This is a genomic window from Streptomyces olivochromogenes (genome assembly GCF_001514115.1).
In the GTDB taxonomy this organism is placed as follows: Bacteria; Actinomycetota; Actinomycetes; order Streptomycetales; family Streptomycetaceae; genus Streptomyces; species Streptomyces olivochromogenes.
The window spans coordinates 1,191,898-1,248,580 of the sequence record NZ_KQ948451.1 but is presented as its reverse complement, the minus strand read 5'-3'; the positions used below and the strand labels follow the sequence as shown (position 1 = coordinate 1,248,580).

The following is a 56,683-nucleotide window of genomic DNA, read 5'->3' as shown; positions in this document are numbered from 1 at the left end:
AGGGTGAAGGGTGGATAATGGCCAAGACTGTGAACCGTCCGTTTGTCGGCGCTGATCGCCGTAGTCCGCCCCCGACGGGACGCGTCTTCAGACGGCCGCACGGCCAGCAGTGGCTGGCCCTGGTCGCGGGCGCCTTCACCCTGGCCCAACTGATCCTCGTACGGCCGGGCATGGGGCTCGGCTGGGACGAGACCGTCTACGTCAGCCAGGTCGGCTCACACTCCCCCGCCGCCTTCTTCAGCGCCCCGCGCGCCCGCGGAGTGTCGCTGCTGGTGGCACCGATCGCGTCCTGGTCCTCGTCCACCGCCCTGCTGCGCGTCTATCTCGCGGTGCTCTCCGGACTCGGCCTGTTCGTGGCGCTGCGCGCCTGGCGCGGACTGTTCCCGACGCGGGTACTGGCGGCGGCGGGCGCCCTGTTCGCCACGCTCTGGGTGACCCTCTTCTACGGCCCGCAGGCCATGCCCAACTACTGGGTCGCGATCGGCGCCCTGGCCTGCGTCGGCTGCTTCCAGCGCGCCCAGGCCGACCGCTTGGACCGGGCGGCGCTGTGGGGTGTGGGCCTGAGCGCCGCGCTGATGGCGTGGATGCGGCCCACTGACGCGGTCTACGTGACCCTGCCCCTGTTCTTCCTCGTCGTGTGCGTACGCCGCTGGCGGCGCCCGAGGCTGCTGGTGGTGCTCGTCGCGGGCCTGGTCGCGGGCGCGGGCGAGTGGGTCGTCGAGGCGTATGTCAGCTACGGCGGCCTGGCCCAGCGGCTCTCCGACGGGTCCAAGATCCAGGGCGGCCTGGGCTGGAACATAGCCTTCGGCGACCAGATGCGCAGCCTCGGCGGGCGCGTCCTGTGCCGTCCCTGCACCGGGGCGATGCCCGCCCCGCCGGTGATGCTGTGGTGGTTCGCGCTGCCCGTCGTGGCCGTCCTCGGAGCGGTGATCGCCGTCAAGGCCCGGCGCGGGGTGAACAGCCTGCTGCCCCTGGCCTGCGCCGCGCTGGTGGGCTTCCCGTACCTCTTCATGATCGGATACGCGGCGCCGCGCTTCCTGCTGCCCGTGTACATCCTGCTGGCCATCCCGGCCGCCGACGCCCTGATCCACCTGGTGACCGCGCCCGGCGGCGGAAGGCGACCGGTGGCCGCCACCCTGGTGGCGCTCGGCCTGGCCGGGCATCTCGCGGTGCAGTTCGCGGTGCTGCAGCACACCGTTCATGGCACTACCGTCTCCCACGAGGACTGGGCCGACACCGCGACGCAGCTGCACCGGCTGGGGGTGAAGCCGCCCTGCATGCTGACCGGCTACGAGGACGTCCCGATCGCCTTCTACACCGGGTGCTCCTCCGTCGACACCGTCGGCCACAACGCCAACACCACCGTCGACGCCATCGTGCGGGCCGGACAGCGGCTCCCGGTCGGCGTACTGACCACACCGGGCCAAAAGCCACCCACGTACGCCCGCACGTGGGAAGCGCACCGCGTCGGCCGGCTGATGCTGTACGTCGCCCCCGCCGCCCAGGCAGGCTGAGCGACATGCCCTTCCTTCCGCCCGGCGCCGACGACAGCCGTGACAACCGTCAGTAGGCGGGTCTCCCTGCACGCCGTGGTGACCCTCGCCGTGGTGGTGGGCGCGGTCTGTCTCGGCCGGCGCCACTGGCCCGTGATCGAGACCGGCGCCGGCCGGCTGGCCGTCGCCGACCGCGGCTGGCTCCTCGTGGCTGCCGTCGCCACCGCGGCGACCTGGGTGTGTTCGGCTCTCGCCCAACAAGGGGCGGTGACCCGGCCGTTGCCCGCCCGGCAGCTGGTGGCCGTCCAGTTCGCGGCCTCCGCCGCCAACCACGTGCTGCCCGCGGGCCTCGGCGCGGGCGCGGTCAACCTCCGCTTCCTGACCCGGTGCGGTCTGCCGGTCGTCCGGTCGGCGACCGCGCTCGGTGTGAAGGCCACCGCCGGGGCCGTCTCACGCGGTCTCCTGATCGCCGTACTCGCGCTGGCCTGCCCCGGCCTGCTCCGCGTGCCGCACATGTCGGCGACGGCGGTCGCGATCGTGCTCACGGTGGCGGTCACCGTCGCCGTACTGCTGCGCGGACCGTTGCGACGCGCGCTGCGGGCCGTGCTGGCGGACGTCCGCGCCGTGCACGAGGTCCCGGCGCGTGCGGCCGCGCTGTGGGGCGGCTCGCTGGCCTTCGCCGCGCTGCACGCCACCGTGGTCGTCGCGGTGGCCCAGGCCCTCGAACTGCCGCGGCCCCCGGCCCAGGTGGCGCTGGCCTATCTCGCCGCGAGCAGCGCCGCCGTACTCCTGCCCACGCCCGGTGGGATCGGTTCCCTGGACGCGGCGCTCGCCGTGGCCCTCACGCTGGCCGGAGCGCCGGGCAGCGCGGCGGCGTCGGTGGTCCTCGGCTACCGGCTGCTGACGGTGTGGCTGCCCCTGATCCCCGGGCTGCTGGCATTGGCCGTACTGGCCCGCCGCAAGGTCCTCTGAACGACGTTCACGCTGCTCGTCCCCCCGTCGCCCCCGCCACCCGGTGGTCAGGATGTGTTCAGAGTCCCGCTGGCAGGGTCGGCCTCATGACTGAGACTTCTGAGACGCCCGGGGCTTATGTCCGCAGTGGGGCGGCCCCCGGCCACCGCCTCCGCTGGAACAAGGTTCCCGAGGTCACCGCGTACTTCTGGATCATCAAGGTGCTGTGCACCACGGTCGGCGAGACCGCGGCGGACTTCCTGAACTCGAACCTGGGCATGGGCCTGACCGGCGTGTCGCTGCTGATGAGCGCGCTGCTGGCCGGGGTCCTCGTCGTCCAGTTCCGCACGAAGGCCTACCGGCCCGGCGTGTACTGGTTCGCCGTGGCCCTGATCAGCGTCGTCGGCACGCTGATCAGCGACAACCTCACCGACAATCTGGGCGTGTCGCTGACGACCTGCACGACCGTGTTCGCCGTCGCCCTCGCCGTCGTCTTCGCCATCTGGTACCGCCGCGAGGGAACGCTGTCCATCCACAGCATCGACACGGTGTCCCGCGAGGCCTACTACTGGCTGGCCGTGCTGTTCACCTTCGCGCTGGGCACCGCGGCCGGTGACCTCGTCGCGGAGAAGATGGCCCTTGGATACTGGGTGTCCGCGATCCTGTTCGGCCTTGCCATCGCCGCGGTGGCGGTCGCGCACTTCGCGCTCGGCCTGAACGCCGTGCTGAGCTTCTGGATCGCGTACATCCTGACCCGCCCGCTGGGCGCCTCCATGGGCGACTACCTCTCGCAGCCGACCGGCGACGGCGGCCTGGGCCTGGGCACCACGATCACCAGCGTGCTGTTCCTCGCGGTCATCCTCGCTCTGGTGGTGTACCTGTCGATGACTCGCAAGGACGTCACCGAGTCCGAGCGGGAACTCAGCCTCCAGTAAGCGGGAGTTCAGCCTCCAGCAGGGGCCGCGAGCAGGTCTTCAGGCGGGATGACGTGCTCAACCCGCGGGAAGCGTGACCACGAACGTCGCGCCGGAGGTGCGCCGTTCGTGGTCCACCTCGCCGCCGGCGGAGCGGGCCAGGCGTCGCGCCAGCGGCAGCCCGAGGCCCGCTCCGCCGTGTCCGTCCTCGGGATCGGCGCGCCGGCCGGGCTGGAAGAGCTGCGCCGCGAACGACGCCGGTACGCCGGGACCGTCGTCCCCCACCTCGACGCGTACGCCGCCGGGCCGGGCGCGGGCCAGGATCTCGACCCGGGTGCGCGCGTGCCGTAGGGCGTTGTCGAGCAGCGGGCTGACGATGCGCTCCAGAAGGGCGTCCGGCACCCCGGCCGACAACCGCGCGTCGCAGGCGGTGACGACGACCTCGACGCCCACCTTCGTGGGCCCGAGGCGGTCCACCAGGCGGTGCAGCACAGGCAGCACGTCGGCCGTGCCGGGCGCGGTGGCCGCGCTGTCGCGGGCCTCGTCGAGCAGGGTGTCGCAGATCGTGCGCATGGACTGGGCCGCGTCGGCGATCGCCGCGTGCGTGGTCCTGGTGTCGGCGTCGGAGCGGGGGCGGGCTCCCCACCAGTCGAGCTCGGCGATGATCCGGGCGAGCGGGTTGCGCAGCTCGTGCGACAGCTCCCGGGTGAGCTGCTGCTCGTGCCGCAGCAGCGCGCGGATGCGGTCGAGGAGGGCGTCCAGCGAACCGCCGAGCTGGGCGAGTTCGGTGGGACGGGTCACGGCGCCGAAGCGCTCCTGGGAGGCTATCGCGCTCCACTGGGTGGCGTGCTCGGTCATCGAACGCACGGGACGCAGGGCGCGGCCCACCGCCAGCCGCGTCAGTGCGTAGGTGCAGGCGAGCATCGCGGCGTCGAGGGCGAGGGACGCGAAGAGCATCGTGTCGGCCGAGCCGCGGTACGGGGAGAGGTCGAGTGCGGTGACGACGACGGCGGAGCCCTTGCCACCGGGCACCGGGCGCGAGCACAGCCGTACCTCGTCGTGACTGTGCACGGTGACGCAGTGACTGGCGCCGCGCGCCACGATCCGGCCGGCGGCGCGGGTCAACGGGCTGGTGGCGGTGGCGGACGGGGGCTTCTCGAGCAGCCGGCCGCCCGAGTAGATCCACACGTTCGTGTCGAGGAGCTCCTCGCCCGGAGTCTCCAGGACCCGCACCCGGGAGCCGTCGGTGACGACGGTCGCGGCGACGGCGGCGGCCCGGGTGCGCAGCTCGTCGTCCGCCTGGTGCTGAAGGTGACGGCGTACGACCGTGTTGAAGGCGACCGTGAGGATCACCATCAGGATCGTCGCCGTGGTGAGCGCGACCAGGGAGAGCCTGCCTCGCAGGGTGCGCGGCCACCATCGTGAGGCGAACGCCCTCATGACAGCCGGTGGCCGATGCCGCGCGCCGTGGTGATGGTCAGCGCGCTGCCGCCGTCCCGGAGCTTGCGGCGCAGCCGGGTCAGATACTGGTCCAGCGTGTTGTCGCTGACCTGGGCGCCTTCCGGCCAGCCGGCCCTGACCAGCTCCCGCCTGCGGACGATGTCCCCGGCCCCCGCCATCAGCACCGCCAGCAGCCGGAACTCCGTCGGGGTGAGGTCGACCCGGGTGCTCCGGACGGTGAGGCTGTGCCCGACCGGGTCCAGGACCAGGTCCCCGGCGGTGGTGGCCGGGAGCGGTCCGCTGCGCTTGAGCGCCGCCCGCAGCCGGGCGGCCAGCTCCGTCAGGTGGAACGGCTTGGGCAGATAGTCGTCGCCGCCGGCCGAGAAGCCCGCCAGCCGGTCCGTGAGGTGGTGATGGGCGGTCAGGAAGATGACGGGCGAGAGGAAGCCATTGGCTCTGATCGCCTGGCACACGTCCCGCCCGTCCGCGTCGGGCAGCCCGACGTCCAGCACGGCCGCGTCGATGTCGTCCCCGGCCAGCCGCAGCGCGGTCGCCCCGTCCGGGGCGGGCACGGTGTCGAAGCCCTCGTCGCGCAGCCCGCGCAGCAGGACGTCACGCAGGGCGTGGTCGTCCTCGACGACCAGGATCGTGTGCCGCATGGCCCTCCTTCAGCCTTCAGCCGCTCCGGCAGCCATCGGCCGCTCCGGAAGGGTGCTTGCCTGTTCCCCGTAGCCGTAGCCGTAGCCGTAGCTTCGTGGCTCGACTCCTAGCCGTGGGCGTGGGTCTACGCCGAGACCAGCAACGGCCGCAGCAGCCGCGAGTCCGTCAGCCGGGCCGCCAGCGGGTCGGAGAGTCTGCGCAGGAGAGTCGTCAGCAGCATCGCGATCAGCGTGCCGACCAGGACACCGGCGACCACGTCGTGCGGATAGTGCGCGCCGACCCAGACCCGGGAGGCGGCCATCAGGCAGGCGCCCAGCAGGGCTATGGTGCCGAGGCGACGGGAGACGTGGAGCAGGGCCACGGCGGCCGCGGCGGCGATGACCGTGTGATTGCTGGGGAAGGACCAGTCGCCCGGCGCAGGACACGCCTCCAGCGTCTTCACGTGCAGGCTCTGGCAGGGACGGTCTTCGCGCACGACCATCTTGAACAGGGAGTTCACCCCGAACGCCACGACGACGATCACCGGCACCGCGAGCGCCACCATCGCCTCCCGGGCGCTGCTGCGACGGGCCTGCCACCAGCCCACGAGCATGAGAACGGCGAACAGCGCCAGCCCGTACGTCGACCAGGCGGACACCAGGTTGTCCAGCCAGGACGGGGACTCATGGGCGAGATTCACCACGTAGGTGTAGGTGGAGCCGTCGATCGACGACCCGTTGAACGCGAGGATCATCCCTGGGTGCCCTTCTCCGCGGTCGCGGTCGCGGCTGCGGCCTTGCGGGAGCGGCGGAACTCGGCGGCCAGCGGGATCAGCGACACGATGACGATCACGGCGATGATCGGGAGCAGATAGCGGTCGACGTTCGGAATCGACGAGCCCAGTCCGTAGCCCGCGAGGGTGAGGCCGATGCTCCAGACGAGACCGCCGACGACCTGCCACACGGTGAACGTGCGGGCGGGGACCTGGAGGGCGCCCGCCATCGGGTTCAGCACCGTGCGTACGACCGGGACGAAGCGGGCCAGCACGATCGCCTTCGCGTGGCCGTACCGCTCCAGCAGCTCCTCGGCGCGCTTGGCCCCCTCGTGCAGCCGGGGCGAGCCGCTGCGGGCGAGCAGCGCGCCGCCCGCCTTGCGTCCGATGAGATATCCGCACTGGGAGCCGGCCAGCGCGCCCACGGCGGCGCAGACGAGGAGCGGCCCCAGCGAGAGCTTCAGGCCGCCGTGGCCCGACCCCGTGCACAGCAGACCCGCCGTGAACAGCAGCGAGTCACCGGGCAGGAAGAAGCCGATCAGCAGCCCTGTCTCCGCGAACATCACCACGCCGACACCCAGCACACCGAAGGCGGCGAGCAGGGACTGGGCGCTGAGGATGTTCACCGCCAGCTCGGACCCGAGCTGTGATCCGAGCTGTGACGCTGCGAACAAAGGTGCGGCCATCGCCGGGAGCCCTCTCATACTGGACGGGCGGGCGCAGTCGTGACGGCACCCGAGTGACTACAATCCTGTAGACGGTCTACTGAACTGTAGACGATACCGGGGTGAGGATCGTTCCCATGACCAGCGCGAAGGACGAACGCCGACCGGCGGGTGAGCTCGAGGCCTCCGTCATGGCCGCCCTCTGGGCCGCCGGCGCACCCCTGACTCCGGGCCGCGTCCAGACGGAACTCGGCTCGGGGCTGGCCCGCACGACGGTGACGACGATCCTGTCGAGGCTGCACGAGAAGGGGATCGTCGGCCGGGAGCGGCAGGGCCGCGGCTTCGCCTACTTCCCCGTCCAGGACCCGCACGGCCTCACCGCCCGCCGCATGCACACCGAGCTCGACCGGGACGAGGACCGGGAGACGGCGCTCGCCCGGTTCGTCGCCCAGCTCAGCCCCGACGACGAGCGGCTCCTGCGCGATCTTCTGGAATCGGGTGAGCCACTGGAATCGGGTGAGCAATGACCACTCTGCTGATCATTCCGCTGCTCGTCCCGCTTCTGCTGCCCTTCGCGCTGCCGGGGCTTGCCCGCCGCTGCCTCGAACGCCTCGCGCCGGTCGCCGCCCTGTGGGCACTGACCCTCACGGTCCTCGTGCTGGCCGGCGCCTCCGTGGCCGCGCTCGGCGCGCTGCTCCTCACCGGCCTGCTCAAACTGCCGGTCCTGGCGGGCCTGGGTGACCTCGTCCACCCCCTGCGCACCCCGTCGAACCTGATCGTCCTGCCCCTGGCGGCGGCGGCCACCGGCCTCCTGACCGTGGGCGCCGCGACCCTCGTACGCTCCGCCCTGCGCCAGTTGCGCGCCTTCCGCACCGCCCGCAGCCAGGCCGACCGCGGACCCGCCGCGGGCGACCTGTGCGTGATCGAATCGCCCCACCCGGACGCGTACGCGCTGCCGGGCCGCCCGCACCGCATCGTCGTGACCACCGCGATGCTCCGCAGCCTTCGTCCCGAAGAGCGCGAGGTGCTCTTCGCCCACGAGCGGGCCCACAACGCGGGCAACCACCACCGCTTCCTCGTCGCGGCCGAGATCGCCGCGCACTGCCATCCCGGGCTGCGCCCGGTCCGCGACAGCATCGCGCTCGCCGCCGAACGCGCCGCGGACGAGGCCGCCGCCACGGCGGTGGGGGACCGGCGCCTGACCGCGCGCGCCATCGCCCGCGCCGCCCTCGCCACCACGGCCGCCCGCTCCACCCGCCCCGACTTCGCCGCCGCCGCGACCACCGGACCCGTACCCCAGCGGGTCGCGGCCCTTCTCACGGCTCCCGGGCGCCGCCCCCGCGCCGCCACCTGGATCGCCCTCCTCCTCGTCGCCTGCGCGACCGTCTCGGCCTCCGCGGCGGCGACCGGCGTCCTCGCCTTCCACCACGAGGTGGAGATCGCCCAGGGCGAGGAGACCGGCTGACCCTTCCGGGTCGGATGGCCGGGGCCCTGAAGCTGGCGAACAACTTCCTCGCGGCCACCACGCTCGCCGCGACCAGCGAGGCGATCGCCTTCGGCAGATCGGTGGGTCTCGACCTGGGCCACCGGCGCCCTGTGGGAGAGCTTCGCCGCGGCGGAACCCGGCGCCGACTTCACCCGCGTCTTCCCCTACGTCGAAGGCGCCTGATCCCGGTCCTCTACGTCGTAGGCGCCTGATCCCGGTCCTCGTGAACCCGGCGGCGTACAGCGGCCGCATCTGTCGCATGGCCGTCGGCCGGGGCGTCCGCGCTACTCGGACGCGTCGCTGAGGCCGAGCCGCAGATGCTCCACGTGGTAGACCGCCTGGTCGAGGAGTTCGGCGACATGGTGGTCGTGCAGTGCGTAGACCACCGACCGGCCGCGGCGCTCGCCGACGACCAGGCCCAGATTGCGCAGCAGCCGCAGCTGGTGCGAGCAGGCGGACTGCTCCATGCCCACCTCGGCGGCCAGCTCCGTCGCCGGAAGCGGCCCTTCGCGCAGCCGCGCGAGGATCAGCAGCCGTGAGGGGGTGGACAGGGCCTGGAGCGTGGTGGCCACCTTCGCGACATTGGCCGCGTCCAGACGCACGCGCGTGGCGACGTTCTGAGCGGCGGCGTCCTGCGCGGTGGTGACGGCTCCATGACCCATGGGCGTATCTTACCCATCGCACATGAAGGTATGAATGAGTCTTCATGTGTTCCTGTATGGTGCCAGGGTGTCCTCCACTCTTGACTCGCCGCCCGTCCCCGACCTCGACGCAACCGCCCGCACGGCCCCGCGCCGCCGCACCCGCGTCCTCGCGCTGCCGGAGGCTCGCTGGGCGCTCCTCGCGACCGCCGCCTTCCTGCCGGCGCTCCCGTTGTACTTCGCCGACGCGCCCGGCTGGACGTACGGGCCGCTCTACGCGATCGCCTACCTCGCCGGTGGCTGGGAACCGGCGCTGCAGGGGCTGCGGGCGCTGCGCGGGAAGACCCTCGACGTCGATCTGCTGATGATCGTCGCGGCCCTCGGAGCGGCCGCGATCGGACAGGTCCTGGACGGCGCTCTGCTGATCGTCATCTTCGCCACCTCCGGCGCCCTGGAGGCCCTGGCCACCGCCCGCACCGCCGACTCCGTACGCGGTCTGCTCGACCTCGCGCCCGCGACGGCGACCCGGGTGACCGCCGACGGTGAGGAGTCCGTCCCGGTGAGCCGACTCGCCGTCGGTGACGAGCTGTTGATCCGGCCGGGGGAGCGGATCGGAGCCGACGGACGGGTCCTCGACGGTACGAGCGAGGCCGACCAGGCGACCATCACCGGCGAGCCGCTGCCGGTCCTGAAGACCCCGGGCGACGAGGTCTTCGCGGGCACCCTCAACGGCACCGGAGCCCTACGCGTCCGTGTCGAGCGCGACCCCGCCGACTCCGTGATCGCCCGGATCGTCACCCTCGTGGAGGAGGCCTCGCGCACCAAGGCGCCGACACAGTTGTTCATCGAGAAGATCGAACAGCGCTACGCGATGGGCGTGGTGGCCGCCACGCTCACCGTCTTCGCCGTTCCGCTCGCCTTCGGCGCGGACCTCACCGGCGCGCTGCTGCGGGCGATGACCTTCATGATCGTCGCCTCGCCGTGCGCGGTCGTCCTCGCGACCATGCCCCCGCTGCTCTCCGCCATCGCCACCGCCGGCCGGCACGGCGTTCTGGTCAAGTCCGCGCTCGCCATGGAACGCCTCGGCGAGATCGACACGGCCGCCCTCGACAAGACCGGGACGCTGACGGAGGGCGCGCCCGAGGTGGCGGCCGTACGCCCGGCGACCGGATCGGGGCTGGACGAGGACGCCCTGCTGGCGCTGGCGGCCGCCGCCGAGCACCCCAGCGAACACCCGCTCGCCCGCGCGATCGTCGCCGCCGCCCGCGCCCGGGACCTGTGCCTCGCCCCAGCCCGCGACTTCGCGGCGAAGCCGGGACACGGCGTCACCGCCACGGTCGACGGCCGGGTCGTCACGGTCGGCCGCCCCGATTCGGGCCTGGACATGGACACGGACATGGACACGGATGCGGATGCGGATACGCACACGGACACGGGCAAGGACACGGGCACGGGCAAGGACACGGGCACGGGCACGGGCGCCGACGTCGAAGGCGGCACGGTCGTCCGAGTGGAACGCGACGGCGCCCTCGTCGGCACGCTCGTCCTGGCCGACCGCCCGCGCGCCGACGCCGCCGAGACGGCTGCGGGGCTCACCGCCCTCACGGGCACCTCACCCGTCCTCCTCACCGGCGACAACCCGCGCGCCGCCGCCCAGGTGGCCACCGCCACCGGCATCACGGACGTACGCGCCTCCCTGCTGCCCGAGGACAAGGTCACGGCCGTACGAGAGCTCCAACGCGCCGGCCGCAAGGTCCTGTTCGTCGGCGACGGCGTCAACGACGCGCCCGCCCTGGCCGCCGCCCATTCGGGGGTCGCCATGGGCCGGGCGGGTTCCGACCTCGCGTTGGAGACGGCGGACGCCGTCGTCGTCCGCGACGAGCTGGCGGCGATCCCCGCGGTCGTACGGCTGTCCCGCGCGGCCCGCCGCCTGGTGGTCCAGAATCTCCTTGTCGCGGGTACGTTCATCACGGTCCTCGTCCTGTGGGACCTGCTCGGACACCTCCCGCTGCCGCTCGGCGTCGCGGGCCACGAGGGCTCCACCGTGCTCGTCGGGCTGAACGGGCTGCGGCTGCTGAGGGAGTCCGCATGGCGTCGGACGGACGGAGGCCGACCTCGGGCGCTGTGAGGTTGATGTCGGATTCTCGCCAGCCCAGGCCTCGCGGGTGCCCGATGCTTGAGGCATGCGGAATGGGATGCACACCGACATGGAGCGCTGTGTGCGCGCTGTCCAGTCGAAGGACGCGCGCTTCGACGGATGGTTCTTCACAGCGGTCCTGACCACGCGAATCTACTGCCGGCCGAGCTGCCCGGTGGTGCCCCCGAAACCCGAGAACATGACGTTCTACCCGAGCGCGGCGGCGTGCCAGCAGGCCGGGTTCCGGGCCTGCAAGCGCTGCCGTCCGGACACCAGCCCCGGCTCGCCCGAGTGGAACCAGCGCGCCGACCTCGTCGCCCGCGCGATGCGTCTGATCGGCGACGGGGTCGTGGACCGCGAGGGCGTTCCGGGCCTGGCCGGCCGGCTCGGCTACAGCATCCGCCAGGTCGAGCGGCAGCTGCTGGCCGAGCTGGGCGCGGGACCGCTCGCGCTCGCCAGGGCCCAGCGCGCCCAGACCGCCCGGCTGCTCATCGAGACCACCGCGCTCCCGATGGCGGAGATCGCCTTCGCGGCCGGGTTCTCCTCCATCCGCACCTTCAACGACACCGTGCGCGAGGTCTTCGCCCTCGCCCCGAGCGAGCTGCGCGACCGGGTGCCGAAGAAGCGCGCCCCGGCCACCCCGGGGGTCCTGAGCCTGCGGCTCCCCTTCCGCGCTCCGCTCAACCCCGACAACCTCTTCGGCCACCTCGCGGCGACCGCCGTACCCGGTGTCGAGGAGTGGCGCGACGGTGCCTACCGGCGCACCCTGCGCCTGCCCTACGGCCACGGGATCGTCGGGCTCACCCCGCACGTCGACCACATCGCCTGCCGGCTCACCCTCAGTGACCTGCGCGACCTGCCCGTCGCGATCAGCCGCTGCCGCCGCATGCTCGACCTGGACGCCGACCCGGTCGCCGTCGACGACCAGCTGCGGACGGATCCGGTGCTGGCGCCCCTGGTGGCGAAGGCTCCCGGTCGCCGGGTGCCGCGCACGGTCGACGAGGCCGAGTTCGCCGTACGGGCCGTCCTGGGCCAGCAGGTCTCCACCGCCGCCGCCCGTACCCACGCGGCCCGTCTGGTCACCGCGCACGGCGAACCCGTCGAGGACCCCGAGGGCGGCCTCACCCACCTCTTCCCCTCCCCTCAGGCGCTCGCTGCCCTTGACCCGACGTCGCTCGCGATGCCGAGCACCCGCCGCACCACCTTCACCACCCTCGTACGCCAACTCGCCGACGGCACCCTCCACTTGGGAGTGGAGAGCGACTGGGCCGAGGCCCGCACGCGCCTCCTCGCCCTCCCCGGCTTCGGCCCCTGGACGGTCGACGTCATCGGCATGCGCGCCCTCGGCGACCCCGACGCCTTCCTCCCCACCGACCTCGGAATCCGGCGCGCGGCCCAGGAGCTGGGCCTGCCGTCGACCCCCGCCGCCCTGACGGCGCGCGCGGCGGCGTGGCGCCCATGGCGGGCGTACGCGGTCCAGTACCTGTGGGCGACGGACAGCCACCCGATCAACTTCCTCCCCGTATAAGCGACTTCAAGCACATGCGCATGGCTTCACATGCGCATGGCTTCAAACGACTCGAAGGTACGAACTGTGAAACAGCACACGGTCATCGACAGCCCGTACGGCCCCCTCACCCTCGTCGCTGACGACGGCGTCCTGTGCGGCCTCTACATGGTCGGCCAGCGCCACCGCCCGCCGGAGGAGACCTTCGGTGAACGCGACGACACGCCCTTCGGCGAGGTCACCGACCAGCTGAAGGCCTATTTCGAGGGCGAGTTGAAGGAGTTCACCCTCGAACTGCGCATGTCCGGCACCCCCTTCCAGCGCAGCGTCTGGGAGCAGCTGTGCCGGATCCCCTACGGCGAGACCCGCTCGTACGGCGAACTGGCCGATGCCTTGGGCAACGCGGGCGCCTCCCGCGCGGTCGGCCTCGCCAACGGCAAGAACCCCATTGGCATCATCGTGCCCTGCCACCGCGTGGTCGGCGCGAACGGAAGCCTCACCGGATACGGCGGCGGCCTGGACCGCAAGCAGCGCCTGCTGGACTTCGAGAGCGGCACGGCACTCTTCTAGCTCACTGCGCCAGCTCTCTTCGCCGCTGGCTCCCTGTGCCTTCGTTCTTGCGCCGCATCTGCCACGACCTCCGCCGGATCTCCGGATCACCCATGGAGAAGTCGTACGTCACGAGCTTCTCGACTTCCAACTTCCTTACGGGCAGGTGGCAAGGCGATCAGGGCAGAGCTTGATCCACTTCTCAAACGCACCCTGGACGGCTCAACCACCCGTCACCCATCGGATCACTGCGATCACACCCAACAGCACGGCGGGGCCCGCCCACCACCACCCCATGATCCGTCGCACCGACGGCAGCAGCCACAGCACTGCCACCGCACCGGCAGCCCCGATGGCAAGGACGCACGAGAGCACGATGCCTGCGTACGCGTCGTCGTCCCAGGGCCCGGACGGACGGATGGCCAATGCCGTCCAGCAGAAGTACGCGGCGACAAGGGTGAGCAGGATCAGTGGGACGGCGAGGACCAGGCGCAGGCAGCCGCGGTCGTTGTCCACGTGGGAAGGGCTGGTCATCAGCGCCGTGCGTTCCTTGCCTCGTCCAGATTGTTCGTAAAACTACGCCCGTAGGCCTGGTCGTCGTCCATGCCTCGCGTCTGCCCGTCGGCCCCGGTGCCCGGGGTGGGGTGGTCGCGTGCGCTCCGAAACCCGACAGCAGGAGCCGCGATCCAATGTCGGCCCGAACAGGCGGCAATCCGCCGACACCACGTGCCACTCGTATTCCCGGCCAAAGGTGTACTGGCAGGTGCACACCGCAAGCAGGCTGACAGAACAGCTGTGATGGCATCCCGTTGGTGGAGCTAGATCTGACGGGTCGATCAGTAGTTGCTCTCGGAGCTCAGTCGGCGTAGGAGTTCGGGCAGGGCGGTGCCGATCGGTTCCCGTACGACCTCGTCGGCCAGCTCGTCGTACGGCGTCGGCTCGGCGTTGACGATGATCAGCCGGGCTCCGTGATCGGCGGCGACACCGGCGAGCCCGGCGGCGGGCTGCACCTGCAGACTGCTTCCTACGGCGATGAACACCTGGCACGCCTTGGTGATGGCGACCGCCTCGCTGAGGACCACAGGGTCGAGCCGCTCGCCGAACATCACGGTCGCCGACTTGAGGATGCCGCCGCACTCCAGGCACAGCGGATCATCCTCGCCGGCCTCGACGCGGGCGATCGCGTCCTCCATCGGGCCCCGCTTGTGGCACTTGGTGCACACGAAACTCCGCGCAGTCCCGTGCAGCTCGATGACCTTGCGTGCGGGCATGCCGGCGAGCTGGTGCAGTCCGTCCACGTTCTGGGTGATCACCCGTACGGGCACGCCGGTCCGCTCCAGGTCGGCCACGGCCCGGTGCGCGGCGTTCGGCTCGGCTTGGAGGGCGCGGTTCTCGCGTCGCATCTGCCAGGACCGCCGCCGGATCTCGGGATCGCCCATGTAGTACTCGTACGTGACGAGCTTCTCGGCCTCGGGATTGCGCCGCCACAGCCCGTTCGGCCCGCGATAGTCGGGGATTCCGGAATCGGTGGAAATACCTGCGCCACTGAGGATGGCGACTAGAGGGCTGCCCATGGGCCGAGAGTAGGACGCCTGCATGGTCAGAGCGAGTGGATATCGGAGCGTGCCCCTCGCGCGTCGGCTGTGCTGGTCGGCCGAGGGACATGTCCCGCGCACACAGCCCTTGCCTCCTGGCTGCGGGCCGGCGGCACTTACCGTCATGCCACGACGGCGGTCAGTACCAGAGCAATACGCAGCAGTTCGGCGTCGAGCCCGCTACACATGCGAGGGCCCGTCGTCAGTCACGTCCGACAACGGGCTGACGGACACGGCGAGATACCGGAACTCTCCCCCTGCTCCGTCCAATGCGGAGTACGGCTCCCAATCGAGGGGATAGGCACCCCGCAACGTGCACGTGTTCCGCTCGTAGGCGCCCTCGGCCCACCGCAGCGTGCCGACAAGTTCACGCCCCTGGTGGATTCTGAACTCTCGATCCCGAGTCTGCCCGCGGCCGGCGCCGGGCGGAGTCCACAGGGACGCGTCGTTGGTCAGCATGATGGCAAGACCGTTCTGGTCGGACCGGCGGCAGAAGCGCTCCAGCCTGACTATGTCCCGCACGAAGTGCAGGCGGGCGAGGTCCGCGGCGGCATGCCCCTTCAAGGCGTAGTCCTCGGCGGGAGTACCCACCGTGCCCGTCCATCTCCGGGTGAAGTACTTGAACTCGATCGCGGTGCGGGCCGACGGGCCGATGCACAGGAGGTCCAGATATTCGGCCTTGCTCCCCGCCCGCTGCGGTACCTCAAGCCTGGAGTGCACATCCGGCGACAGTTCCCACAGGGCCCGCGCGAAGCTGTGCTGAAGATCGGCTTCGGAGTGGAAGACCGGCCTGTGCCTGCCCAGTTGTGCGATGACGTCGCCGAGTGAGATGCGTCCGGCGACATTTCCGTTGCTGTCCATCGCTGCCATGGTCACGGCGCCATTGAAGTGGCTCCTCGACTGAATTCTCAAGCCGCAGCGCCACCGCGCTGCTACTCGGCGGGCCGCAACGGCCGCGGCACTGGCAACCAGCACGGTACTGCCGCAGCTGCTCTCGTCGCGGTGAACGGCCGTCGAAAATCCGCGGCCACCTGAACCTGCCGACCCCACGCGGTACGCCATGGAAGAACCACGATGCGGGATCCGAGCGGCCTACGCAGAGTCCACGATCACCGTCTACCAGGCATACCCACCGCCTGCCCCCCGTCCGGGACGGCCGTTTCCCCGCCATGTGGAAGCGGGATCGCATGACGTGAGTCATCAAGCCGCTTTCACAGACCCTGTCAGTGCCTGAAGACGACGGCAGCGGCATCACTCAGAACTTGCTCGGCTGCTGGGGCGTACCGTCCGGAACCGAGTGGGGCGGCGCGGGGAGGCCTCGGCGATCAAGTCCGTGGTGAGGAGACCGGCGCTGTCAGTGGTGCGGCATGGGAGCGCCCGCATTCGAGAGGCAGGCGCCGAGAGGCGGAACAACATGAGTCTGGATCTCAGCAGGTGGTTCGAGCCAACACGGATTTTGCCCACGGTATCCGTGGAGAAGTACTGGCGGTGTCATGACGGGACCTTGTCCCTCGCACCGGAGCGAAAGCCCTGGAGAGGGTCGCCAGGAGCCAATGCCCCACCCCGGATGTCTTGTCGTGATACGGCCGACCTCCTGATCACCAGTCCGAACGACTGACCTTTGCGGCCTGTCCTACCGACGTGCCCGGTGAATCACCGCAGGCCGAGTTGAGTGACGTCTGTGTAGCAGCCGGGCGTCGTTCGTACCGGGCGGCTGTCCGGACGGGATCGAAAGGAACCGCTCATGGAAGGCGTACCCCCGAATGCCTGGAATCGGGGACTCGATCGTACGTCCGACCCGAGGCGCGAGCCTGGGCCGATCAACCTGCAGCGGTATGCGTTCGTACCCGCTTACGCCGGGATTGCCACGTTCTTCGGGCTGCCGCTGTGCCTCAACCCGGACGACCTGCGTGCCGGCCACGTCGACGTCGCAGTCGTCGGAGCGCCGGTGGACATGTCCACCGGGCATCGGGGGGCCGCCTACGGGCCGCGTGCGATCAGGGCCGATGAACGGATCCTGCCCAACACTCCTCAGATGCTCGTCAACCCCAGCACCCGTATCAAGCCGTTCGAGGAGCTGACGGTGGTCGACTACGGCGATGCCGCGGTGGACTCGTTCAGCATCGACAACTCCATGGAACCAATCCGCACACTGGTCCGCGAGATCGCGGGAACGGGCGCGATCCCGATCGTGCTCGGCGGAGACCACTCGATCCTGTGGCCGGACGCCGCAGCTGTGGCCGACGTGTATGGCGCGGGCAAGATCGGAGTGATCCACTTCGATGCGCATCCGGACTGTTCCAACGACTTGTTCGGCCATCTCGTCTCACACGCCACACCGATCCGCAGGTTGATCGAGGACGAACACATCCCCGGACGCAACTTCATCCAGATCGGTCTTCGCAGCGCGATCGCGCCCGACGACGAACTGTTCGACTGGATGCGCGAGCACGGATTGCGCGCACACTTCATGGCCGAGATCGACCGTCGCGGATTCGACGTGGTCCTCCAACAGGCCATCGACGAGGCGCTGGACGGGCCGGAATATCTGTTCGTGTCGCTGGACATTGACGTGCTGGACCCGGCCTTCGCGCCCGGCACCGGCACGCCGGAGCCACCTGGGCTGACCAACCGCGAACTGCTTCCTGCCATCCGCAGGATCTGTCACGAGACGCCAGTCGTGGGCATGGACATCGTCGAGGTCGCTCCGCACCTCGATCCCGGTTACACCACGACAATGAATGCCCGCAGGGCCATCTTCGAGGCGCTGACCGGGATCGCAATGCGTCGCAAAGGCCTACCCGGCCCGGCCTATCTGGACCCGGCGGTCGCTGGACCGCCGCCCGGACAGCAGACATAGCCGTCACCCCGAACTGCATGCCGAGGAAGAAGCGCACCGACCGAGCTCTCGTCCTGTTTCGTATCAACGGGCGGCGTGGGGTCATAGCGCCGCTCGTCGCGCAGGATCAAAGTGCCGCCCGTCCTTCGTGACAGAAAGGACTGTGAACACGGCTTGACATGGATCATCAAGCCGCGTCCACGGACTCCTTGCACGGCTGAGACGTACCGAGTTGTCAGGCTGACGACTCCATAGGAGGGGTATCGATGGCCGATGTACCACAGACACACGAGGACGTCGTCGCCAAGGCGGTCGGGGCTCTGGGCGGGATCTGGGATACGCAGCGAGCCGTGACTACATTGCGCGACTCCGGGTATGAGCCAGCCGACCAGCGGGCCGCGGAGAAGGAAGCGCGGCGAGTTCTCCGCCAGCTTGCGTCGAAGGGCGCATTGGTGAAGATCGATCCGGTCCGGGCCATCTACAGATCAGCCGTCTAAAGGGCGCGTATCGAATCATGATTAATCGCCCTGTCCTCTTCCTGGATAGGGTGCCCACATGCCGCAGACGCTTCCGCCACTGATCACCGAGGCGGCAGCACTGTCCGTCGCTGGAGCCCGGCTCCACCGGTACGAGATGGGCCCGGCTCTCATCGGGGCAGGGGCGGACGCAACCGTCGTAATCGTCGCGGCCGGGGACACCCCGGGGGTCAGCGGCGTCCAGGACTCCACCAAGGTGCTACTGCGCGGGGACAGGATTCCGGAGCTCCACTCACGGTTCGAATTCCGGGGGCCGCTGCCCATCCACCTCTTCACCCGCCTGGACCAGGGCTGTCTTCCCCTCGGCACCGCGCTCTGCAGAGGAACGTCGTATGCACCTGCCAGCTTCGACCACGCCGAATTGGAGCTCGACCGGCCGTTGAGCCGCGAGATGCTGGACGTGGTACGACCGGTCCCGGCACCCGGGCCGGTGCCAGGGGTGGACTGGGTCGACCACGTGGAAACGGATCCGATCCGGGCTCTGGAGTCGTTCGTCCTCGGCTGGTTTCCCGCCGAGGAGACGGAGCCGGCCGAGGACCGGAGCGCCGCGGGCGAAATGGGCGACCTGCCGGAGGCGCTGGCAGCCTTCCACCGCCTGGCCCGCCTTCGCCCGGCACTCCACAGATTCCACGACCCGGTACTGAAACAGCCCCGGCGTGCTTCCGGACCGCTCGGCGACCGGCTGGTGTTCGCCATGTGGAACGGGGCCGGAATGGACTGGTCCATCCCGTGGCCACGGGAGAAACCGGGCGAAGCCGATCCCCGCGTGTGGCTCACCGAGGACCCCGGTGCTGCGGATCCGGAAACGATCCTTGAAGAGGAGCCGCTGAGCCGCTTCCTCCTGCAGTTCACCCTCTACGAAGCCATGAATGCCGCTCCCTACCACGCATGGACCTACTGCATGCCGACCGCGCGCCTCGACGCATTGTGGAGCATGCTGCGTCCCATACCCCTGAGTCCGTTCCTACCGACCTACACGGCCGAGAGATTCTTCGTGGCCCCGGGATTGCTTACACAGGTCAGCCGCGACGAGAACGAGGCGGTCGTGAACTTCGGCGCGCTCCACCGCGGAACCCTGACGCCGCTGCTCGAACACCGTTTCCGTTGGTCCCGCTTCGACGGGTGAGGCATGAGGCTCGGGGCGAGTGCGCATATCTGCTGTGATCAAGGGCCGCTCTGGGTGGGGTCTTTGATCCAAATCATCGAGTGGCGTAGGTGCAGGCCAACGAGGCGCGCCCACCAGTACTGGTCCGCTGTGCGCACCGGTTGCAGAAAGGGTTGTGAACGAGGGTTGACATGGATCAAGCCCAGCATTCTGTGGATGATGTACCGCTGCGGCTGGGGTTCGAAGGAGGGGCAGGAGACTGTTCTGGCCGTCGAGATCACCCGTGAAGGCTTCGAGTGGGCGCTGCGCCACGCGTGCCATTCGCACTATGCGCGCGGGCTGCACGAGAACCAGGCCGCCTGGAAGCAGGAGTTGAAGCGGGCGCCCGCGCGCGTGCAGTGGGACCCCGAGCGGGACCTGCGGCTGCGGCCCCTGCCGTACCGGACCCTGCAACTGGGCCTCTCGGGTGAGGCAGCGCGACGCCACGCGGACGAGTGGACGGTCGCCATCCGCAACGTCACCCCACTCGTCCACGAGGTCCACGCCCTCGTCAGGGGCGGCGACCTGGACTCAGCCGCCCGGCTGCCGCCCCAGGAAAGTTTCTACACCGGGCAGGACGAGCTCATCGCCCACCTGCAGGGATGAGGAACGGACTCACCCGACCTCCCGCCCTCGGGCCGGTCCGTGCGACAGCTGAATCGCTTCTCCCTCACTCGTTCGAGCGGAGCGAAAGTGCTCCTGCCCGTTAGGCTGAGGCGTGGGACAGAATCGCGCCCATGGGAGCAGCCATGACCACCCCAGCCGCTGAGCAACCGCTCATCCCTCAGCCGCCTGCAACGGTCGCCACGCTACGGCAGGCCGTCAGTCAGATCGCGCCTGCCTCGCTCCCCGCCTTCACGCGGGAGCTGGACCAGGCGGCCGACCAGTCCCGACAGGGTTCCGATCTTGCCCCTCTCAGGCGATTCATCACCCAGTGGGCCGTCTATGTCTACATCCAACGCCAGCCCAGCCTGGCTGCAGATTTCCGCCGCTGGGAGGACACCGCTGAAGCGGGCGACGCCGCGCAGGCACGACAAGCCGCCGCCGAGATCGGACGGCTTCTCGATGAAGCCCACGCGGCCGTCGGTCTCTCGACCCGGTGAGTCCGGACTGGCACTGGGAATACGACCCTGATCACGACCACGTGGCAGGCGGCCTCCCGGCCCACGTCGTGGCGGAAGTCGAACGCCTGGCCGGCCAACTCGTCGAGCTCGCCAATACGGGAATCGACGTCAGTGATCTCGGCAACGGCCCAAGACCGGGCGGCCTACGTCGTATGGACGCGGCCGGCGGATGGTTCTACTTCCTCGTGGCCCCGCGCGCGCCACTCATCATCGTCGTCCGCATCGTGCCCCCGTTCGACGCCTTGTAGTGACTGCGCCGGCCTCTCCCATTCCAGGAGCGGTCTGGGACGAGACCAGCCATCGGCTTCCGGTGCCGTGGCTGCCACAGCCCAGCAGTCGCAAGAGGTCTGTGAACGCGGCTTGACATGGATCACCAAGCCGCGTTCACAGCCCCATCCATGGTCGTAGGATCTCCCGCTGGTGGTCGACACTGCTTGCGGGGGGGGGCGAACATGGAGAGACCGGACGACCGCATCGCATCCGTCCTGCGCTTCGCCACGGAACTCGTCGCCTGGGTGGCCACTCCCTGGGCCTTGTCCAAGTACTCATGGCTGCTTGCCGTCTTGGCGGTGGTGGTACTGATCGGCCTCCCGACCGTCTTCTCCACTCCGGGAGACAAGGCGCAGGTGATCATCCCTGTCTCCGGTACGGTCACGATCCTGCTCGTGGTGCTCCAGCTCACTGCCGCCGCGAGCGCCGCATGGTTGGCATGGCCCGTCTATGCGGCAGTCCTCGTGTCTCTCCTCGTGGCCGCCACCCTCGTCACGGAACGTCAACGCTGGCAGTGGCTGCTCTCCACCGACCGGCACACCGGCTGAGCTGCGGAGGGGTGGCATCAAAGTGCGTTAGCCCTCCGGGCAGGCTCGCCACCCGTTCGTGGTCCTCGCCGACTTCCGGGTCGAGGTCGCGCGCCCACAACGAAGGCATGCACCACGCGGAGAAGCCACATACGGCAGCCGATCTGGAGGAGGCTGCTGGCCAGTGGTAAGACTGGGTGACTTTGGTTGTAGAGCCATGTCTTGTTGGCTCTGAGGAGGCGGGCATGTTTGATGAGGCCAGCGAGAACGAGCTCTTGCTCGCCGCACTGATGCAACTCGGTGCGAAGGGCGGCTCAATAGGAGCTGCCGCTGGAGGGGCGGCCACCGGAACGCACGGTTTGGGCAGAGCAGGGGCGCGGGGCGGTGCTCGTGGAGCCGCTCGAGGCTTCAAATGGACAAAGAAGGATGTCAGTACCACTCTTGTCGAGTTGTCCGGAACGGTGACGGCAGTCTTCCAGCTGGTCCACACGACTCTGGCCGACATGGGGAATCTGCTGGGCGTGGAAGCCCGAGACAACGGGGGCATCGCCGTACGAGCGATAGTCGGTGTAGGGATTGGGGGCCTGAACCCCACCATTGTGACCGCTGTTGTGGCCGCAGGCCCCGAAGGGGTAGCGGTGGTGGAGCTTCGCGCCGCAGGTCGTGAGGGGCTCATCAAGCAGCACCCCGCCGAAAAGGCTCTGGCCAAAATCACCGCTCAGCTCACAACTGCCTCGCAGTGACGACGGCCGCACGGACCCAGCCCAGCGGGCGCCCTGGAGGTGAGTTCGGCATCCATGGCGAACGCCGCGTTCACAGCCCCTTTCCCGTGCCTGAAGAGAGGCCATCCGCGCCTTTGCGGGCCTGGCCGGCGACCGCGCGGCCACCCGATGACCACCGCCGGCCTCATGCGATCGATCGATAAGGTCGGCAGATGACCAGTCGCAGCCGCGACCGCGTCGCAGACGTCCGCAGCGTCGTGGTGACGCACATGCTCGACTATCAGATCGACTCCGTTGTGCCGCTTGGCGAGGGCCTGGACAACCTGGCGTACGAGGTCAACGGTGAGCTGATCGTGCGCTTCAGTAAGGAGCCCGACCTGGCACGGCGGACCGCCCTGGTGGGCCACGAGGCCCGCGTGCTTGCAGCCGTCGGCGATATCTCGCCGCTGCCCGTCCCCGAACCGACGTTCACAGTCGCGGAACAGGGATGTCTGGCCTACTACAAGCTTCCCGGCACGCCGCTGTTGGATATGCCGCGGCACCAGCGATCGACCCACGGCACGTCGATCGCCGCCACGCTCGGCGAGCTCCTCACTGCGCTGCATGCTGTTCCGATCGATCAGCTGGTCGATCTGGTGGACGCGGACCACCAGCCGCTGGCCGAGTGGCGGCATGAGGCCACCGAGAATTATGTGACGGTAGCCGGGCACATACCGGCGGCGCACCGCCGACCCGTCGAGGCGTTCTTGGGTGCCGCACCACCGTCCGGCGGATGCACCCCAACGTTCTCCCACAACGATCTGGGGATCGAACACGTTCTCATCGACCCTGTTGCATGGACGGTGACCGGCATCATCGACTGGAGCGATGCAGCCGTCGTCGATCCGGCCTACGACTTCGGGCTGCTCTACCGCGATCTCGGCCCTGCCGCTACCCGCGCCGCCATCAGCAGCTATCGAACCGACGCCAACGACCTCGCGGCTCTCAGCGCGCGCGCCGTGTTCTATGCCAGGTGCAGTGTCTTCGAGGACCTGGCACACGGCATCGAGACGGAACAGGGCAAGTACGTCGACAAGAGCCTTGCCGCGATGGAATGGCTGTTTCCGCCATAGCCACCGCATCTCGACCGAGCGGCCAAGGGCATCAATCCCCGTGCGGGTACCAGCGCCCACCATGCTGCAGACAAATCGGCTACGAGCGAGGCTTGACATGGATCACCAAGCAGCGTTCACAGAGCTGTGCTGCCATGTGACCCGTGGGTGATGCCGGCGGTTGTGCCCGGACTGCCGGTCAGGGACGCAGGTGGGCCAGTAGTTCTTCGCCGGCGGGGTATCCCTGCTCCTGGGGGAGCAGTCGGGTCGCTGAGTCCAGTTCGCCGTCTTTGACGAGTGCGTGGATCTCGTTGGTGAGTGGAGTCACGTCACTGATGGACACGATCCAGTCGTCCGCGTAACGCGACGATGCCTCACCCGAGAGCCCCAGTTGTAGCGAGCGGTACGGCAGGGGACGCAGGTGCAGATCGCGTTCGGGATCCCACTGGACACGGGCCGGTGCGCGCTTGAGGTCGCGCTGCCAGGCGCTGCGATCAGGATGCAGTCCGCGAACGTAACTCGACAGGCAGGCATGGCGCAGCGCCCAGTCGAAGCCGTCGCGAGTGATCTCGACGGCCAGGACAGTCTCCTGCCCGGTGTTCGTGCCCCAGTTTGAGCGGTACATCATCCATATGAAACTGGGTTTGATCCACGTCATGCGGCCAGGCTTCCACGCAGCGGGAAATCGGCCGTCGCGGATGGCGGGCAGTCCGATCTCAAGCGAGTACGCCTGGTAGACAGTGATCGTGGATGCCGTGTGGAGCGCGCGGATCCTGCGGTGCGGTTCTTCCATGGCGTACAGCGTGGGCTCGGCCAGGTCAGGTGACCACCGATTTTCGACTGCCACTAGTGGCGACGGCGCAATGGTCTGTGAACGCTGCTTGACTTGGGTCATCAAGCAGCGTTCACAGACCTAGGACACAGCCAGCTGCTGTACACGAAGTCCCTCTAGTCCACCTCGATGCCGAAATCCTGCACGAGTTCCTTCAGGCCACCGGCGTAGCCCTTGCCGCCCAGGACGAAGTCCCAATCCCCGTTCGGCCTTCGACGGAAGGAGCCGAGCACCAAGGCGGTCTCGTCGGACCGGCCGTCGGAAACCTCAAGTTGTCCCAGCTCGGTCAGCCGCGGGTCGAGCAGACGGATGCGGGCGTCCGTGAATCCGGAGAGGTCGGCGTCCGGGTTGGCCTCTGGGTCGATCGCGGCCACAAGGACGAACCGGTCAGCCTCATCCGGCAAGCCGTCGAACGAGACGCAGATCGCGGCCTTGTCAGGTGCTGTGGGGGCCAGAGTCCTCACGGAACCGTCGGCTGTCTGCGGGTTGTTGAAGAAAACAAAGTGATCGTCGCTGAGGACTCGGTTGCCACGGCAGACCAGAGCACACACATCCAATGCCACGCTGCCGGTCCACGACCTGCCCAGGACGTTGTAGTCGTGGGGCAATCGAGTGTCAGGGGTCGCTGGCGTCGGCGGTGCCGTGCTTTGACGGCCGCCCTCACCCAGGCGCCCACGCAGCCCATGACGATGCAGCAGGTCAACAAGCTCGGGGCCCGAGATCAGCTCCAGCGGCTTGCCGTTGGCGAAGGTGTGCGAGCTCTCCGGTGAGGCCGTTAAGCGTTACGCGGACGAGTGGACCGTGGCCGTCAGCGACGTGACTCCGCTCGCCCGAGAGGTCCACGAGCTCGTAAGCCGCAGCGAGCTGGATGCCGCGGCCGCACTGCTGCCCAAGGAACGCCCCTACCCCGCCGGGGACGAACTACTGGCCGCCCTGCGCGCGTGACCGACAAGTTTCACCGAACGGCAGGAGCGCGTCGCGATCCTCACCGCGCTGCGCGACAGCCTCGTCCACCGGATGCCATGGCCGGCGGCACTCGGCGGCACCCCAGACGAGCAGGCCGCTTGATCGTGAAGTGCCGTGGCCCTTTCGGCCGGACGAGCAATCGGCGTTGTCACATCGAACGCACCAACGCCTGGCACGACACCTTCAACCGGGGGCCGGCCGGGGTCAGGGGAAGATCGGGCGGGGGCCCAACAGGAGGGCGGCGAGGCGCAGGTACGCCTTGTAGGCCTCGGGGGTCAGCCAGGAGAGTTCGACCGTGCTGCCCATGGTGAGGTGGCCGTCGCGGGGGACCATGACGACGCCGCGGCAGCGGGAGCTCAGGCCGCGGATACTGGCGGCGTCGAGCGTCCAGCCGGCCGCGGGGCGGCTGTGGTTGAGGACGACGACGGCCTCGCGGACCAGATCCGGCAGGTCGAGGGTGACAAGACGGTCCATGGCCTGCTGCGCCTGGGTCAGACCGGCGGGGTCGGCCCGCGACACGATGACCACGCGGTCGGCCGCCCTGAGCACCGTGGGCATGAACTTGTCCGAGTCGACCAGGGTGAGGTCGAAGTAGTCCCGGGTGGTGCGGGTCACCCGGTGGAAGTCGTAGTCCGTGAACTGGCCGACCGACGCGATGCGTGAGACGGAGTCGTTGGCGAGAACCTGGAGCCCCGAGCGGTGCGGCGACAGGAACAACTGGAGATCCTCGAAGTGCCGCACCTCGTGCAGCGACTCGGCCAGGTCCGACAGGCTGGCCAGGGTGTTGCGGAAGACCCGCCCGCCGATCCGGACCTGGCTGCCCGTGTGCCGGTCGGCGTCGATGGCGAGCACCCGCTCCTGCCGCTGGTCGGCCAGTACGGCCCCCAGCACCATCGTGGTCGTGGTGCAGCCGACCCCGTCCTTGACACCCACGAGCGCGATCCGCAGGGGCTCGGGCAAGGGAGTGCGGATGGTGCGCATCCACTGCTCGTGGTCGTCCTCCTCGTCGCTCGCCGTCTCCGGCTCGACGGCGGGGCTGTCGTCGTCCCCGCCCGTGCCGCCCTCCACGTCCTCCCACTCCACCCCGCCCGGCAGCAGCGCCCCGAAGGCGTCCGCCACCTCGCGGGCGGTCGGCCGCCCCGCTGGTTCGGGCTCGACACAGCGCAGCAGCAACTCCGCGATCGTCCCGTCGAGTTGCGCGAGCTGCGGACTCCTGCGCAGCGCGTCGTTCTCGTACCAGCGCCACGGCCGGCCGGTCGCGGCCTGCAACAGGATGGAACCCAGGGCGTACACGTCGCCCGCCGTGATCCGGGACTCGCCCCAGTACGTCACCTCGGGCGCCCGGTAGGGGGAGTTGGCCGGCGTGGACGGTGTCGACGCGCTCCACGCGCCGTCGATGCGCGCCGACGTCCAGCCGATGAGGTGCAGCGTCGACTCGGTGACCAGCACGGTGCCCGGGGTCAGCGCGCCGTGCACGATGCCCTTGTGGTGGCAGCGGGTCAGCGCCCGCGCCAGGTTCCAGCCCAGCCAGGTGAACAGCGGAGTCCCGGGCAGCGCCCCGGCCGCGTCGAGCACGGCACGCAGCGTGGGCGCGGGCGGACCACCGCTCAGCGTGTCCAGACGCAGCGCCAGCCACGGCGTGGGGCCCTCCAGGTCACTGCGCACCACGGCGGGCGCGTACATCCCGTCCATACGGCGCAGCGCCCGGCGTTCCACGTCGAGCAACTCCCGCGCCACGGGCGAGTCGAAGGAGTGCGACACCCGCAGCAGCACCCGCTGCCCTTCCTCGTCCTCCCCGATGTACGCGGTGGGCTTGCCGCCCGTGCCGTCGCGTTGCAGCAGCGAGTACGGGCCCAGGGTATGCAGGTCCTGCAACCGCAGCGGCAGCCACGACGGGGCCGCCTCCAGGCCCGACGGCAGCCGCACCTCCTCGTACTCGGTGCTGCGCGGCGGCGTCGCCGCCATCGGTTTGGCACCCAGGTGGGTGAGGAGCCGGTCCTCCAGCCAGGCGAACGGCCGTGTCCCGGGCAGGAGTTCGCCCGTCCCGGAGGGGTGGGCGAGCCAGGCGGGGAAGTCGGGGGAGCGGCCCACCAGGGTGCGCAGCCGCGCGGTGACCGCCCGGGTGGTACGCAGCAGATCGATCGGGGACGCGGTGTCGAGCAGGATCTCCTGGGCCTCGCCGGCGAAACCGAACCGGCGGTGCTGCGCCGGCAGCCGCTCGTCGACCGGCTCCACCTGACGCATCAGACCGCCCAGGAACACCTCGGCCAGATGCGCGGTGTCGGCCCGCCACGGCACGGCCGCCTGCACCAGCCGCATCACGGGCACCGTGAGCGGGGACACCGCCGCGAGATGAGCGGCCAGCCGGTAGGCCCCCGGGGACGCGGCGTCCCGGAACCTGAGCACGGCGTCCGCCGCGCCACCGCCCCGGGTGTCGGCCCCGGCCCGTGGCGCCTTCGCCTGCAGCGGCGCCAGCAGGGGCAGCTCCGCGCTGCCTCCCGGCGAGGCCACCAGCCGCGCCCACGCGGCGACCGCCGGGGGATAGGGCTCCAGCACGGGGACGGGGACCCCGGGGAACTCGTCACCGAGCCCCGGCGGCAGCAGCGGGTCGGCGACCTCCCAGGTGTCGTTCGCCGCGCCGCGCCGCCGGGTCGTCACCAGCCACGGCTCCGAGCGGATGCCCGACCCGTCCCACATGTGGGAGGGCAGCGCGTGCATGATCGCCGTCGGCCCCTGGTGCGCCCAGCGTTCCAGCGCCGCGTGCAGTCGCCCGTCCCGCCAGCAGGCGCCGACGCCGTCGCTGATCACCAGCACCAGCGTGCCGCCCGAGGGGTCGGCGACCGACGCGGGGGAGAGCAGCGGGGCGTGCGGGTCGAAGGGGCGGGAGCGCAGCAGCGGCGCCCCCGCCGACCGGGTGTCCAGGCCGTGCACACGGATGTCGCGGAAGGCGCCGAGGCGTTCCAGCAGGGCGCGCAGTTCCATCGCCAGCCGCCGCCACAGCAGCATCGAGATGCCGTCGTCGATGAGGAGGGTGAGGTCGAGCCAGCGCTGCCGGGCGGGGCGGGTCACCACATCGGGCAGCCCCGTCTCGGCCATGGCGGCCGCCGTGGCCTCCTCGTCGAACTCCCGCTTCAACGGCCCGGGCTGGGGCTGTTTCAGCAGCCGGAGCGCACGGCTGAGGCGCAGCTCGTCCGACCCGAGCGCCTTCTCCTCGGGGACCCGTACGGGCAGCGCGCCCTCGCCGGGCGCGCCACGCAGCCCCGGCGCGGCGAGGTCCGCGAACTCGGGTGCGCTGCGCGCCGCTGCCGCCGCGTGCAGCGCACCCAACAGCTGGGCGGGAGGCGGCGGTTGCGCCGGTGTGGCGGGCGTGGGGGAGTCGAGCTCGGCCGGGGCGGGGCCGGGCGTGGAGCGCTCGGTGTCTCCCGCGCCGGTGCCCGGCGGCGGCACGGCGTCCGCGGCCAGCGCGTTCGCGAGCGGCGCCGCGGCTCCCGGGGGAAGCCGCGTCGCCAGCCACAGGGTGTCGAGCAGTTCATGGATCGACAGCTCGTGACCGGCCAGCCGGCCGAGTTTGCTCAACGGGGGCAGGATCGGCGGGGCACCCGCAACGTGCGAGCCGCCCGACCCGCCACCGACGTCACGCGGGTCGCCCCCGTCGCCCCCGTCGCCCCCGCGCACGCTAGACCATCCCGCCCAGGCGGTGGAGTACGGCGTCCAGCAGCCCTTCGGCGTCCAGATCGACTCCGCCCTTGCGCAGGAACACGGCGTTGAGCAGCTGGTCGGTGGCGAGTTCGCCAGGCGCCCGGCGGTTGAGGAAGGCGTGCAGCAGGTCGTCCACGTCGGACAGCGCGTCCTCACCGAGGTGCGCGGCGACGATGTCCCGCAGCCGGGCCTCGTCCGGGTCCGGCAGATCGAGCCGTACGCAGCGGCGCATGAAGGCCGGCGGGAAGTCCCGTTCGCCGTTGCTGGTGATCACCACGACGGGGAACTCCCGGCAGCGCACCACCCCGCGCGTCACGGTGACCCGCTCGCCACCCGAGCCATGGGTCAGCACCGGCACCTCGGACTGCGTCTCCGGCAGCCGGGACAGCTCGGGTATCTCGAACTCGCCCTCCTCGAACACGGTCAGCAGATCGTTCGGGAGGTCGACGTCACCCTTGTCGAGCTCGTCCACGAGCAGCAGCCGCGGCCGGTCGCGCGGCACCAGGGCGGTACCGAGCGGCCCGAGCCGCACATAGGTGCCGATGTCGGGCTCGGGGTCCCCGCGCTCCTGGCGCAGATGCGTCTCGCGCAGCCTGCCGATCGCGTCGTAGCCGTACAGGGCGTCCTTGAGGACCGAGCGGCTGTTGACGGGCCACTGGAGCACCGGTCCGAGGGACAGCTCGTGCGCGATGGCGTGCGCCAGCGAGGACTTTCCGGTTCCGGGGTGCCCGGTGACGAGCAGCGGGCGGCGCAGATGGAGGGCGGCGCTGACCACGTCCGCCTCCGTGCGCCCGATCAGATACGGACGGTGCCGCGGGCGGCCGCCCGGTCCGTCGCCGAACTGCCGCCAGGGCGGCGCCTCGGGGAACTCCACCTCACGGGCCACGCGGTCACCGCGGAACAGCCGCCACCCGTCCTGCGTCTGCTGGGTCATCCTGTCCGCTCCGTTCCTTCCGAGGGGTCGGCGAGCTGGAGTTCGTCGGGCAGCGGCAGCTCGATGTCCTCCCACACCAGGGCGGGACGCGCGGGCACCGCCCGGTCCGCGTAGGCGCGGACCCTGAAGTGCCGTACGCGCTCCGGGAGTCCGTCCACGGGACCGTGCGGTGCCAGGGCGTCGAGCGGGGCGCAGTCGTCCGGACCGGGGACGGCCCGGTCCCAGAGCACGACCGGCACCCCCATCACCAGGCACACGGGCAGCAACTCGCCGCGGTGCTCGGTGCTTCCATGCACAAGGACGCGCGCGGTGTCCCGATGGGTTGTCTTCAGCAGCCCGATGAGTCCCGCCCGGCCGCCGATCCTGTGGTCCGCGAGGAGGGTGTCGCTCTGGTGACGGGCGTTCCAGCGCCGCTTGAGATCGGCGGGTCCGGTGCGTGAGCGCCGCCGGATCTTCGGGCAGCGCAGCACGAGGTGGAAGTCCTCACCGAGCCGCGCGGAGATGTACTCCTCGGCGCCCGCCCCGTCCCACTCGTCGAGCGCGAGCTCCAGCGCGTCCGGCGGCACCGACACGGCGACCAGCGCGACCCCGTCCCCGGCGCCCTCCGCGCCCCCGGCCACCTCCCGGATCAGCCGGGCGATCTCCCGTCCGGTGCGCGGCCGGTCGGACTCCGAGGCGGCGCGCGCCGGGGTGCCGTCGGGGCGCAGCCGCCACACCGAGCAGCGGTAGTGGTCGGCCGGGTCCTTGGCGTACCGGTCCAGCTCCACCAGGACCCGTACACCGGCCGGCGCGGACCGCCGGGACCAGCGGTCCGCGTCACCGCGCCGCTCCTGCAGCGCCGAGGAGTGAATGCCCAGGCGGGCGGCGACCCGGGCGCTCCACTCCCGCAGCGCCTGCCGGGCCAGATCGCCGGACGTCTCCGCCGCCACGTACTCGACGACCCGCAGCAGTGCGGGCAGCCGGGGCGACTCGTCGGGCACGGGCGAGCCGTCCCCGTACCAGCCCTCCAGTTCGTGGACGACCGCGGGCACGGCCGACGGTGCCAGGCGCGCCGCCTGCAGCGAGCGCGGCAGGTCCACGTAGGGCAGCGCGGCGGTCGCGGCCCGCGGCAGCAGGCCCGGATCGTGCTCGGTGAGATGCTCCAACTTGACCACAAGCGCCCGGTGTTCGGCCACCGACAGCAGCCGCGCGGCCTCTGTCAGCCGGCCCAGGGCGAGCAGCCGGTCGAGCTCGGCCCGGCCGCGCGGATCGTCCGCCACCTTGGGCGCGAGGGACTCGGCGAGCGTGGGCAGCGCCCGCTCCGTGCCGCTGAGCAGATGGGCGAGTTCCTCCACGGTCGGCGCGCTCCCGTCGCCCGGGGCCCGCAGCGCGAGCTGGGCGGCGAGCACGGTGGCGTGGTCGGCGCGCGCCCGCGGGTCGCCCAGCAGGCTGTGCAGGGGGCCGACCATCATGTCGCGCACCGACTCGGCCTCGGCGAGGGTCGCGGCCGATCGCTCCCGGTTGCCGTTCACATGCTCGGGTGCCGCCCCCACTCGGGCCAGCTCCCGCAGGACCGACTGCCAGCCGAGCCCCCAGCTGCGCCGCAGCGTGTGCTGGGCCGAGAACACCCCGTCGGGCGCGGTGATCCGCCCCACGACCAGGCCGACGGCCGCCCGGTCGGTCACCGACCAGAGGGGCCCGCCGCTGTAGCCCTCGTCGACCGCCGCGCCGGACAACTGTCCGTCGAGATAACAGATCCGGCCGTCGTACGCCCCCACCCGCGCGTCGGCGTACGAGAACGGCTGCCCGCCGCCGTACCAGGCCCGCACCTGCTGGCCGCGCTCCATCTCCAGCCAGCGCACCGGGCTCACGGGCGGGGGAGGCGCCTCGTCGAGTTCGAGGACGGCCAGATCGCCGTCCCACTCCAGGGAGCCGTCGGCGACCGGGCCGTACTGCGGCGACCGCGGCGGTATCCAGGCGACCAGCCGGGCCTGGTGCAGATCCACGGCGGACAGCACCGGGAAGGACACGTCGAGGGTGACCTCCCCCGGGTTGTGCGGGCTGAGGCTGCGCAGCCCGAGCGCCAGGTTGATGACATGCGCGCAGGTCAGCAGCCTGCGGCCGGAGAGGTAGACACCCGCCCCCGCGGTTCGGCCGCGATCGCTGGACAGGACGCGCACCAGCGCACCGCGGGCGTCGCCGGACGACGGGTCGTCCGGCGATCCGAACCAGGTCACGGCTCCGTCCGGCGGGGCAGCTGCCAGGTCGCCGAAATAGTCATGCTGGCCTGGCCGTTGGCCCCGACGATGCCGATCTTCAGGTCCTGCCCGATCTGGATGCCGAAGTCGACGGAGATCTCGTGCGGCGGGTCGGGTATCCCGCGGATCGCGTCGTGCACCTGCTGCAGGATGGGCCCCAGCGGGCTCAGCACACTGCGCAGACCGTCCGTCGCCAGCGACGCGACCCGCGCGCCACGCCCGACCGGGACCACCCCGGAAATGCCGCCCGGCAGATCGGCGTCGACGGCCGGGGCCGCCGACGCCTCCCCCGCGGCCGCGAGTTCGAGCCGGACGTGGGCCCCGTCGTCGAGGGCGAACTCCATGTAGTCGTAGTGCGGCACACGGGCATTGTGCCGATCAATGTCCCGTGAAGGTAGTGAAGTTGGCGAATTCGCCGTAGCCGATGGGCGACTAGCCCACCCGGTGGCCGTTCTCCAGCTCCGCGGTTCCGCCGCCCTCCGTCAGTACGTCCAGCGCGGCGAGGACCCGGCGGCCGAGTGAGCCCGGCAGATACTCGGCCAGTTCCTCCCGCGGCACCAGCCGCCACGACAGCAGTTCCTCCTCCTGCAACCGGATCGCCTTGAGCTCCCGCTCGCCGAGGACTCCGCCGTCGTACAGGTAGGCGACCAGCGGGGGCCGCGCCGTCCCGTGCACCCAGTCGACCGCGAGCAGCGGACCGAGTTCGATGTCGAGCCCGATCTCCTCGGCGGTCTCGCGGCGCGCGCCCTGGCGCGGGGTCTCTCCGTCGTCCGACTCGACGGTGCCACCCGGAAGGGCCCAGCCCTCACGGTAGTTCGGCTCGACGAGCAGCACCCGGCCGTCACCGTCGCGGAAGAGCGCGGCGGCACCGGCGAGGACACGGGGGAGGCCCGCGATGTACGTGGCGAAGTCTGGAGTGGTCATTCCCAAAGCGTACGTACGAGATTGAGAGGTCGACGACGACGCCATGGGTGTCCCGGACCTCGACGACGACGCCATGGGTGACCCGGACCCCGACGGCCCCGACACTCGTCGGCTAGGACAGGTCCCGGGCGTCGGGCCCGGTACCGGACCCGCCCTGGGCCTCGCCCTCCGCCTCCGCCAGCGCGACCGTTCGTGCCGCCAGCTCACTGATCCGTACGCCGTCGAAGCCGAACACCGCACTGCGTACGGTGTCCTCCAGCGGGTCCTTCCACTGCGCGGGAACGGCCCCGGCCCCGCACAGGACCCCGGCCACCGAGCCCGCCGTCGCGCCGTTCGAATCGGTGTCCAGGCCGCCGCGGACGGTCAGCGTGATGGTCCGGGTGAAGTCGCCGTCGCCGTAGAGCAGCCCGGCCGTGAGGACGGCGGCGTTCGGGATCGTGTGGATCCAGCCGAGCCCTGCGGTCTCCTCGGACACCGTGGTGAGCGTGTCCTCCCAGGTCATCCGGGTCTCGTGAAGCGTGAGCACCCGGCGTACGGTGCGGGCGAGGCGACTGCTCGCGGGAATGACGGTCAGCGCCGTGTCCAGTGCGTGGCGGACCGTGGGCGCGGTGAACGCGGCCGAGACGAGCGCCGCCGCCCACATCGCCCCGTACACACCGTTGCCGGTGTGGGACAGCACGGCGTCCCGACGCGCGAGGGAGGCTGCCCGGCGCGGCGCACCCGGGCTGGTCCAGCCGTAGACATCGGCGCGGATCAGGGCGCCGATCCACTCCTGATAGGGATTGTCGTACGTCGCCGTCAGCGGCGGTTTGATGCCGTTGGCGAGGTTGCGGTACGCGGCCCGCTCCGCCGTGAACGTCTGCAGATACGGCAGCCGCAGCAGCCACAGGTCGCCGACCTGCTCGGTGCTGAAACCGAAACCGTGCGTCTCCAGCAGGTGCAGGCCCAGGATCGCGTAGTCGACGTCGTCGTCACGGCAGCTGCCGTGGATGCGGCCGCGCACGCATTGCCGCCACTCGGGCCGCAGCTCGAACTCGCCGGCGTCACCGTCGGTGGCGGGCTCGGGAAGATAGTCGGTGAGCGGCAGGGCGGCGGCCTGTCGCAGATAGCGGTCGATACGGTCCCGCGTCCAGTGGTCGCCCTGCTCGACCGGCTTGCCGAGCATGTTGCCCGCGATCCGGCCCAGCCAGCCCCCGAGAACGCGGTCCGCGAGTTCGGTGCCCACAGGGGTCATAGCTCCGGTTTACCCAATTCCGGGCATGAGCGTGCGGTGTTCCGCGGTCCGGTCGGGGCATGACGGCGGGGGCGTCCTCCGGTTAAGGTCGCAGCGGCGCGACTGCCTTGACGTGTGCGAGGCCGGAAAGCAAGGGGAATGCAAGGTGGCGGACTCTGCTGTGAAGACGACACGTGCGGGCACCGCGCGTGTTCCGCGTGTGCTGATCGCCGCGGACAAGTTCAAGGGGTCGCTGACCGCCGTTCAGGTCGCGGAGCGCGTCATGGCCGGCCTGCGCCGCGTCGTGCCGGATGTCGAGGTCGAGGCGCTGCCCGTGGCCGACGGCGGCGACGGGACCGTGGACGCGGCGGTCGCTGCCGGGTTCGAGCGGCGGGAGGTGCGGGTCGCCGGCCCGCTGGGCGACGAGCTCACCGCCGCCTTCGCGCTGCGCGGCGACACCGCGGTGGTGGAGATGGCGGAGGCGAGCGGATTGCAGCGACTGCCCGCCGGGGTGTTCGCGCCGCTGACGTCGTCCACGTACGGGTCCGGGGAGCTCCTGCGGGCCGCGCTGGACGCCGGGGCCCGGACGATCGTGTTCGGCGTGGGCGGCAGCGCGACGACGGACGGCGGGGCGGGGATGCTGTCCGCGCTCGGGGCGCGGTTCGTGGACGCGGAGGGGGAGCCGGTGGCTCCCGGCGGTGCGGCGCTGAGTGACGTGGCGACCGCGGACCTGTCCGGCCTGGACCCCCGCCTGTCCTCCGTGGACTTCGTCCTCGCCAGCGACGTGGACAACCCGCTCACCGGGCCGAAGGGCGCGCCCGCCGTGTACGGCCCCCAGAAGGGGGCGAGCCCCGACGACGTGGAGATCCTGGACGCGGCCCTCGGGCACTTCGCCGCGGTTCTGGAGAAGTCGATCGGGTCCAGGGCCACGGAGTACGCCGCGGCGCCGGGAGCGGGGGCCGCGGGTGGCATCGGCTACGGTGCGCTGGTCCTGGGCGCGCGGTTCCGTCCCGGTATCGAGGTGATGCTCGACGTCCTCGGCTTCGCGCCCGCGCTGGAGAGGGCCACCCTGGTGATCACGGGTGAGGGGTCCCTCGACGAACAGACCCTCCACGGCAAGGCTCCGGCGGGGGTGGCCGCGGCCGCCCGTGCCGCGGGCAAGGAGGTCGTCGCGGTGTGCGGGCGCCTGGCACTGCGGCCGGAGGCGCTCGGCAGGGCCGGCATCCGGCGCGCGTACCCCCTCACGGAGGTCGAGCCCGACATCGCGCGGTGCATCTCCGACGCGGGACCGATCCTGGAGACGGTGGCCCAGAACATCGCCCGTGACTTCCTGACCTGACCCGTTTCCTGGGTACGACCCGCCCCGTCCCGGGGTACGACGAGGTATGACGAAGGGGCCCGAACCGGTTGTCCGGTTCGGGCCCCTTCGGGCGTGTACGAGGAAAAGCTACGGCAGCTGCGCCGCCCGTGCCTCACGCCGGTTGTCGCGGAAGTTGTTCACCCGTCGAGCCGTCGCGAACAGCGGAATCACCGCACCCATGACGAGCTGCAGCGCACAGCCGGTCTGGAGCAGGAGCTGACCGCTGGGGGCGTCGAAGGCCCACGCCGCCAGCAGACCCATGGACAGGACGATCCAGGAGAGCATCGCCACCGCGAGGCGGCCCCGCGGCTTCGGGTACTCCACCCGGCTCACCATCAGCCATGCCGTGCCGAGGATCGCCATCAGCGTCGCCGCGAAGGGCAGCTCCAGGAGCACGATCGAGACCACCGTCAGCGCTCCGAACGGCGACGGCATGCCCTGGAACGTGCCGTCCTTCACCGTGACGCAGGAGAAGCGGGCGAGGCGGAGGACGACCGCGAGCAACACCACGATCGCGCCGAGCGCCGCCACTCTCTGGTGCGCGTCGTCCGCGACCATGCCGTAGACGAGGACGAAGTACGCCGGCGCCAGACCGAAGCTGATCAGGTCCGACAGGTTGTCCAGTTCCGCGCCCATGGGGGAGGAGCGCAGCTTGCGGGCGACGAGGCCGTCGAAGAGGTCGAAGACCGCGGCGCAGAGCATCAGGATGACGGCCGTGGCGGCGCTGTGGCGCGCCATGCCCGACTCCTGGCTGCCGGTGAGGTGCGGGATCAGAATGCCCGTGGTGGTGAAGTACACCGCCATGAAGCCGCACGTGGCGTTGCCGAGGGTGAGGGTGTCCGCTATTGAGAGGCGGAGAGAGAGGGGCATCTCCTCCTCGTCGTCCACCTCGTCGGCCTCCGGCACCCAGCCGGCCTGAGTCTCAGGATCAATCACGGTCAATTCGAGTCACCCCAGCCACGGTCTTCTGACCGACTTCCACATCGACCTCGACACCCTCGGGGAGGTAGATGTCGACGCGCGAGCCGAAGCGGATGAGACCGATCCGGTCGCCCTGCTCGACCTTCGTACCTTGCGGGATATAAGGAACGATACGGCGGGCGACCGCGCCGGCGATCTGGATCATCTCGATGTCACCGAGTTCGGTGTCGAAATGCCAGACGACGCGTTCGTTGTTCTCGCTCTCCTTGTTGAACGCCGGCACGAACCCACCGGGGATGTGCTCGACCGAGGTCACCGTGCCGGAGAGCGGCGCGCGGTTGACGTGCACGTTCAGAGGGCTCATGAAGATCGCGACGCGGGTGCGTCCGTCCTTCCACGGCATGATGCTCTGCACCACACCGTCGGCGGGCGAGATGACCCGGCCCGGGGCGATCTCGCGCTCGGGGTCGCGGAAGAACCACAGCATGCCCGCCGCGAGCGCGGTGGCGGGTACGGCCACGGCCTTGGCGGCGCCGGAGCGGCGTGCCTTGACCAGACTGAGTGCTGCGGTGGCAACGGTCGGGAGAAGCCACGGCGATGCTCCGCGCGCGAGGCGGACCCGGCCGCGAGGTGCAGAGGTTTGGCTGTGGGGCATGGATGACCTTCGTAGCGGATGATGCCGCGCTGGAACGGGGGACGGCGGCTTTCCCGGGATCGTACCGGGCGCGGGCCGCAACTGGGCAAGCCAGGAAGCCGAGTCGGCGGCCGAAGAGTATTGACGGGGTGTGATCTTCTTCTCGAAGAAAACACCCCGAACCAGGACATCCAACCCTGCTTAACCCTGGAGTCGATACTCTTCGAGCAGTCGGCGCCCGATGATCATTTTCTGGATTTCGGCGGTACCTTCGCCGATCAACAGCATCGGCGCCTCGCGGTAGAGGCGCTCGATCTCGTACTCCTTGGAGAAGCCGTAGCCGCCGTGGATCCGGAAGGCGTCCTCGACCACTTCCTTGCAGTATTCGGAGGCGAGGTACTTCGCCATCCCTGCTTCGAGGTCGTTTCGTTCCCCGGAGTCCTTTTTGCGGGCCGCGTTCACCATCATTGCATGGGCCGCTTCGACCTTGGTAGCCATCTCGGCCAGCTTGAACTGGATGGCCTGGTGCTGCGCGATCGGCTTGCCGAAAGTGTGACGCTGCTGGGCATAGGAGACACCCAGCTCGAACGCACGCTGTGCGACACCGCAACCACGTGCCGCCACGTTGACGCGGCCGACCTCGACTCCGTCCATCATTTGGTAAAACCCTCGGCCAGTGGTGCCGCCGAGTACCCGATTGGCCGGAACGCGAAGTCCGTCCATGATGAGCTCGGTCGTGTCGACGCCCTTGTAGCCCATCTTGTCGATCTTCCCGGGAATGGTGAGGCCGGGGCGGACCTCGCCGAAGCCGGGCTCCTTCTCGACCAGGAAGGTCGTCATCGACTTGTGGGGCGCGGTGCCCTCCGGGTGTCCTTCGTCACTTCGTACGAGCACGGCCACCAGGTTCGACGAGCCGCCGTTCGTCAGCCACATCTTCTGACCGTTCAGGACGTACTCGTCGCCGTCCCTGACCGCCTTCGAGGTGATCGCGGAGACGTCCGAGCCGAGAGCCGGCTCCGACATCGAGAACGCGCCGCGCACCTCGCCCAGCGCCATCCGGGGCAGGAAGTGGTCCTTCTGCTCCTGCGTGCCGTGCTGCTTGAGCATGTACGCCACGATGAAGTGCGTGTTGATGATGCCGGAGACCGACATCCAGCCGCGGGCGATCTCCTCGACGCAGAGCGCGTAGGTGAGGAGGGACTCGCCCAGGCCCCCGTACTCCTCGGGGATCATCAGGCCGAACAGGCCCAACTCCTTGAGGCCGTCGACGATCTGCTGGGGGTACTCGTCGCGGTGCTCCAGCTCGGTCGCGACCGGGATGATCTCCTTGTCCACGAAGTCGCGGACCGTGGAGAGGATCTCCTGCTGGACGTCGGTGAGACCGGCGGTCTGGGCGAGTCGCGCCATGGCTACTTCTCCTGCTGCTTGAGTTCCGGACGGCCGGGCTGCTCGCCCCCGCGCTCCTTGATGTACGTCTCGGTCGGCACCATGACCTTGCGGCGGAACACGCACACCAGCGTGCCGTCCTGCTTGTAGCCCTTGGTCTCGACGTGGACGATCCCGCGGTCGCTCTTCGACTTCGAGGGCGTCTTGTCGAGGACCGTGGTCTCGCCGTAGATCGTGTCGCCGTGGAAGGTCGGCGCCACGTGCTTCAGCGACTCGATCTCCAGGTTGGCGATCGCCTTCCCGGAGACGTCCGGGACGGACATGCCGAGCAGCAGCGAGTAGATGTAGTTGCCCACGACGACGTTCCTGCCGAAGTCCGTCGTCCGCTCCGCGTAGTTCGTGTCCATGTGGAGGGGGTGGTGGTTCATGGTCAGGAGACAGAAGAGGTGGTCGTCGTACTCCGTGACCGTTTTCCCGGGCCAGTGCTTGTAGACCGCGCCGACCTCGAACTCCTCGTACGTGCGTCCGAACTGCATGGTGCTCAGGCCTCCGGGGCTTCGAACTTGGACGTGCGCTGCATGCCGGCCGCCCGGCCCTTGCCCGAGATGACCAGGGCCATCTTGCGGCTGGCCTCGTCGATCATCTCGTCGCCGAGCATCGCGGAGCCCTTCTTGCCGCCCGCCTCGGACGTGTAGTACTCGTATGCGTCGAGGATGAGCTCGGCGTGGTCGAAGTCCTCCTGGGAGGGCGAGAAGATCTCGTTGGCCGCGGCGACCTGGTCCGGGTGCAGCACCCACTTGCCGTCGAAGCCCAGGGCGGCGGCGCGCCGGGCGACCTCGCGGTAGCCCTCCTGGTTGCGGATCTGGAGGTAGGGGCCGTCGATCGCCTGGAGGTCGTGCGTACGGGCGGCCATCAGGATGCGCATCAGGATGTAGTGGTACGCGTCAGCCGGGTAGCCCGGCGGCTGCTCGCCCACGACCAGCGACTTCATGTTGATGGAGGCCATGAAGTCGGCCGGGCCGAAGATGATGGTCTCTACACGCGGTGAGGCGGCCGCGATCTCGTCGACGTTGACGAGCCCCTTCGCGTTCTCGATCTGCGCCTCGATGCCGATCTTGCCGACCTCGAAGCCCATCGTCTTCTCGATCTGCGTCAGCAGCAGGTCGAGCGCGACGACCTGCTGGGCGTCCTGGACCTTCGGCAGCATGATGCAGTCGAGGTTCTGGCCCGCGCCCTCGACGACCGTGACGACATCGCGGTACGTCCAGTGCGTCGTCCAGTCGTTCACCCGCACGACCCGCGTCTTGCCGGTCCAGTCGCCCTCGTTCAGGAACTTCACGATGGTGTGCCGCGCCTCGGGCTTGGTGAGCGGGGCGCAGGCGTCCTCCAGGTCCAGGAAGACCTGGTCCGCGGGGAGGCCCTGGGCCTTCTCCAGGAAGCGGGGGTTCGAGCCGGGCACGGCCAGGCAGGAACGCCGCGGGCGAAGGCGGTTGACGGGCGTGGTCATGCGGGGACCTCCAGGGGGTCGAGCTTGTTCGCTTTGCGGATCTCGTCGACGATACGGCCGATGATTCCGGTGATGTCGAAGTCCTTCGGTGTGAATACCGCGGCGACTCCCGCGGCGCGCAGCAGTTCGCCGTCGGCGTTCGGGATGATCCCGCCGGCGATCACCGGGATGTCGGCCGCGCCGGCCTCGCGCAGCCGCTCCAGCACGTCGGGCACCAACTGGGCGTGGGAGCCGGACAGGATGGACAGACCGACGCCGTGCACGTCCTCGGCGACGGCCGCGTCCACGATCTGTTCGGGCGTGAGCCGGATGCCCTGGTAGACCACCTCGAACCCGGCGTCGCGGGCGCGCACGGCTATCTGCTCGGCGCCGTTGGAGTGCCCGTCCAGGCCCGGCTTGCCCACCAGGAAGCGGAGCTTGCCGACGCCGAGCTCGCGGGCGGTCTCCTCGACCTTGCGGCGCACCAGCGCCAGCGCGGTGCCCTCCTCGGCGGTGACCGCGACGGGCGCGGACGAGACACCGGTGGGGGCGCGGAACTCGCCGAACACCTCGCGCAGGGCCTCGGACCACTCGCCGGTCGTGACCCCGGCGCGGGCGCACTCCAGGGTGGCCTCCATGAGGTTGCCGGTGCCCTTGGCCGCCTCCTTGAGCCGCTCCAGCGCCTTGCAGGGGCGCGGGTGGTTGAACGGCGGCTGGTAGCGCGTGTCGCGCCACTGCTGGAGCGCGGCGACCACGCGGGCCTCGACGGCCGGGTCGACGGTCTGGATCGCCGCGTCCAGGTCGGCGGTGAGCGGGTTCGGCTCGGTCGACTCGTAGATGTTGACGCCGACGATCTTCTCGGTGCCGCCCTCGATCCGGGCCCGGCGCTCGGCGTGCGAGGAGACGAGCTGCGACTTCAGATAGCCCGACTCGACGGCGGCCATCGCCCCGCCCATCTCGTCGATCCGGTCCATCTCGGCGAGCGACTCCTCGACGAGGGCCGCGACCTTCGCCTCGATGACGTGCGAGCCCTCGAAGATGTCCTCGTACTCCAGCAGGTCGCTCTCGTGCGCCAGCACCTGCTGGATGCGCAGCGACCACTGCTGGTCCCAGGGCCGGGGCAGCCCCAGCGCCTCGTTCCAGGCGGGCAGCTGCACGGCACGCGCGCGTGCGTCCTTCGACAGCGTCACGGCCAGCATCTCGAGGACGATCCGCTGGACGTTGTTCTCCGGCTGTGCCTCGGTCAGACCGAGCGAGTTGACCTGGACGCCGTAGCGAAAACGACGCTGCTTGGCGTCCTGGATGCCGTAGCGCTCGCGCGTGACCTGGTCCCAGATCCGCCCGAACGCCCGCATCTTGCACATCTCCTCGATGAACCGGACACCCGCGTTCACGAAGAAGGAGATACGGGCGACGACGTCACCGAACTTCTCGGCGGGCACCTGCCCCGAGTCGCGGACGGCGTCCAGCACGGCGATGGCCGTCGACATCGCGTACGCGATCTCCTGGACGGGGGTCGCGCCCGCCTCCTGGAGGTGGTAGGAGCAGATGTTGATCGGGTTCCACTTGGGCATGTGGGAGACCGTGTACGCGATCATGTCCGTCGTCAGCCGGAGTGAGGGCACCGGCGGAAAGACATGCGTACCCCGCGACAGGTACTCCTTGACGATGTCGTTCTGCGTCGTCCCCTGGAGCTTGGTGATGTCGGCGCCCTGCTCCTCGGCGACGACCTGGTAGAGCGCCAGCAGCCACATGGCGGTGGCGTTGATGGTCATCGAGGTGTTCATCTGCTCCAGGGGGATGTCCTGGAACAGACGGCGCATGTCACCGAGGTGCGAGACCGGCACCCCGACCCGGCCGACCTCGCCGCGGGCGAGGATGTGGTCGGGGTCGTACCCGGTCTGCGTGGGCAGGTCGAAGGCCACGGAGAGACCCGTCTGCCCCTTGGCGAGGTTGCGCCGGTACAACTCGTTGGACGCCTCGGCGGTGGAGTGACCGGCGTAGGTCCGCATGAGCCACGGCCGGTCCTTCTCCCGCCGTCCAGCGGCGTTCTGACGCTCAGTCATCTCGGGACCTCAGACGTTCCGGAAGCGGTTGATGGCGTCGATGTGCTGGGCGCGCTTCTCCTCGTCGCGCACACCCAGGCCCTCGCGGGGCGCCAGCGCGAGCACGCCGACCTTGCCCTGGTGGAGGTTGCGGTGGACGTCGTACGCGGCCTGCCCGGTCTCCTCCAGGGAGTACACCTTGGAGAGCGTCGGGTGGATCTTGCCCTTGGCCACCAGCCGGTTGGCCTCCCAGGCCTCGCGGTAGTTGGCGAAGTGGGAGCCGATGATGCGCTTCAGGGACATCCACAGGTAGCGGTTGTCGTACTCGTGGTTGTAGCCCGAGGTCGAGGCGCAGGTGACGATGGTGCCGCCCTTGCGGGTGACGTAGACGGAGGCGCCGAAGGTCTCGCGGCCCGGGTGCTCGAAGACGATGTCGACGTCCTCGCCGCCCGTCAGCTCACGGATGCGCTTGCCGAACCGCTTCCACTCCTTCGGGTCCTGGTTGTGCTCGTCCTTCCAGAACTTGAAGCCCTCGGCGTTGCGGTCGATGATCGCCTCGGCGCCCATCGCCCGGCAGATGTCCGCCTTCTGGTCGCTGCTGACGACGCAGATGGGGTTGGCGCCACCGGCGAGCGCGAACTGCGTCGCGTACGAGCCGAGGCCGCCGCTCGCGCCCCAGATGAGGACGTTGTCGCCCTGCTTCATGCCGGCGCCGTTCCTCGACACGAGCTGCCGGTACGCGGTGGAGTTCACGAGCCCGGGAGCGGCGGCCTCCTCCCACGACAGGTGGTCGGGCTTCGGCATCAGCTGGTTGGACTTGACGAGGGCTATCTCGGCGAGGCCGCCGAAGTTGGTCTCGAAGCCCCAGATGCGCTGCTCGGGGTCGAGCATCGTGTCGTTGTGCCCGTCGCTGGACTCCAGCTCGACGGACAGGCAGTGCGCGACGACCTCGTCACCGGGCTTCCAGGCGTTGACGCCGGGGCCGGTGCGCAGGACGACGCCCGCGAGGTCGGAACCGATGATGTGGTACGGCAGGTCGTGGCGCTTGGTGAGCTCGCTGAGCCTGCCGTAGCGCTCCAGGAAGCCGAAGGTCGCCATCGGCTCGAAGATCGAGGTCCAGACCGAGTTGTAGTTGACGGAGGAGGCCATCACGGCCACCAGAGCCTCGCCCGGGCCGAGCTCCGGCACCGGCACGTCGTCCAGGTGGATCGACTTGCGGGGGTCCTTGTCGCGGGTGGTGAGCCCCGCGAACATCTCCGTCTCGTCCTTGTGCACGGTGATCGCGCGGTACGACTCGGGGAGCGGAAGAGCGGCGAAGTCGGCAGACGTGGCCGTCTGCGACTGAATCGCGTCCAGGATGTCCTTCACGGTGTTGCCTCCGGCGATGAGCGTCTTGAGGGAAGACACTTGAGGGTTACGTCGGTGCTGCTGCTGGGAGTGAGGGGTGTGCCGTCGGTTCGGCGAAGGTGGTGGTGCGGTGGCAGCGCTGGGTTGGCGCAAAAGGTTGCCTGTGACGCAGGCGTCCGGGCGCGCTCGCCAGTGGCTTGCGGGGACAGCCGGCGTACGAAAGGTCTCTGCACGCCGGCCGCCCGGACAACATCAACGTATGGCACGCCGTGTCACCGTGCAAGGCACGGAGTGCCATGAGTTTCGCTCAGGTGAAATCTTTACGTAACACGTGAGCGATGATCGATCAGATCGACCGATGATCGATCAAAACGCACTGGTCAGGGGAGGTATGGAAGGGCCGGTACGCGGGCCGGAGGGGCGGGGTGGCGGGCCGCTTCGGAGAACGCCTGGTGTCGGCGGCACGGCGTGGGGGTTCCGGTGTGGGGGCGCGTGCGGGGGCGCGGTCGGGGTGAGTCGGCGTTGCGGAGGGCCGGCGAGGCGTCCCGGGGAGCCCCGGACATCGGGGGCGCCGGGCGGTCGATGACGGGGGTGCTCGGCGGTGGAGCCGGGGGCGCGGGCGACGCGACCAGAGGGCGTAGATGTCCGAGGGCGGCACTTTTCGGCCCACGACTCGCAGTGCCCGTCCGTCCGGCTGGGGCGGTGGCGTGCCGGGCCGGCGTCGGAGTGTGTCCGCCGGGCAGGCCAGGTACAGGGCCATCGCGGTGCGCGGACGGCGCGCGTGGACGGTTCCTCGATCTCGGCGAGGGTGAAGACCCACCCGTCAAGACCGTGCCGCGCCCCGAGCTTGCCCCCCCGGATTCGTCCCCGGCCGAGCCGTCAGGAGGGGGCTCGGCCCGTCCTCCGGGCGCGCGTGAGTCCGGGTGGGACCGTGCCCCCGGCGGCCGGGAGGCCCCTGTGACCCGCGTTCTACGACCGCTCTCGCAGGGCCTGCTCGATGGTCCGCATGACCTGGTCCAGGGGCGCGTCGACCCGGGCCACGGTCACCAGGACGTCACCCTCGGTGAAGGTGGACGCCGGCGCCGTACGGGGCGTGGTCTCCCGCCCGGCCCCGATCCCCGTCCCGAAGGTCTTGCGGACGATGGAGAAGGCGTGGTCCAGCTGCGCCTCGACGTCGCCTTGTCCCCCCGCCCGCAGCCAGCGCCGCAGGACATGGTTGTGGGCCGTGACCACGGCGGACGCGGCGACCTCCGCGAGCAGCGGATCGTCGTTGGCGTCGTCGTCGTGCGCGTGCTCGTCGAAGTGGCCCAGGAGATAGCGGGTGAAAAGCCGCTCGTAGCGGGCCACGGAGGCGATCTCGGCCTCCCGGAGCGTGGGTACCTCGCGGGTCAGCTTGTAGCGCGAGACGGAGATCTCGGGCTGGGCCGCGTACATCGTCATGACTTCCTTGATGCCGCGGCACACCGTGTCGAGCGGGTGCTCGTGCGCCGGAGCCGCGTTGAGGACCGCCTCCGCGCGGATCAGGGTGTCGTCGTGATCGGGGAAGATCGCCTCTTCCTTGGAGCGGAAGTGGCGGAAGAACGTGCGGCGGGCCACCCCGGCCCGGGCCGCGATCTCGTCGACGGTGGTCGCCTCGTACCCCTTGGTCGCGAACAGCTCCATGGCCGCGGCCGCCAGTTCTCGGCGCATCTTGAGCCGTTGGGCGGCGGCGCGACTGCCCGCGGCGCTCTCCGGAGCGTCGGGCGTGGCTGGTGTACGTGAGGACTTGGCGGGCTGGGACATGACCCGAACGTACTGCATGTGCGCAGGGGAACGCGCATGTCCGGGGAACCCCCCGCCCTCGACGGGCAGGGGGTCCGCGGCCGGGCCGAGCAGTCCGCCCCAGTCGGCGGTGTCGGGCAGCCGGTCGCCGGGACGCTCAGCGGCGGGCATATTCGCGGAAGCCGCGGCCCGTCTTGCGGCCGAGGCAGCCCGCGGCCACCAGGTGCTCCAGGAGCGGCGCGGGGGCGAGACCCGGGTCGCGGAACTCGCGGTGCAGCACCTTCTCGATGGCGAGCGAGACGTCCAGACCGACGACGTCGAGGAGTTCGAACGGCCCCATCGGGTAGCCGCCGCCCAGCTTCATCGCGGCGTCGATGTCGTCGAGGGTGGCGTAGTGCTCCTGGACCATCTTGATCGCGTTGTTCAGGTACGGGAAGAGCAGCGCGTTCACGATGAAACCGGCCCGGTCCCCGCAGTCCACCGGGTGCTTGCGGATCTTCCCGCACAGCTCGCGGACCGTGGCGTGCACGTCGTCCGCGGTCAGGACGGTCCTGACCACCTCGACCAGCTTCATCGCCGGGGCCGGGTTGAAGAAGTGCATGCCGATCACGTCCTGGGGGCGTGAGGTGGCACGGGCGCAGGCGACGACGGGCAGCGAGGAGGTGGTCGTGGCGAGGATCGCGCCGGGCTTGCAGACCTTGTCGAACACTCCGAACAGCTGCTGCTTGACCTCCAGGTCCTCGGCCACCGCCTCCAGGGCCAGATCGACATCGGCGAAGGCGTCGTACGAGCCCGCCGGGACGATCAGGTCCAGGGTGCTCGCGGCGGCCTCGGCGGTCATCCGGCCCTTGTCGACCGAGCGGGCCAGGGACTTGCCGATGCGGGCCTTCGCGGCCTGTGCCTTCTCCTCGGTGCGGGCGGCGAGGACGACCTCGTACCCGGCCTTCGCGAAGACCTCGGCGATGCCGGAGGCCATGGTCCCGGAGCCCGCGACGCCGACGGAGCGGACGGTGCGGCCGGGGACCTCGGGGCCGCCGGAGAGGGGGGTCAGCGCGTCCCGCACGACGGTCGGGCTGCCGGGGGCCTCGTAGGAGTAGAAGCCGCGTCCCGACTTGCGGCCGGTCAGGCCCGCCTCGCTGAGCTGCTTGAGGATGGGCGCGGGGGCGTGCAGCCGGTCGCGGGACTCGGCGTACATGGCCTCCAGGACCGTACGCGCGGTGTCGACGCCGATCAGGTCGAGCAGCGCGAGCGGGCCCATGGGCAGCCCGCAGCCGAGCTTCATCGCGGCGTCGATGTCCTCGCGGGAGGCGTACTTGGCCTCGTACATCGAGGCGGCCTGGTTGAGGTAGCCGAACAGCAGCCCGTCGGCGACGAAGCCGGGGCGGTCGCCGACCGCGACGGGCTCCTTGCCGAGGTCGAGCGCGAGGTTGGTGACCGCGGTCACGGCCGTGGGGGCGGTCAGCACCGACGACACGACCTCGACCAGCTTCATCGCCGGGGCCGGATTGAAGAAGTGCAGGCCGAGGACGCGCTCGGGGCGGGCCGAGTCGGCGGCCAGGCGCGTCACCGAGAGGGCGTTGGTGCCGGTGGCCAGGATGGTGTCCGGGCGCACGATGTTGTCCAGCGCGCGGAAGACCTGCTGCTTGATGTCGTACGACTCCGGGGTCACCTCGATGACCAGATCGGCGTCGGCGGCGGCCGTGAGGTCGGTGAAGGTGCGGAAGCGGGCCAGGGCGTCGGCGCGCTCCTGCTCACTGAGGCGCTCGCGTCGCACGGCGCGGGCGGTGGAGGCTTCGAGGGCGGCCAGGGCCTGGGCGGCCACGGCCTCGCTGATGTCGATGCCGATGACGTCGCGGCCGGCCCGGACGAGGACCTCGGCGATGCCGGTGCCCATCGTGCCGAGGCCGACGACGGCAATGGTCTTCAGCGGGGACAGAGGGGTGTCGGACAGGGGAGTTGCCATCGCGGGACTCCAGGAAGAGGGTGACGACTGAGGAGCGCACGCAGGTACGCCGAGGAGGCGCACGGAGTGCGGAGAGTGCGGGTGTTGCCGGGCTGACGAGCGCACACGCCCGGTGCCGTCCAGAGGGGGGTGCCCGCGAGGGCGTACCCGGGGAACGGTGATGCCGACCGGCCCTGTCCCGGAGCCGTGTCGTACAGAGGTACCTGAGGTACCGAACCGACTGCTCTCACGGCGGCTGCGTCACCAGGCCACCGCAAGCAAGACGCGAGTGGGTAACTCGCTCGTCTGAGCTTAACCCGCCGGTAACGAGCGCGCCAGCCCCCGAGTTTGTGATGTAGGTCCCGGAGCGGCGGGGAGCGCGCCTAGGCTCGGCTTCATGGACGAAGAGTTGCGATCACTCACGGAGCGTCTACGAAACGAGGCGGGGGCTTCGCCGGAGTACGAGCGGCTCGTGGCGACCGAGGATCCGAATGTGCTGGCCGACGCGCTGACCGCGCCCGGACAGCCCTTGTGGGCCAGGGAGTTGGTCGCCTTCAGGCTCGGACTCGCCGGGGACCGGCGGGCGTTCGAGGCACTCGTCCTGCTGCTGAACCACCGCGACCCGCAGCGTTGCACGTCCGCGGCGCACGCGCTCGCCCGTCTCGGCGATCCGCGCACGGCCCGCGCGGCGGCCGCGCTCGCCACCAACGAACTGCGCGTCGCCTACGCGCTGCATCCCGTACGGCTCCTGGTCGAGCTGCGCGCCCCCGAGGCCGTACCGGCGCTGATCACCACCCTGGGGCGCAGGCTGCGCCCCCACGACCCCTACCGCGCGGTCGCCCTGGCCTGTGTGGAGGGGCTCGGGGCGCTCGGGGACGTCCGCGCGAGACCCGTCCTGAGCGAGGCGCTCGCCCATCCGGCACTCGCCGAGGCGGCGGTGCGCGCGCTGGCCCGACTGCCCGGGTGACACGGCGGGCGGCCGACGGGCCGCCTCCCGCAGCGCCTCGTCGACCGTGCTCACCGTGTCGTCGCGCCCCGGACCCGGCCCTTCGAGCGTAGTCCGTGACGTCCGCACGGGAACGGTCGGAACCGCAAAGATGTTCCCCCGCTACGGGCGCGCCCCGGTGCCGGGGCGCGTGAGGGTGCGGGCGTACCGGACCTCGGGCACCGCGACACCGTCCACATCGAAGGGCTCCTCGCCGCCGTCGGGACCGAATCCGGCCTGTGCGTAGAACCGACGCGCCCTGGTGTTCCCCTCAAGCACCCACAGCAGCATTCGCTCGTGCCCCGCGGTCGTGCAGCGGGCGATCGATTCCGTGAGAAGCGCGCGGCCCACTCCGGCCGCGGCTCGCTCGGGATCGACGTAGATCGCGTACAACTCGGCCGATCCGATGCCGTCGCCGCGGGCTTCGTCGTCCCGGTACGGGCCGTGGCAGGACCAGCCGACCACCTCGCCGTCCCGCTCGGCGACCAGGTTCACGACCGCGCCGCCGCCCCGCCCGAAACGCTCGCGCCGCCGGGCCGCGTCCTCGGCCACGCTGAGCGCGTCGAGGTACGACTGGGGCATCAGCCCCCGGTACGCGGTCCGCCAGCCGCGGATACGGATCTCGGCCACCCGCTCGCAGTCCGAGAGGACCATCTCCCGGATCCGGACCGGGAGCGCGCTCACTCGCCCACCACCGCGTACGCCTCGATCTCCATCAGGAACTCGGGGCGGACCAGCGCGGCGACCTGGACCGCCGACGCGGCCGGGAGGCGGTCCGCGGGTATGTGGGCGTCGCGGGCCGCGCGGACGGCCGGCATGTGGGCCATGTCCGTGACGAAGAAGGTGAGTTTGACGACGTCGTCGAAGGTCGCCCCGGCGGCGGCCAGACAGCGGCGCAGGTTCTCGAACACCTGGCGGGCCTGCGCCGCCGCGTCGCCCGCGCCGACGAGCTTGCCGTCCTCGTCCAGGGCGAGCTGTCCCGAGACCGCCACGAAGCGGCCCGTACCGAGGACGACATGCGAGTACGCGGCGGCGGGGGCGACCCCGTCGGGGGCGGGAATGCGGGTCAGCTCACTCATGCGTCCATGGTGGACCATGGGTCTGACAACGCCCCCGACGGGCCGGCAGGGCGTGCTCAGCCGCGGTGGCCGAGCAGCCCGTGCAGCGTCGCGCCGGCCGAGGACGCACCGCCCGAGGCGGTGGACAGCGCCGCCTTCGTGCTCTGCGGCTCCGGATCCGGCAGCTTCTTGCACACCGCGTCGGCCACACCGCTGCCGTGCGGCACCTTGCCGTTGGTGAGGTACGCCGCCAGGTACTTGTCCAGGCAGGCGTTCCCGCTCAGCGTGATGCCGTGGTTCCCGCCACCCTGCTCGACCACCAGGCTGGAGCCCCGCAGCGCGTGGTGGACCGTCACGCCGCCCTGGTAGGGAGTGGCCGCGTCGTTCGTGGCCTGGAAGAGCAGCGTCGGCGGCAGCGCCTTGTTGGCGATGTTCACCGGCCGCAGCGTCTTCGTCGGCCAGAACGCGCACGGCGCGTTGTACCAGGCGTTGTTCCAGGCCATGAACGGCGCCTTGCCGTACACCGCCCAGTTGTCCTTGCGCCACTGGTTCCAGTCGCGCGGCCAGGACGTGTCACGGCACTGCACCGCGGTGTAGATGCTGTAGCCGTTGTCGCCGGAGGCGTCGATGGCGCCGAGGTTCTCGTAGGCCGCGACGAGCGGGGCCGTCTTCTTGTCGTTCACGTAGGCCGCGAACGCCTCGGCGAGGGAGGGCCAGTAGCCGTTGTAGTAGCCGCCAGGGATGAAGGTGTCCTCCAGTTCGGAGGCGCCCACCTTCTTGCCCGCGGGGTTCTTGGCGAGCGCCTTGCGCATGGCGTACCACTTGGCCTCGACCCTGGCCGGGTCCGTGCCGAGCTTGTACGTCGCGTTGTGCTTGGCGACCCACGCCATGAACGCCTGGTGGCGGTCGTTGAAGGCGTAGTCCTGGCCGATGTTGTCCTCGTACCAGACACCAGTGGGGTCGACGATGGAGTCGAGCACCAGACGGCGTACGCGCTGCGGGTAGAGCTTCGCGTACACGGCGCCGAGGTAGGTGCCGTACGAGTAGCCGAAGTAGTTGATCTTCTTGGCGCCGAGCGCGGCGCGGATCGAGTCCATGTCCCGGACCGCGCTCACCGTGTCGATGTACGGCAGCAGGTCGGCGTACTTCTTGCCGCACGCCTTCGCGAAGGCCTTGGCGCGGTCGAGGTTGGCCTTCTCGATCGCGGGGGTGCTGGGCACGGAGTCCGGGCGCACCGGGTTGAAGGACCCGGGCCTGCAGTCCAGGGCGGGCTTGCTGGCACCGACACCGCGCGGGTCGAAGCCGATGACGTCGTACTGCGCCGCCACTGCCTTCGGCAGCGAGGAGGCGACGAATCCGGCCAGCGAGAGTCCACTGCCGCCGGGACCGCCCGGGTTCACCAGCAGAGGCCCCTGGTACGTCTTCGCCGTGTGCGGGACGCGTGAGAGGGCGAGGGTGATCTGCCGGCCGTGGGGCTTGGAGTGGTCCAGCGGCACCTTCAGGGACGCGCATTGGAGCGTCGGATAGCTGCTGGTCCCGCACTTCTTCCAGGTGGGTTTCGCGGTGGTGAGGGTGGTGCGCGGTGCGGTCGCGGAACCGGCGCTCGCGTCGGCGGGGATCGAGGTGATCATCCCGGCCAGTACGGCGGCTGCCCCGCACAGAGCAGCTGCGCGTTTCTTCACAGAGCCTCCCGAGGACGGAGGATTTTGAGCCGTGCACGCCACGGCCTTCGCCGCATAGTCCCGGAAAGGGGCCTCGGAAGAACTCGTTCTGGAAAGTCTTGACCCAATTGAGCCGTGTGATGCGCCCGGATGCCGTCAGGAACGGGCCGGGCAACGGCCGTTCGCCGTGGTCAGAGCAGGGTGAGCTGGGTCGGCTCCGGCGTGGCGGGCGCCACGGGCTCGGCCGGCTCCGAGGGCGCGGCGATCCTGCGGGGCATCCCCGCGCGCGTGGGACCGATGCCGTACTCCTGGGCCAGCTCGTGGACCTGACGGGTGATCCGGCGCTGGTACCACTTCGGGGCGTAGGCGCCCTCCGCGTACAGCCGCTCGTAACGCCGGACGAGATACGGGTGGTAGTGCTCCAGCCAGGCCATGAACCACTCCCGGGCGCCGGGCCGCAGATGCAGTACCAGCGGGGTCACCGAGGTGGCCCCCGAGGCCGCTATCGCCCGCACGGTGGCACGCAGTTGGGCCGGGCTGTCGCCCAGGAAGGGGATCACGGGGGCCATCAGGACGCCGCAGCCGATGCCGTGGTCCGTGAGGGTGCGCACGACGTCCAGGCGGCGCTCCGGGGCCGGGGTGCCGGGCTCGACGGTGCGCCACAGCTGGGAGTCGGTGAAGCCCACGGAGACCGAGATCCCGACGTCGGTGACCTCGGAGGCCTGCTTCAGCAGGTCGAGGTCGCGCAGGATCAGTGTGCCCTTCGTCAGGATCGAGAAGGGGTTCGCGTGGTCGCGCAGGGCCGCGATGATGCCGGGCATCAGCCGGTAGCGGCCCTCGGCCCGCTGGTAGCAGTCGACGTTGGTGCCCATCGCGATGTGCTCGCCCTGCCAGCGGCGCGAGCCGAGCTGGCGGCGCAGCAGCTCCGGCGCGTTGACCTTCACCACGATCTGGGAGTCGAAGTCGAGTCCCGTGTCGAGGTCCAGGTAGCTGTGGGTCTTGCGCGCGAAGCAGTACACACACGCGTGTGTGCAGCCCCGATAGGGGTTGACCGTCCACTCGAAGGGCATGCGCGAGGCCCCCGGTACCCGGTTCACGATCGAGCGGGCCCGGATCTCGTGGAACGTGATGCCACGGAACTCCGGGCTGTCGAACGTACGGGTGGTCACCGCGTCCGCGCCGAACAGCGCGGCGTCCCGGGCACGGTCCCCGGCGGGGTCCGCTGTGAGGTTGTCCCAGCGCATGACGCCTCCTCGGTAGCACTGGGCACAGAATAGAACACATGTTCCCTTGATCGTGCGACCGGTATTCCGGGGCCCCGATTTGGGGGGTCGGGCCGCCGGGTGGTTGGCTTGCCGCACACCCCGAGTCACCAAGTGCTGGAGGAAGTGCAATGGCGCAGGTCGAGGCCACGACGGAACGGGTCATCGCGGCGGACGCGGAGGCGGTGTTCGACGCCCTGGCCGACTACAGCGGCACGCGCGCGAAGCTGCTGCCCGAGCACTTCAGCGAGTACGAGGTGCGCGAGGGCGGCGACGGTGAGGGCACCCTCGTCCACTGGAAGCTCCAGGCCACCAGCAAGCGGGTGCGCGACTGCCTGCTCGAGGTCACCGAGCCCACCGACGGCGAGCTCGTCGAGAAGGACCGCAACTCCTCCATGGTCACCACCTGGCGGGTCACCCCGGCCGGCGAGGGCAAGTCCCGCGTCGTCGTCACCACCGTCTGGGACGGCGCGGGCGGCATCGGCGGCTTCTTCGAGAAGACCTTCGCGCCCAAGGGCCTCGGCAGGATCTATGACCTGGTGCTCGACAAGCTCGCCACCGAGACGCAGAAGTAGCCGGGACGTCCGCCTCTTTGACGGCCGCACGGCCCAAGAGGCAACTCTCCGGGGCGCGTTGTCACCCTCACCGGTTCGAGTGGATCTCCTCGCGACGCGGCGGTACGCCGTAACTCGTCGCGCTTGCTCACAGTTGTCGCGATAAGCGGGAATTGTGCGGTGGGCGCGACGAGGGGAGCGGTACGTGGGCGGGATCACTCTGGTGCAGGACGAACCGGCTGCCGCGCCTCCGCAGCACTCCCCTCCACCGGCCCCCGGGACCGCCCGGCTGAGCCCGCGCCAGGTGCGGCTGGTCTTCTTCGGGCTCATGCTCGCGCTGCTGCTCGCCGCCCTCGACCAGATGATCGTGGCCACCGCGCTCCCGAAGATCGTCGGTGAGCTGCACGGCCTGGGCAGGATGTCCTGGGCGATCACCGCCTATCTGCTCACCTCCACCGTCGGACTCCCCGTCTACGGCAAGCTCGGCGACCTCTTCGGCCGCAAGGGCGTCTTCCAGTTCGCGATCGTCGTCTTCGTGGCCGGTTCGGCGTGCTCGGGACGCGCCCAGAGCATGGACCAGCTGATCGCCTTCCGTGCGATCCAGGGCATCGGCGCGGGCGGCCTCATGATCGGCGTGCAGGCGATCATCGCGGACATCGTGCCGCCTCGCGAGCGCGGCCGCTTCATGGGCCTGATCGGCGCCGCCTTCGGCCTCGCCTCCGTCGCCGGCCCCCTCCTGGGCGGCTATTTCACCGACCACCTTTCCTGGCGCTGGTGCTTCTACATCAACGTGCCCTTCGGCCTGCTCACCCTGGCCGTCGTCACCGTCGTGCTGAAGCTGCCCAGGCCCCCCGCGCGCGGACGCGTCGACGTACTCGGAGTGCTGCTGCTGGCCGCCGCGTCGACCTGCCTGGTCCTGCTGACCAGCTGGGGCGGCACCGAGTACGCCTGGGGCTCACGGGTCATCATGGGGCTCGGCGCGGGCGCGCTCGTCGCGGCCGTCCTCTTCTTCGTCGCCGAGCGCTTCGCCACCGAACCCCTCATCCCGCCGAGGCTGTTCAAGGACGGCGTCTTCAACATCACCGCGCTGGTGGGGCTCGTCATCGGCGTCGCCCTCTTCGGAGCGGCCAGTTATCTGCCGACCTTCCTGCAGATGGTCGACGGGGCGAGCGCCACCGAGTCCGGACTCCTGATGCTCCCCATGATGGGCGGCATCGTCGGCGCCTCCATCATCTGCGGACAGCTCATCAGCCGCACCGGCCGCTACAAGATCTATCCGGTCCTCGGCAGCGCCCTGTCGGCCCTCGGCATGTGGCTGCTGTCCCGCCTCGAAGTCGACACGCCCCGCCTGCAGTACAGCATCTGGATGGCCATCCTCGGCGCGGGCATCGGCATGGTGATGCCGGTCCTGGTCCTCGCCGTGCAGAACTCCGTGCGCCCCGCCGACCTCGGCACCGCGACCAGCGCCAACAACTACTTCCGGCAGATCGGCGGCAGCGTCGGCGCCGCCATCTTCGGCACGCTGTTCGCCCACCGGCTCTCGGAGGCGCTCGCCGACCGCCTGCCCCCGCGCACCGGCCTGCCCGACCCCGAGTCCATCACCCCGCAGCTCGTCCACTCCCTGCCCGGGGCCCTGCGCGACGCCTACGTCCACGCCTACGCGGACGCCATGCCGCGGATCTTCCTCTACCTCGTCCCGGTGCTCGTCCTGGGCCTGCTCATCGCCTGCTTCCTCAAGGAGAAACCGCTGGTGTCCCACAACGCCCCCATCGCCGACCCGGAAGCCACACGGGTCAACGCCCCCATCCCGCAGGCCCGTTCGTCCTACGCCGCCGGGATCCCCGTCTGCGGCACCGTGCAGCACCCCGACGGGACCGTCGTGCCGCGCGCCGCGCTCACCCTCATCGACATCGCCGGACAGCAGATCGGGCGGGGCGCCAGCGGCGAGGACGGCCGGTACGCGCTGTCCACGCCCGGATCGGGGTCGTACGTCCTGATCGCCGCGGCCGGCGGCCACCAGCCGCAGGCCGTCTCGGTGACCATCGGCGAGCGTCCCGTGGAACTGGACGTCGTCCTCGGCGGCGCCGGACGCCTCGCCGGGAGCGTGCTGACCGCGGACGGCAGCCCCGTGCGCGACGCCACCGTCACGCTCACCAACGTCCACGGGGAAGTCGTGGCCACCACCCGCAGCGGGCGCGAGGGCGGCTATGTCATCACGGAGCTGGTGGCGGGCGAGTACACCCTCGCCGCCAGCGCGCCCGCGTTCCGCCCGGCCGCCCTTCCCGTCAGCGTGCAGGCCTCGCGCGAGACCCGCCAGGACGTCGAACTCGCGGGCGGCGCCGTGCTGCGCGGCACCGTGCGGGCGGGCGGCGGCCGGCCCGTCGAGGACGCGCGGGTGACGCTCCTGGACGCCGCGGGGAACGTGGTGGACACCCTCACCACCGGTCCGGACGGGGCGTTCCGGTTCGTCGACCTGTCCTCCGGCGAGTACACCGTCATCGCGGCGGGCTATCCGCCGGTGGCCACCGTGCTGCAAGTGGCCGGTGGGGGGCGCACGGAGCGGGATCTGCAGCTCGGCCACGAGGACTGAACGGCCGCCGCGGGAACCTTCGCGGAGGCGGGCGGTGCGCCGGAGCCGCCCCCTGGAAAGGTCAATTCCCGTATTGCCACACATCGCGACGGGCCGCAGCCGTACGGTAGTGAAGGCGGCACAGATCTTGCGGAGCCGTGGGGAGGAAGGGCCTCGGCCATGGACAGCGGCACAGCAAGTGGCACGGAAAGTGGCACCGCGAGTGGCACCGAAGCGGGCGCACCGCACAGCCGCGGAGCTGGGGACGACGCGGTGGAGGACACCGGGGCCGGGCGCATCCCGCTGGCCGTGGTGGTCGTCGACCGCGACGGACTGGTGTCGCACTGGAGCACCGGCGCCCGGCGGCAGTTCGGCGTGTCCAAGGAGGACGCGGTGGGACGCCCCGCCGTCGACCTGCTCCCCGTCTCCGGCGTGCTCCCCGAAGAGGACGAGATCGCGCCCTACGGGGCGTACGCGGCGTACGACGGACTCGGCCCCGGCCTGGAGTCCTCCCTCGGTGGACGGTTCTCCTACCCGGCCGCCGGACGCGCCCGGCTCACCGTGCCCGAGCGGGACCGCGTGGACGTCCTGTGGTGGGCGTACCCGCTGGTCGGCCCCGGACCGGAGCGACTGCTCGTGCTCGCCGCCGACGCGGACGCGCTGCGCCACGAGGACGACGAGGTGGCCATCGAGCGCATCGCGCCCGGCTTCGCGCTGCACACCGACTTCCCCGGCGCCGAGAAACTGGCCCGCAGACTGCCCGAGATCCTGCCCAGCATGAGCGTGGGAGAGGGCGCCCGCATCGTCGCCCAGGTCCTCGAACTGGGCTACCCCGTCCTGGAGTTCAGCCAGAACGACCGGGTGCCCGTGACTCCCGACTGGGGCGTGCCCCGGCGCGCCGAACGCAAGGCGCGCCGTGAGTGGGCGGCGCGCGCGGCGGCCACCGGCGAGCCCCTGCCGCAGGAGCTCCAGGACGAGGAGGGCGAGGACCTCGAGTACGTCGCCGTCCGCGAGCGCCTGGAGTTCCTCAACGAGGTCAGCGGGCGCATAGGCACCTCGCTCGACCTCGCGCAGACGATCCTCGAGGTCAGCCGGGCCGTGGTGCCGCGCTTCACGGACGTGGCGGGCACCTATCTGCGCGAACAGGTCGTCGCCGGTGAGGGCTTCCCCGACGGTGTGCCCGACACGACCACCATGTGGCACCGCGTCGCCCTCGAACACACCGACGAGCCGGGCCGCTGGGACGACGTCGTGCCGGTCGGCGAGGCCATGCCGTTCCCCGCGCACACACCGTTCTTCCAGTGCATGACCACCGGTGAACCCGTCCTCGTGCCGCGCATCAGCGAGCAGATGGGGCACATGATCGCCGCGCAGTTCGAGAAGCGCGACATCAGGCCGCTGATCACCCATCGCTCCATGCTGGTCGTGCCCCTGAAGGCCCGCAACGTGGTCCTCGGGTTCATGATCCTGCTGCGCCACCCGGAGCGCGTCGAGTTCAACGACATGGACCGGGTCACCGGCGCCGAACTCGCGGCCCGCGCGGGCCTCGTCCTCGACAACGCGCGCATGTACACCTACCAGGAGAGCGTCGCCGAGACCCTCCAGGACAGCATGCTGCCGCACATCGCGCCCCGCATGGCCGGCTGCGACATCGCCACCCGCTATCTGCCCGGCACCCTGCTGGGACGCGTCGGCGGCGACTGGTTCGACTCGGTGAAACTGCCCGGCTCCCGCACCGCCCTCGTCGTCGGCGACGTGATGGGCCACGGCCTCAACTCGGCGGCGATGATGGGCCAGTTGCGTACGGCGGTGCAGACCATGGCGGCGCTCGACCTGCCGCCCGCCCAACTCCTGCGCAACCTCGA

51 protein-coding genes and 4 pseudogenes are annotated in these 56,683 nt (G+C 70.5%); 25 read left to right on the top strand and 30 right to left on the bottom strand.

Going from position 1 to position 56,683, the window contains the following annotated elements; genetic code table 11:
- Window positions 1-17 precede the first annotated feature (17 nt).
- The 3 genes from AQJ27_RS05680 to AQJ27_RS05670 all read left to right on the top strand — a co-directional run bounded on the left by AQJ27_RS05680 (window position 18) and on the right by AQJ27_RS05670 (window position 3,379).
- The gene (locus AQJ27_RS05680; protein ID WP_067362350.1) at window positions 18-1,514 is read left to right on the top strand and encodes a hypothetical protein; all 1,497 of its coding nucleotides are present in this window, start codon (window positions 18-20) and stop codon (window positions 1,512-1,514) included.
- A 39-nt stretch (window positions 1,515-1,553) separates the two neighbouring features.
- Window positions 1,554-2,465: a lysylphosphatidylglycerol synthase domain-containing protein gene (locus tag AQJ27_RS05675; RefSeq protein ID WP_067362347.1), complete on the top strand. Its 912-nt coding sequence runs from the start codon at window positions 1,554-1,556 to the stop codon at window positions 2,463-2,465.
- An 86-nt stretch (window positions 2,466-2,551) separates the two neighbouring features.
- Entirely contained in the window at window positions 2,552-3,379 is an 828-nt protein-coding gene (locus AQJ27_RS05670; protein WP_067362345.1) for a COG4705 family protein, read from the top strand.
- 57 nt (window positions 3,380-3,436) lie between these two features.
- Here AQJ27_RS05670 and AQJ27_RS05665 read toward each other — a convergent pair whose 3' ends face one another.
- The 4 genes from AQJ27_RS05665 to AQJ27_RS05650 all read right to left on the bottom strand — a co-directional run bounded on the left by AQJ27_RS05665 (window position 3,437) and on the right by AQJ27_RS05650 (window position 6,895).
- Window positions 3,437-4,798, bottom strand: coding sequence for a sensor histidine kinase (locus tag AQJ27_RS05665; protein ID WP_067362342.1), 1,362 nt, complete (start codon window positions 4,796-4,798; stop codon window positions 3,437-3,439).
- Entirely contained in the window at window positions 4,795-5,457 is a 663-nt protein-coding gene (locus AQJ27_RS05660) for a response regulator transcription factor (RefSeq protein ID WP_067362339.1), read from the bottom strand. Before AQJ27_RS05660 ends, AQJ27_RS05665 begins: the two co-directional genes overlap by 4 nt.
- Before the next feature lie 125 nt (window positions 5,458-5,582).
- On the bottom strand, window positions 5,583-6,191 hold the full coding sequence (locus AQJ27_RS05655) for a phosphatase PAP2 family protein (protein WP_067362336.1): 609 nt from the start codon (window positions 6,189-6,191) through the stop codon (window positions 5,583-5,585).
- Window positions 6,188-6,895 (bottom strand): DedA family protein, encoded by a 708-nt coding sequence (locus AQJ27_RS05650; protein ID WP_067362333.1) that lies wholly within the window; start codon window positions 6,893-6,895, stop codon window positions 6,188-6,190. The genes AQJ27_RS05655 and AQJ27_RS05650 overlap by 4 nt, the downstream gene beginning before the upstream one ends.
- A 116-nt stretch (window positions 6,896-7,011) precedes the next feature.
- Here AQJ27_RS05650 and AQJ27_RS05645 point away from each other — a divergent pair, with 116 nt between their 5' ends.
- From AQJ27_RS05645 to AQJ27_RS05635, 3 genes are read left to right on the top strand one after another with little or no spacing between them, the layout of a single operon-like run.
- Window positions 7,012-7,401, top strand: a complete 390-nt coding sequence (locus AQJ27_RS05645) for a BlaI/MecI/CopY family transcriptional regulator (RefSeq protein ID WP_067362329.1) — start codon at window positions 7,012-7,014, stop codon at window positions 7,399-7,401.
- Complete coding sequence (locus AQJ27_RS05640; RefSeq protein WP_067362326.1) at window positions 7,398-8,339, top strand: M48 family metalloprotease; 942 nt, start codon at window positions 7,398-7,400, stop codon at window positions 8,337-8,339. Before AQJ27_RS05645 ends, AQJ27_RS05640 begins: the two co-directional genes overlap by 4 nt.
- 14 nt (window positions 8,340-8,353) lie before the next feature.
- Complete coding sequence (locus AQJ27_RS05635) at window positions 8,354-8,572, top strand: NAD-binding protein (protein ID WP_067362323.1); 219 nt, start codon at window positions 8,354-8,356, stop codon at window positions 8,570-8,572.
- A gap of 72 nt (window positions 8,573-8,644) precedes the next feature.
- On the opposite strand, the gene AQJ27_RS05630 is transcribed toward AQJ27_RS05635, so the two are convergent.
- On the bottom strand, window positions 8,645-9,022 hold the full coding sequence (locus AQJ27_RS05630) for an ArsR/SmtB family transcription factor (protein WP_067362321.1): 378 nt from the start codon (window positions 9,020-9,022) through the stop codon (window positions 8,645-8,647).
- 34 nt (window positions 9,023-9,056) lie between these two features.
- On the opposite strand from AQJ27_RS05630, the gene AQJ27_RS05625 reads away from it, so the two are divergent.
- The 3 genes from AQJ27_RS05625 (at window position 9,057) to AQJ27_RS05615 (ending at window position 13,215) form a co-directional block, all read left to right on the top strand.
- On the top strand, window positions 9,057-11,129 hold the full coding sequence (locus AQJ27_RS05625; RefSeq protein ID WP_201264219.1) for a heavy metal translocating P-type ATPase: 2,073 nt from the start codon (window positions 9,057-9,059) through the stop codon (window positions 11,127-11,129).
- A 55-nt stretch (window positions 11,130-11,184) separates the two neighbouring features.
- Window positions 11,185-12,666, top strand: a complete 1,482-nt coding sequence (locus AQJ27_RS05620; RefSeq protein WP_279636169.1) for an AlkA N-terminal domain-containing protein — start codon at window positions 11,185-11,187, stop codon at window positions 12,664-12,666.
- 66 nt (window positions 12,667-12,732) lie between these two features.
- Window positions 12,733-13,215: a methylated-DNA--[protein]-cysteine S-methyltransferase gene (locus AQJ27_RS05615; RefSeq protein ID WP_067362315.1), complete on the top strand. Its 483-nt coding sequence runs from the start codon at window positions 12,733-12,735 to the stop codon at window positions 13,213-13,215.
- Between the two features lie 43 nt (window positions 13,216-13,258).
- Here the strand turns inward: AQJ27_RS05615 and AQJ27_RS58495 are convergent.
- The 4 genes and pseudogenes from AQJ27_RS58495 to AQJ27_RS05600 form a co-directional block, all read right to left on the bottom strand.
- Window positions 13,259-13,342 (bottom strand): annotated as a pseudogene (locus AQJ27_RS58495) (NAD-dependent deacetylase); the annotation flags it as partial.
- 74 nt (window positions 13,343-13,416) lie between these two features.
- Window positions 13,417-13,728, bottom strand: a complete 312-nt coding sequence (locus AQJ27_RS05610; RefSeq protein ID WP_067362312.1) for a hypothetical protein — start codon at window positions 13,726-13,728, stop codon at window positions 13,417-13,419.
- A gap of 302 nt (window positions 13,729-14,030) precedes the next feature.
- Window positions 14,031-14,768: an SIR2 family NAD-dependent protein deacylase gene (locus AQJ27_RS05605; protein ID WP_067362309.1), complete on the bottom strand. Its 738-nt coding sequence runs from the start codon at window positions 14,766-14,768 to the stop codon at window positions 14,031-14,033.
- 201 nt (window positions 14,769-14,969) lie between these two features.
- Complete coding sequence (locus tag AQJ27_RS05600) at window positions 14,970-15,650, bottom strand: hypothetical protein (RefSeq protein ID WP_067362883.1); 681 nt, start codon at window positions 15,648-15,650, stop codon at window positions 14,970-14,972.
- A gap of 199 nt (window positions 15,651-15,849) precedes the next feature.
- On the opposite strand from AQJ27_RS05600, the pseudogene AQJ27_RS58490 reads away from it, so the two are divergent.
- From AQJ27_RS58490 to AQJ27_RS05555, 10 genes and pseudogenes are all read left to right on the top strand, one after another.
- Window positions 15,850-15,982: pseudogene (locus tag AQJ27_RS58490) on the top strand (DUF4291 family protein); the annotation flags it as partial.
- Window positions 15,983-16,533: 551 nt separating this feature from the next.
- Window positions 16,534-17,649 (top strand): agmatinase family protein, encoded by a 1,116-nt coding sequence (locus AQJ27_RS05595; protein ID WP_067362306.1) that lies wholly within the window; start codon window positions 16,534-16,536, stop codon window positions 17,647-17,649.
- A gap of 245 nt (window positions 17,650-17,894) precedes the next feature.
- The gene (locus tag AQJ27_RS05590) at window positions 17,895-18,125 is read left to right on the top strand and encodes a hypothetical protein (RefSeq protein ID WP_067362303.1); all 231 of its coding nucleotides are present in this window, start codon (window positions 17,895-17,897) and stop codon (window positions 18,123-18,125) included.
- A gap of 478 nt (window positions 18,126-18,603) precedes the next feature.
- Window positions 18,604-19,290, top strand: a complete 687-nt coding sequence (locus AQJ27_RS56300) for a hypothetical protein (protein WP_159064328.1) — start codon at window positions 18,604-18,606, stop codon at window positions 19,288-19,290.
- 129 nt (window positions 19,291-19,419) lie between these two features.
- Entirely contained in the window at window positions 19,420-19,914 is a 495-nt protein-coding gene (locus tag AQJ27_RS05580) for a DUF4291 domain-containing protein (protein ID WP_235613371.1), read from the top strand.
- Window positions 19,915-20,057: 143 nt separating this feature from the next.
- Window positions 20,058-20,411 (top strand): DUF6247 family protein, encoded by a 354-nt coding sequence (locus AQJ27_RS05575; protein ID WP_067362297.1) that lies wholly within the window; start codon window positions 20,058-20,060, stop codon window positions 20,409-20,411.
- Complete coding sequence (locus AQJ27_RS05570) at window positions 20,408-20,680, top strand: hypothetical protein (protein ID WP_067362295.1); 273 nt, start codon at window positions 20,408-20,410, stop codon at window positions 20,678-20,680. Before AQJ27_RS05575 ends, AQJ27_RS05570 begins: the two co-directional genes overlap by 4 nt.
- Window positions 20,681-20,884: 204 nt before the next feature.
- On the top strand, window positions 20,885-21,250 hold the full coding sequence (locus tag AQJ27_RS05565; RefSeq protein ID WP_067362292.1) for a hypothetical protein: 366 nt from the start codon (window positions 20,885-20,887) through the stop codon (window positions 21,248-21,250).
- 224 nt (window positions 21,251-21,474) lie between these two features.
- Window positions 21,475-21,972, top strand: coding sequence for a hypothetical protein (locus AQJ27_RS56295; protein ID WP_159064327.1), 498 nt, complete (start codon window positions 21,475-21,477; stop codon window positions 21,970-21,972).
- A gap of 191 nt (window positions 21,973-22,163) precedes the next feature.
- Entirely contained in the window at window positions 22,164-23,063 is a 900-nt protein-coding gene (locus AQJ27_RS05555; protein ID WP_067362286.1) for a phosphotransferase family protein, read from the top strand.
- Between the two features lie 178 nt (window positions 23,064-23,241).
- Here AQJ27_RS05555 and AQJ27_RS05550 read toward each other — a convergent pair whose 3' ends face one another.
- Window positions 23,242-23,835 (bottom strand): DUF4291 domain-containing protein, encoded by a 594-nt coding sequence (locus AQJ27_RS05550; protein ID WP_067362284.1) that lies wholly within the window; start codon window positions 23,833-23,835, stop codon window positions 23,242-23,244.
- 155 nt (window positions 23,836-23,990) lie between these two features.
- Window positions 23,991-24,632: pseudogene (locus tag AQJ27_RS05545) on the bottom strand (TerD family protein); the annotation flags it as partial.
- A 1-nt stretch (window position 24,633) separates the two neighbouring features.
- On the opposite strand from AQJ27_RS05545, the pseudogene AQJ27_RS05540 reads away from it, so the two are divergent.
- Window positions 24,634-24,819: pseudogene (locus AQJ27_RS05540) on the top strand (DUF4291 family protein); the annotation flags it as partial.
- 225 nt (window positions 24,820-25,044) lie between these two features.
- Here AQJ27_RS05540 and AQJ27_RS05535 read toward each other — a convergent pair.
- The 6 genes from AQJ27_RS05535 to AQJ27_RS05510 form a co-directional block, all read right to left on the bottom strand.
- A complete protein-coding gene (locus AQJ27_RS05535) occupies window positions 25,045-28,416 on the bottom strand; it encodes an SAV_2336 N-terminal domain-related protein (RefSeq protein ID WP_159064326.1) in 3,372 nt (1,123 codons plus the stop codon).
- 100 nt (window positions 28,417-28,516) lie between these two features.
- Window positions 28,517-29,473, bottom strand: coding sequence for an AAA family ATPase (locus tag AQJ27_RS05530; protein WP_067362278.1), 957 nt, complete (start codon window positions 29,471-29,473; stop codon window positions 28,517-28,519).
- Complete coding sequence (locus tag AQJ27_RS05525) at window positions 29,470-31,689, bottom strand: VMAP-C domain-containing protein (RefSeq protein ID WP_079064789.1); 2,220 nt, start codon at window positions 31,687-31,689, stop codon at window positions 29,470-29,472. The genes AQJ27_RS05530 and AQJ27_RS05525 overlap by 4 nt, the downstream gene beginning before the upstream one ends.
- A complete protein-coding gene (locus tag AQJ27_RS05520; protein WP_067362274.1) occupies window positions 31,686-32,072 on the bottom strand; it encodes a CU044_2847 family protein in 387 nt (128 codons plus the stop codon). Before AQJ27_RS05520 ends, AQJ27_RS05525 begins: the two co-directional genes overlap by 4 nt.
- Before the next feature lie 70 nt (window positions 32,073-32,142).
- Window positions 32,143-32,634 (bottom strand): NUDIX domain-containing protein, encoded by a 492-nt coding sequence (locus AQJ27_RS05515; protein WP_067362272.1) that lies wholly within the window; start codon window positions 32,632-32,634, stop codon window positions 32,143-32,145.
- A 112-nt stretch (window positions 32,635-32,746) separates the two neighbouring features.
- Entirely contained in the window at window positions 32,747-33,868 is a 1,122-nt protein-coding gene (locus tag AQJ27_RS05510; RefSeq protein WP_067362269.1) for an ADP-ribosylglycohydrolase family protein, read from the bottom strand.
- A gap of 199 nt (window positions 33,869-34,067) precedes the next feature.
- On the opposite strand from AQJ27_RS05510, the gene AQJ27_RS05505 reads away from it, so the two are divergent.
- Entirely contained in the window at window positions 34,068-35,186 is a 1,119-nt protein-coding gene (locus AQJ27_RS05505) for a glycerate kinase (RefSeq protein WP_067362871.1), read from the top strand.
- A 108-nt stretch (window positions 35,187-35,294) separates the two neighbouring features.
- Here the strand turns inward: AQJ27_RS05505 and pssA are convergent, their stop codons facing one another.
- The 9 genes from pssA to AQJ27_RS05460 all read right to left on the bottom strand — a co-directional run bounded on the left by pssA (window position 35,295) and on the right by AQJ27_RS05460 (window position 46,750).
- A complete protein-coding gene (gene pssA, locus AQJ27_RS05500) occupies window positions 35,295-36,113 on the bottom strand; it encodes a CDP-diacylglycerol--serine O-phosphatidyltransferase (RefSeq protein WP_054230301.1) in 819 nt (272 codons plus the stop codon).
- 22 nt (window positions 36,114-36,135) lie between these two features.
- On the bottom strand, window positions 36,136-36,783 hold the full coding sequence (locus AQJ27_RS05495) for a phosphatidylserine decarboxylase (RefSeq protein WP_079064788.1): 648 nt from the start codon (window positions 36,781-36,783) through the stop codon (window positions 36,136-36,138).
- Between the two features lie 180 nt (window positions 36,784-36,963).
- Window positions 36,964-38,169: an acyl-CoA dehydrogenase family protein gene (locus tag AQJ27_RS05490; protein ID WP_054230299.1), complete on the bottom strand. Its 1,206-nt coding sequence runs from the start codon at window positions 38,167-38,169 to the stop codon at window positions 36,964-36,966.
- Between the two features lie 2 nt (window positions 38,170-38,171).
- Window positions 38,172-38,684 carry a MaoC family dehydratase gene (locus tag AQJ27_RS05485; RefSeq protein ID WP_054230298.1) on the bottom strand — a complete coding sequence of 171 codons (513 nt, stop codon included), beginning with the start codon at window positions 38,682-38,684 and terminating at the stop codon, window positions 38,172-38,174.
- Window positions 38,685-38,689: 5 nt separating this feature from the next.
- Window positions 38,690-39,655 (bottom strand): HpcH/HpaI aldolase/citrate lyase family protein, encoded by a 966-nt coding sequence (locus AQJ27_RS05480; protein WP_067362265.1) that lies wholly within the window; start codon window positions 39,653-39,655, stop codon window positions 38,690-38,692.
- Window positions 39,652-41,700 (bottom strand): protein meaA, encoded by a 2,049-nt coding sequence (locus AQJ27_RS05475; protein WP_067362263.1) that lies wholly within the window; start codon window positions 41,698-41,700, stop codon window positions 39,652-39,654. Before AQJ27_RS05475 ends, AQJ27_RS05480 begins: the two co-directional genes overlap by 4 nt.
- Before the next feature lie 9 nt (window positions 41,701-41,709).
- Window positions 41,710-43,047 carry a crotonyl-CoA carboxylase/reductase gene (ccrA, locus tag AQJ27_RS05470; RefSeq protein WP_054230524.1) on the bottom strand — a complete coding sequence of 446 codons (1,338 nt, stop codon included), beginning with the start codon at window positions 43,045-43,047 and terminating at the stop codon, window positions 41,710-41,712.
- Window positions 43,048-43,995: 948 nt separating this feature from the next.
- On the bottom strand, window positions 43,996-44,808 hold the full coding sequence (locus AQJ27_RS05465) for a TetR family transcriptional regulator (RefSeq protein ID WP_067362868.1): 813 nt from the start codon (window positions 44,806-44,808) through the stop codon (window positions 43,996-43,998).
- A 136-nt stretch (window positions 44,809-44,944) separates the two neighbouring features.
- Window positions 44,945-46,750: a 3-hydroxyacyl-CoA dehydrogenase family protein gene (locus AQJ27_RS05460; RefSeq protein ID WP_067362260.1), complete on the bottom strand. Its 1,806-nt coding sequence runs from the start codon at window positions 46,748-46,750 to the stop codon at window positions 44,945-44,947.
- Window positions 46,751-47,126: 376 nt separating this feature from the next.
- On the opposite strand from AQJ27_RS05460, the gene AQJ27_RS05455 reads away from it, so the two are divergent.
- Window positions 47,127-47,696, top strand: a complete 570-nt coding sequence (locus tag AQJ27_RS05455) for an adenylosuccinate lyase (RefSeq protein ID WP_067362257.1) — start codon at window positions 47,127-47,129, stop codon at window positions 47,694-47,696.
- Window positions 47,697-47,837: 141 nt separating this feature from the next.
- Here the strand turns inward: AQJ27_RS05455 and AQJ27_RS05450 are convergent, their stop codons facing one another.
- The 4 genes from AQJ27_RS05450 to AQJ27_RS05435 form a co-directional block, all read right to left on the bottom strand.
- Complete coding sequence (locus AQJ27_RS05450; protein ID WP_067362864.1) at window positions 47,838-48,368, bottom strand: GNAT family N-acetyltransferase; 531 nt, start codon at window positions 48,366-48,368, stop codon at window positions 47,838-47,840.
- 26 nt (window positions 48,369-48,394) lie between these two features.
- Complete coding sequence (locus tag AQJ27_RS05445; protein WP_054230293.1) at window positions 48,395-48,793, bottom strand: RidA family protein; 399 nt, start codon at window positions 48,791-48,793, stop codon at window positions 48,395-48,397.
- 56 nt (window positions 48,794-48,849) lie between these two features.
- Window positions 48,850-50,454, bottom strand: coding sequence for an alpha/beta hydrolase (locus tag AQJ27_RS05440; protein ID WP_067362254.1), 1,605 nt, complete (start codon window positions 50,452-50,454; stop codon window positions 48,850-48,852).
- 170 nt (window positions 50,455-50,624) lie between these two features.
- Window positions 50,625-51,677 carry an Rv2578c family radical SAM protein gene (locus AQJ27_RS05435; protein WP_067362251.1) on the bottom strand — a complete coding sequence of 351 codons (1,053 nt, stop codon included), beginning with the start codon at window positions 51,675-51,677 and terminating at the stop codon, window positions 50,625-50,627.
- 149 nt (window positions 51,678-51,826) lie between these two features.
- Here AQJ27_RS05435 and AQJ27_RS05430 point away from each other — a divergent pair, with 149 nt between their 5' ends.
- From AQJ27_RS05430 to AQJ27_RS05420, 3 genes are all read left to right on the top strand, one after another.
- On the top strand, window positions 51,827-52,270 hold the full coding sequence (locus AQJ27_RS05430) for an SRPBCC family protein (RefSeq protein WP_054230290.1): 444 nt from the start codon (window positions 51,827-51,829) through the stop codon (window positions 52,268-52,270).
- Window positions 52,271-52,454: 184 nt separating this feature from the next.
- Entirely contained in the window at window positions 52,455-54,839 is a 2,385-nt protein-coding gene (locus AQJ27_RS05425; protein ID WP_067362248.1) for an MFS transporter, read from the top strand.
- 159 nt (window positions 54,840-54,998) lie between these two features.
- On the top strand, window positions 54,999-56,683 hold a 1,685-nt coding region (locus AQJ27_RS05420; RefSeq protein WP_244313866.1), incomplete at its 3' end, for a SpoIIE family protein phosphatase.

Coding starts and splice junctions, on each gene's coding strand:
- AQJ27_RS05640 (WP_067362326.1), top strand. CDS start 7,398: ATGACCACTCTGCTGATCATTCCGCTGCTCGTCCCGCTTCTGCTGCCC.
- AQJ27_RS05670 (WP_067362345.1), top strand. CDS start 2,552: ATGACTGAGACTTCTGAGACGCCCGGGGCTTATGTCCGCAGTGGGGCG.
- AQJ27_RS05435 (WP_067362251.1), bottom strand. CDS start 51,677: ATGCGCTGGGACAACCTCACAGCGGACCCCGCCGGGGACCGTGCCCGG.
- AQJ27_RS05475 (WP_067362263.1), bottom strand. CDS start 41,700: ATGACTGAGCGTCAGAACGCCGCTGGACGGCGGGAGAAGGACCGGCCG.
- AQJ27_RS05465 (WP_067362868.1), bottom strand. CDS start 44,808: ATGTCCCAGCCCGCCAAGTCCTCACGTACACCAGCCACGCCCGACGCT.
- AQJ27_RS05620 (WP_279636169.1), top strand. CDS start 11,185: ATGCGGAATGGGATGCACACCGACATGGAGCGCTGTGTGCGCGCTGTC.
- AQJ27_RS05555 (WP_067362286.1), top strand. CDS start 22,164: ATGACCAGTCGCAGCCGCGACCGCGTCGCAGACGTCCGCAGCGTCGTG.
- AQJ27_RS05460 (WP_067362260.1), bottom strand. CDS start 46,750: ATGGCAACTCCCCTGTCCGACACCCCTCTGTCCCCGCTGAAGACCATT.
- AQJ27_RS05480 (WP_067362265.1), bottom strand. CDS start 39,655: ATGACCACGCCCGTCAACCGCCTTCGCCCGCGGCGTTCCTGCCTGGCC.
- AQJ27_RS05510 (WP_067362269.1), bottom strand. CDS start 33,868: ATGACCCCTGTGGGCACCGAACTCGCGGACCGCGTTCTCGGGGGCTGG.
- AQJ27_RS05590 (WP_067362303.1), top strand. CDS start 17,895: ATGGCCGATGTACCACAGACACACGAGGACGTCGTCGCCAAGGCGGTC.
- AQJ27_RS05600 (WP_067362883.1), bottom strand. CDS start 15,650: ATGGACAGCAACGGAAATGTCGCCGGACGCATCTCACTCGGCGACGTC.
- AQJ27_RS05665 (WP_067362342.1), bottom strand. CDS start 4,798: ATGAGGGCGTTCGCCTCACGATGGTGGCCGCGCACCCTGCGAGGCAGG.
- AQJ27_RS05605 (WP_067362309.1), bottom strand. CDS start 14,768: ATGGGCAGCCCTCTAGTCGCCATCCTCAGTGGCGCAGGTATTTCCACC.
- AQJ27_RS05575 (WP_067362297.1), top strand. CDS start 20,058: ATGACCACCCCAGCCGCTGAGCAACCGCTCATCCCTCAGCCGCCTGCA.
- AQJ27_RS05550 (WP_067362284.1), bottom strand. CDS start 23,835: ATGGAAGAACCGCACCGCAGGATCCGCGCGCTCCACACGGCATCCACG.
- AQJ27_RS05655 (WP_067362336.1), bottom strand. CDS start 6,191: ATGATCCTCGCGTTCAACGGGTCGTCGATCGACGGCTCCACCTACACC.
- AQJ27_RS05625 (WP_201264219.1), top strand. CDS start 9,057: ATGAGTCTTCATGTGTTCCTGTATGGTGCCAGGGTGTCCTCCACTCTT.
- AQJ27_RS05495 (WP_079064788.1), bottom strand. CDS start 36,783: ATGCCCCACAGCCAAACCTCTGCACCTCGCGGCCGGGTCCGCCTCGCG.
- AQJ27_RS05680 (WP_067362350.1), top strand. CDS start 18: ATGGCCAAGACTGTGAACCGTCCGTTTGTCGGCGCTGATCGCCGTAGT.
- AQJ27_RS05430 (WP_054230290.1), top strand. CDS start 51,827: ATGGCGCAGGTCGAGGCCACGACGGAACGGGTCATCGCGGCGGACGCG.
- AQJ27_RS05455 (WP_067362257.1), top strand. CDS start 47,127: ATGGACGAAGAGTTGCGATCACTCACGGAGCGTCTACGAAACGAGGCG.
- AQJ27_RS05485 (WP_054230298.1), bottom strand. CDS start 38,684: ATGCAGTTCGGACGCACGTACGAGGAGTTCGAGGTCGGCGCGGTCTAC.
- AQJ27_RS56295 (WP_159064327.1), top strand. CDS start 21,475: ATGTTTGATGAGGCCAGCGAGAACGAGCTCTTGCTCGCCGCACTGATG.
- AQJ27_RS05515 (WP_067362272.1), bottom strand. CDS start 32,634: ATGACCACTCCAGACTTCGCCACGTACATCGCGGGCCTCCCCCGTGTC.
- AQJ27_RS05645 (WP_067362329.1), top strand. CDS start 7,012: ATGACCAGCGCGAAGGACGAACGCCGACCGGCGGGTGAGCTCGAGGCC.
- AQJ27_RS05445 (WP_054230293.1), bottom strand. CDS start 48,793: ATGAGTGAGCTGACCCGCATTCCCGCCCCCGACGGGGTCGCCCCCGCC.
- AQJ27_RS05565 (WP_067362292.1), top strand. CDS start 20,885: ATGGAGAGACCGGACGACCGCATCGCATCCGTCCTGCGCTTCGCCACG.
- AQJ27_RS05660 (WP_067362339.1), bottom strand. CDS start 5,457: ATGCGGCACACGATCCTGGTCGTCGAGGACGACCACGCCCTGCGTGAC.
- AQJ27_RS05530 (WP_067362278.1), bottom strand. CDS start 29,473: ATGACCCAGCAGACGCAGGACGGGTGGCGGCTGTTCCGCGGTGACCGC.
- AQJ27_RS05490 (WP_054230299.1), bottom strand. CDS start 38,169: ATGGCGCGACTCGCCCAGACCGCCGGTCTCACCGACGTCCAGCAGGAG.
- AQJ27_RS05635 (WP_067362323.1), top strand. CDS start 8,354: ATGGCCGGGGCCCTGAAGCTGGCGAACAACTTCCTCGCGGCCACCACG.
- AQJ27_RS05595 (WP_067362306.1), top strand. CDS start 16,534: ATGGAAGGCGTACCCCCGAATGCCTGGAATCGGGGACTCGATCGTACG.
- AQJ27_RS05650 (WP_067362333.1), bottom strand. CDS start 6,895: ATGGCCGCACCTTTGTTCGCAGCGTCACAGCTCGGATCACAGCTCGGG.
- AQJ27_RS05610 (WP_067362312.1), bottom strand. CDS start 13,728: ATGACCAGCCCTTCCCACGTGGACAACGACCGCGGCTGCCTGCGCCTG.
- AQJ27_RS05450 (WP_067362864.1), bottom strand. CDS start 48,368: ATGGTCCTCTCGGACTGCGAGCGGGTGGCCGAGATCCGTATCCGCGGC.
- AQJ27_RS05630 (WP_067362321.1), bottom strand. CDS start 9,022: ATGGGTCATGGAGCCGTCACCACCGCGCAGGACGCCGCCGCTCAGAAC.